The organism is Paraflavitalea pollutisoli (genome assembly GCF_029360705.1).
GTDB classification, from domain to species: domain Bacteria; phylum Bacteroidota; class Bacteroidia; order Chitinophagales; family Chitinophagaceae; genus Paraflavitalea; species Paraflavitalea pollutisoli.
Genome location: NZ_JARKMX010000008.1, coordinates 3,479,479 through 3,537,149, shown reverse-complemented (window position 1 = coordinate 3,537,149; position 57,671 = coordinate 3,479,479). Strand labels below are relative to the sequence as shown.

Below are 57,671 nucleotides of genomic sequence, written 5' to 3'. Positions count from 1 at the left end.
CATGGCCGCATCGTGCTCGATGGTTCGGGCTACGCGCAGGATGTGAACGTGGTGGGCTCCGATAGCCGGTTTACCAATTGCCTGCTTTCGTACCACAACTATACCTGGTTCGATAACAACCGCAATACTGTCGGTGACTGGGAATCGGCCGTGGAATCCATTGCCTATCCCGACCGCACCATCGTGACTGAATTTGGTATTCCGATGACCAACGGTAAGAACTACACGGGTGCCGCCGGTACAGACCGCGAAATCGCTTACTTTCAGGGGCTCACCAACCGCATCCGCAGCCGCGGTATGGGTTGTGTATACTGGCCCGGCCTGCGGAATGGCGATACCTATAGCCTGCTTACCCTGAGCGGCACGACCCTGACGACCAACAATGCCTCGGGACTTACCCGGTTGCAGTATGCCTGGAACAATACAACGCTTTCGCAGCCGTTGGGTAGTTTCAGCAGTGCAGCCTGGTACCGCATCGTGTGCCGCAACAGCAATAAAGCGCTCGATGTAAATGGTAGCTCCACCGCCAATGGAGGCGCCATCGTACAATGGGATTACTGGGGTGGCAACAACCAGCAATGGAAGATCACCAGCCTGGGCAACGGTTATTTCAGCATCATCAACCGCAACAGCAACAAGGGGCTGGATGTGAATGGTAGTTCCACCACAGGTGGAACCGCCATCGTGCAGTGGGATTATTGGGGCGGTAATAACCAGCAATGGCAGATCATCGATATGGGATTTGGTTATTTCGAGATCATCAACCGCAACAGTGGTTTGTCGCTGGACCTGAATGGTGCTTCCACCGCCAATGGTGGCACGGTGATCCAGTGGCCCTATAGCGGAGCACGCAATCAGCAGTGGCAGATCGTGCAACTATAGTCTATTTTAGCAACTGCCGGCCGTCAATAGCCGACGGCTGGCAGTTTTTCATAAACCCGGCATTACATGAAGAGAAATTCGCTTACAGCATTCGTATCCGCTTGCAGCCTGCTGTGTTGCAGTGCGGCTATCGCTCAGTCCGGTGGGTCCATGACGCTTACGCTCGATACCCGGAAAACCTATCAAACCATCGAGAACTTCAGTGCCTCCGATGCCTGGGCTGGCCAGTTTGTGGGTCAGTGGCCCGATGCCAAAAGAAATGCGATCGCCGACTGGTTGTTCAGTATGGACACCCTGGCCAATGGTCAACCCAAGGGCATTGGTCTTTCCATGTGGCGTTTCAACCTGGGAGGTGGCAGCACCCAACAGGGGGCGGCCAGCGGTATCCGTGACGAGTGGCGCCGCGCCGAGTCTTTCCTGGAGGAGAATGGCCAATACAATTTTGGGCGCCAGGCAGGCCAGCAATGGTTTCTCCAGGCGGCCAAAGCGAGAGGGGTGAAGGACTACCTGGCTTTCTACAACAGTCCGCCGGTGCAGTACACGCGCAATGGCAAAGCGTTCACCGCTCTAAAAGGGGTGACCAATATCGACAGTCAGCATTACGAGAAATTCGTCTTGTACACGGTGGAAGCCCTGAAAGGATTGCAGCAACAGACCGGTGTGCACTTCAATTATATCAGTCCGGTCAATGAGCCGCAGTGGGATTGGAGCGATGGCGGACAGGAAGGCTGTCCTTATACCAATGAACAAATCAGCGGACTAACGAAAGCCCTCGCTATGCAGTTGAAGTCTGCTAAGTTAAGCACGGAGGTCCTGATCGCTGAAGCGGGCCACCTCAAGTACCTGCTGAAGGATGATGACAGGCCGGGCAGAGGCAACCAGGTGGAAGCTTTTTTTCAAGTGACGAAACCCGCCACCTATGTGGGCAATATACCGCAGGTAGCCAAGGTGTTGGCGGGACATAGTTATTTCAGTACATCGCCGTATGCCGCCGGTGTGGCTTTGCGCCAGCAACTGGCTGCGAAAGTGGGGGAGGTTAAAGGCTTGCGTTTCTGGCAATCGGAGTATTGTATCCTCGGAGACAACGATGGTGAGATCAACGGCAACAAAAAAGATACGGGAATCCGTGCTGCCTTGTACGTGGCACGCACCATACATACCGACCTGGCCGTTGCCAATGCTACCGCCTGGCAGTGGTGGCTGGCGATATCTGCTTACGATTACAAAGACGGACTGGTGTATGTAGACAGGAATAAAACCGATGGCAACTATTCCGACAGCAAAATGATGTGGGCACTCGGCAATTACAGCCGTTTTGTAAGGCCGGGCATGCAAAGGATAGAAGCCACGCTGGCCGGTGCACCCGAACAGTGTTACGTATCCGCCTACCGCGATAGCAAGAGCGGCCACCTGGTAGCAGTGGTCGTCAACGGTAGTAAAGAAGCGAAGCAACTCAGCTTGCAGACTGCTGGTAGCCGTTCAAAAGCTATACAACAAATCACCACCTATACCACCAGTGCGGAACAGCACCTGGCAAAACAACAGGCGACTGGTGTGGTGACCATTCAACCAGAAAGTATCATGACCATCGTGGTGGGATCGAAATAGAACCAGTGATGGCGATTTCCCTGCCTGTTCAGTCACTGAGCTGGCAAGGGTGAAATTTTATTCATTTTAAAGAATTATAGTGTATGCGCAGATGGATTGTATTAGTGGTTGGTTTATTTTGTGTGCAACTATGGGCGTCGGCACAGGCAACCCATGATTTCAAATTGGGGGACGAGCATTTTCTGCTCGATGGTAAACCATTTCAGATGATATCGGGTGAGATCCATTATCCACGGGTGCCTAAGGAAGCCTGGCGTCATCGGATGAAGATGGCGAAGGCCATGGGGATCAATACGATTGGTACGTACGTATTCTGGAACCTGCATGAGCCCCAGCAGGGTGTATATGATTTTTCGGGCAACAACGATATTGGTGCCTTTGTGAAAATTGCCCAGGAGGAAGGGTTATGGGTGGTATTGCGCCCCAGTCCCTATGTATGTGCGGAATGGGAATTTGGCGGTTACCCCTACTGGCTACAAAATATTAAGGGATTACAGGTGCGCAGCCGCGAACCGCAGTACCTCGCTGCTTATAAAAGCTATATCAGCCAGGTGGGCAAGCAACTGGCGCCGTACCTGGTAACACATGGCGGTAATGTGTTGATGGTACAGTTTGAGAACGAATATGGTTCTTATGGTGGTGACAAGGAATACCTGGCTATCAACCAGCAACTATTTGTGGACGCAGGTTTTGATTGCCTGTTGTATACCTCCGATCCTGCCAAGGATGTCGTGCGTGGGCACCTGCCTGGCTTTCTGCCTACGGTAAACGGGCTCGACCGTCCCGAACAGGTGAAAGACCTGGTGCGGAAATACCATAATGGCAAAGGCCCGTTTATGGTGGCCGAGTGGTATCCTGCCTGGTTCGATTGGTGGGGAGTGGTGCACCATAAAGTGCCTGCAGAAGACTATGCCGGTAAGCTCGACAACCTGTTGGCAGAAGGCCTGTCGGTGAATATGTATATGTTTCATGGTGGTACCACGCGTGGCTATATGAATGGTGCCAATTGTTACGACACCGGTTTTTATGAACCGCAAACCAGTAGTTATGATTATGATGCACCGCTCGATGAAGCGGGCAACGCTACGCATAAATTCATGTTGTTTCGCAGCATGATCCAGAAGAACCTGCCTGCCGGGCAAACCTTGCCGGCCGTGCCTGCCGCCAAGCCGGCGATTACGCTACCTGCATTGACGTTTACTACGTCTGCCGATATCTTTTCAGTGTTGCCGGCGCCAGTGAAGGCAGCTACGCCACTTACTTTCGAAAAACTGAAACAGGCTTACGGCTATGTGCTGTACCGTACGCAACAGCCCGGTGGCCGTAAGGGTATGCTCAGTATCAAAGAGCTGCGTGACTATGGACTGGTGTTCATCAATGGCAAGCGGGTAGGGGTATTGGACAGGCGCCTGAAACAGGATAGCCTGGAGGTGGATCTGCCTGCCGGAACGGTAACCATCGATATCCTGGTGGAGAATATGGGCCGCATCAATTTTGGGCCCAACCTGCTGAAGAATGAAAAGGGGATTACGGAAGGCGTGCGTTTCAATGGACAGGAACTGCGTAACTGGCAAATGTATTCGCTGCCTTTTGATCGCATCGATCAAGTCAAACTGAAGAAAGGGGTTAAGGTAAAGGGAGCGCCGGTTGTGAAGAAAGCCGTGTTTGACCTGGCTACACCGGGTGATACCTATCTCGACATGCGCAACTGGGGTAAGGGCAGTGTGTGGATCAATGACCATCATCTTGGCCGCTACTGGTCGATCGGTCCACAGCAAACCGTATATGTGCCGGTGGAGTGGTTGAAGCAGGGAAAGAATGAACTGGTGGTACTGGAGTTGTTGACCCCTGAACAGCCATCGCTGCCCAGCCTTGACAAACCGATCTTGGATGTACTCACGAAGGGCAATAGTGGACAATAGACCGCAAACGTCGCAGCGGAGTGTCCATCAGTGCTGATTTAAAAAGATGCAGGCAGGTAGCGAAAGCAGCCTGCCTGTTTTTTTATGGTAGTTATTTCAATAATTCGGCGGCCTTTTGCTGGATCACATTGCTGATCATGCCTTTGAAAAACGACAAGGCGAATGGCAGATCGGCGTTGATGGCGACCTTATCGGGGCTTACGTCTATATTACCAGCCAGGTCGAATCCTTTGGCAGAAAAACTGAAATCGCCTTTCTGTCCCTGCCAGTTTTCCGATACACCGGAAATAATGTCTTTCTGTTCTTCCTTCAAATTGGTCAACAGACCTTTAATGCGCTTGAGCGCTTCTTCCTGTGATAATTGATGCGGGATATCTATTGTGAGTTTTGACATAGTATCATTTTTTGTGGGTTACTCTTCAATGGGCGGCAAATATATCATTCCCCGCCGAACGGGAAAAGCACTTCAATTACCAGGCCAGTGGGCCGGGGGCCGGGGGAAGTATCAGGTGGTTGTCTGAACGATGTTCGCGTCTTAAATCTCGATCTTGTATTTCTTACCGGGCGCCATTTCCCAATCCATCTTGCGTTTTACGAGCCATAACTCTTTGATGTCTTTCATGGGCAACAGGAATTGCTTATAGAATTCGTTGTCGCTGATGGCTACGTAGTTGTCGTCATTCTTGAATGCCAGGCGCTTGAGGATGATGTCCTGTTCCAATACAATGATGTAGGCATAGAACTCGGCGATCTGCCGCCAGGCATCCTGTTCTATGCGCTCACAGATGAGGTGGTAGCCTTCTTTGAAAACGGGCTCCATGCTGTCGCCTTTCACTTCAAATACGCGGTACTGCTCACCCCGGTAGGGGAAACCGGGCAACACGAATTGTTGCAGTTGGTGCAGGTACAGCTGGCTACCGACCGATTTGGCATATCCTGCCTGCGCAGCAATGGGTACGTAAATGATGCCGTCATGGCTGGTGTCTTCTTCTGTTTTCAGCTTGCGGCGTTGGGCCAAGTGGTTGACCGTGCCGTCGAAGAGGGATTCGAACGCCTCCGATGGTTTCTGAATTGGTTCATATATTAGTTCATATAGGCTGACGTTAAGCACCTGTTCCAACTGCCTGACGATTTCTTTTTTGAACTTGGGAAACTCTCCGGCTTCCATTTTCTGGTATTGGCGTAGGGAGTAGGTTTGGCCCAGGCTGGTCGCCAACTGCTCGGCCACATCCGTTTGCGTCATGCCCTTGGCTTCGCGCGCTTCGGTAATACGGGCGACAGCCTGTTGCAGGTTATCTGTATTGGTGCGGGGGATCAAACGGGCTGCCCGTAAGTGTTCCAGTTGCATTACTTCTTCCAGCGTGATGCCGAAAAACTGCTCGATGCGGGCTACATCTTCTTCCCGTGGGTTCAGGTCTTTTTGTTCCCATTTACGCAGCCGCTCGGCATCGATGCCAATGAGGTCGGCGAGTTTCTGGGCAGAGAGGTTGATGCTGTCGCGCAATCTTTTTATTTCCTTACCAAATGCCATGATAATCAGTTAAGGGGGAATTGTGGAAAACAAAGTTCCCAAAATACTTGCAATAGTTCCAAATAGTTCCTATTATTGTGTCTTGATCGTTCCAAACAAATATACGTATCTGAACGAAATTAAACATACCCTAACCGTAAACCTATCTCTGAAACCATGTCACTAAACCTGTATGTCCATGAAAAAAGATCTGGTACCCTTTACAAAACCGTGGCCGGCTTGCCCGACTACCAAAATCCTGACCTATGCTGGTAGTCTTTACGTTGTTTGCCGGCATCATCCTGGGCTTGCTCATCAGTAACCTTATCGACCGGTTTTACCGGTTGAGATCCTGAAGCGAGTTGTTGCCGCCGTAAAGGTGGCACTGCGGGGGATGTTGCGGAAGAAAACTGAAATGGTGATGCGATGACCTGCGTTAGTGGTTTTTCACAGGTCGATCGCCTCCCCGCACAGTGTCGACGCGCTGTGCGGAGAGTAGTAAGCCGTTTTTAGTAGTTTGTTAGTGTTTGAGTTCGCAGTCTGAAGGAACTGCACCTTGTCCTATGACGATTGACCCTTTCCAGGGTCGAAGGCCGCGCGAGCGGCCTTTTTTGTGTTTTGTGTGGCTGTGGCAACGGGCTGTCGGGGTTATTTGTGGGGCAAGCTGATATCGCTCCTCAATGTATTATTTTTGCGCCCGTGCAATGCATCGATCATTGCCATCACCCTAAAGCAGCTACTTTACTACTATTATATGATCACCATTTCCGGACAGTCTTATGTGCTCGACCATGCCTTGTTTGTTTTTGCGCTCGATTCTGAGGCGGGCGATGCTTTTCATGAAGTCAACAAACTGGTTACCGGCATTGGTAAGGTCAGTGCTGCTATTGCTCTTACGCGAGCTATTCACCAGCAGCGCCCGTCGTTGATCATCAACCTGGGTTCTGCCGGCAGCAATCATTTCAAGAAAGGAGAGGTCGTCTGTTGTACGCGGTTTATTCAGCGTGATATGGATGTACGGGGACTGGGTTTTGAATTGTACGAAACACCCTTGTCGGGTATTCCGGTGGTGCTGGAATACGGATTGACAATGGATGACTGTGTACAGGGAACCGTCGGCACAGGCGACAGCTTCGAGATGAACCATGCCGTTACGGCCTATAACCTGGTAGATATGGAAGCTTATCCGCTGGCGCTGATAGCTAAGCAGGAAAACATTCCGTTCCTCTGCCTGAAATACATCTCGGACGGAGCAGACGGTGAGGCGGCCGATGACTGGACGCTACATGTGCACCGGGCTGCGAGTAGCTTCCACAGTATGTTGTTCATCGATAAAGCAGCTGATCGCTCATAGACTACGTTGCTGATTGTAATAATTTAATAATAGCTTAAAGTGGCCGCAGGCTTCGTTCCCGGCCAGCCAAATATTTTCGTTGATCAATCAGTTTTCTTATGATACGACTGGCAATTTTTGATATGGCGGGTACTACCGTAAACGAGGATAATCTCGTGTACAAAGCGGTGCGTACGGCCATCAATGAGCAAGGATTCGATTTTACCCTGGAGCAAGTGCTTGCCGAAGGCGCCGGTAAGGAAAAGCTGCAAGCCATCAAAAGTGTGTTGGCGATGAAAGGTATTCAGGACGATGTATTGGCTGGCGATATATTCAATCGTTTCCGTGTGCTGCTGGAAGAAGCCTATCGTACAAAACCGATCTCCGGGCAGCCCTACGCCCTTGAATTGTTTCATGCCCTTCGTGACCGCGGCGTACAGGTGGTGATGAACACCGGTTATGATCGCAAGACGGCCGAGTCACTGGTCGAAAAGATCGGTTGGGTGAAAGGTGTCGATTTCGATGGACTGGTTACTGCCTCCGATGTGACTACCGGCAGGCCGGGTCCTGATATGATCCTGCTGGCGATGCAACAGCAAGGTATTACCGATGCGCAGCAAGTGCTGAAAGTGGGAGATTCCATCATCGATATCGAGGAAGGCCGCAATGCGGGTTGCCGGTTCAGTATCGGCATCACTACCGGTGCCCATACCTTTGATCAGTTGGTTACTGCAGATCCTGACTTTATTATGCGTAACCTCCAGGAGTTGTTACCCATCGTAGAGGCTGCGAATGTAAAGGGGTAGCCCGCGGGTTTCCGGACAACCACCTCATAAATTTTTACTACCATCATAGAAAAGGCCGCCACGATACGATCGTGGCGGCCTTTGTATTGGAAGTGATCAGTAAGTTACAGTTTTACAAACTTCGTCTTCAACCTGGTTTTCCTTCCGATCAATACCTCTACCTGGTACAGACCTGGTTTCAGGGAGGTGATGTTCAGTACCTGCTGATGCAGCGACTGCGCTTTCTGGAAGGCTACTTTGAGTACTAGCTTGCCACTCATATCGTACACGTTCAGGTTGGCAGCGCCCTGCACATTGCTGGACGCTTGTACGTTGACCTGGCTCTGTGCAGGATTGGGGAAGATCACCAGTTTATCGTCTACCGGAGTGATCAGGTCCTCAGTAATACTGCTGTTCACGCTACGTGTATCGGTCAGCAGGGTGTTGCCCGCTGCCTGTACAGTTACCTGAATAGTATCGTAGGAAGGAACCCACTCGGTGTTGTACACCAACAGCCGGAATTGATAGATACCTGCGGCCAAACCGGTCACTGTTGTTTTCAGTGCATTCGAGGTGGTAATGGTTCCTGCAGCAGGACCACTCAGCTTCGTCCAGCCAATGCCTCTCAGCGGACCTCTCGGATCAGTAGTGGCAGATCCATCCAGTGAAACGGTATTGGTGGGTAGCTTAATCGTTTGGTCGGGACCGGCTTTCGCGATACGACGGTAATCGTTGACTGGTGGTGGGGTGGTAGTGGTCGCCGCTTTCACGGTGATCTGTACCGTATCCATCGAAGGCACCCACTGTGTATTGTATACCAGAAGGCGGAAGGCATATACCCCTTCTTTCAGTCCGGTAATTGTCGTCGTCAATGCTTTGGCATTGGTGATGGTGCTGGTGGCAGGACCGCTGATCTGTTTCCAATCCACACCGAGCAGGGCGCCATTGGGATCGATGGATTGTGTACCATTCAGCGTTACGCTACTGTTGGGTAATTGAATGGTTTGGTCGGGTCCTGCTTTGGCTATATCGCGTGGGCTGGTAGGTGGCTTGGGTTCAGTGCCGGCTTTTACCGTGATCACCACGGTATCCATAGAAGGAACCCACTGTGAATTATACACCAGCAAACGATAAGCATGCACCCCTTCTGTAAGACCGGTTACCGTGGTAGTCAACGCCTTTGGATCAGTGATGGTACCGCTGCTGGGGCCGCTGATCTTTTTCCAGTCGATGCCCAGCAGTTTGCCGGTAGGGTCAATGGATTGCGATCCGTTGAGCGTTACGCTGCTGGTGGGCAATTGAATGGTTTGGTCGGGGCCTGCTTTCGCAACATCCCGTGGTGTTACGGGGCCTTGTACCGCTGGTTTTACGGTAATGATGACCTCGTCAGAGGAAGGTACCGATTCGGAGTTCATCACGGTGAGGCGGAATTCGTAGGTGCCTGCGCTCAGGCCGGTAACGGTGGTCGTAAGGGCGCCGCTGCTGGTGATGTTGCCACCTGCCGGGCCGCTGACTTTCGTCCAGGAGATACCGGTAAGTGGTCCGGTAGGATCGATGGATTGTGATCCGTTCAGTGTCACGCTGTTGGTGGGCAACTGAATGGTTTGGTCGGCTCCTGCTTTCGCTACGTCGCGGGGAGCTGATGGTTTGGGTGCCGCTTTCACGGTCACGACCATGGTATCAGAGGAAGGCACCGACTGTGAATTCAGCACAGTGAGGCGGAACTGGTAGGAGCCTTCTGTGAGTCCGGTTACGGTGGTGGTAAGTGCTTTACTGTTTGTAATAGTGCCGCTGGCCGGGCCGCTGAGCTTTGTCCAGCCGATGCCGGTCAGTGCGCCAGCCGGATCTACCGAAGCAGAACCATTGAGCGTTACGCTGTTGGTAGGCAACTGAATGGTTTGGTCGGGACCTGCTTTTGCGATCTGCGTGTTGGCAGGTGGATTGCCGGGGTTGCCGCCATTGCCATTATCAGGATTGTTGGGATTGCCCGTGGCTTTCAGTACTGTGACGATCTTCGTAGCCGATTGAGGTACCCAGAGACTGTTCCAGGTCGTAAGCTGGAATACATAGTTGCCGGCTACCAGGCCGGTGGCTGTGGTGACCGAAACGCCGGTGTTGGTGACGGTGCCGGCGGCGGGGCCGCTGAGTTTGATCCAGCGCCAGCCGTAGATGCTGCCTCCATAAGGATCGTAGGAAGCGGTACCATCGAGGGTCAGCGAGTTGGTAGGCAACGTGATGGTTACATTGGGACCGGGGTTGACGCCGGTTGAACCACGTCCGTCGGCCGTCAACACCTTCACGTTGATATCGTCGCCGGCAGTAACGTTTTTGTCGTCTACGGCAATCAGCCTGAAGCTGTAATCGCCCACCAGCAATCCTACTACCTGGGTAGTGGCATTGTTAGGGTTCTCGATGCGCGCACCCTGCGGGCCTTTGGTCTGGATCCAGGTATAACTGATGATGCGGCCGTCCGGATCGGTGGCCGATCCGCGCAGTGCTACCTGGGTAACAGGCTGTTGTACAACGATGTCGTCGCCTGCATCTACGACCGGTGGTTTATTGCCGGCGGGGGGCGGACCTGCCGATACGGTTACTTTCACGGTGTCCATATCCCAGTCGCAGCGTTCATCGGCTACTTTCAGTTCATATAGGTAAGTGCCTGCCACTGTAAGTCCTGTCACCAGGGTCGTACCACCGGTGGTCGATACAGGTGTCTGGATGGTGCCGGCGGCAGGGCCGCTGATCTTGCGCCACACGTAACGTACAAGTTTACCATCGGGGTCCGATGATCTCGAGCTATTTAGAGTGACCGTGGCAGCAGTGGGGCTGGTAATAATATCATCACCGGCAACGGCCGTAGGTCTTTTGTTGACGGGTAATTTCTTATTCTGGGCCAGGAACCATTCGTAAATATTGGGATCCTGCTTGTTGTGGGTAACGTCGTATACCTCGCCCCAGATAATATGACCGCCAGTCGGGTAGATGGTCATGTAAGGCACCACTGCTGGGTTGAGTTTGTTGATATTGGCGATGCCGTTGGTGGTGGCATTGGGGCCTACGGTGTAGTCGTTTTGCGCGTGGAAAGCCCAGATGGGGAGATTGGCTTTGGTGATATTGGAGAAATCGATGTACCAGGGGCCTACGGCGCAGCACAGTACGACGCCGGCCAGCTTCTGGGAGTTGGCGAGCGAGCCGCCGATATATTGCCAAACGGCACCACCACCGAGACTCATGCCGGTGAGGAAGATGCGGTCTTCATCGATGCTCAGGTTTTTCTTGGCATAATTGATCATCTCGTCGATGTGCCAGTTTCCCCATCCACCGTAGTTGAAAGTCAGCTGGGGCGACAAAACCACGAAGCTCTCGGTTTTTCCATTCCAGGTAAAGGTCATATCGTACCCGGCATTGATGGCGGCCGGTATGCCTATACCCAGTACATTCTTCAGTTCGGTGGTACCATTGCCTCGTTCGCCCACCCCGTGCAGGGAAATAATGAGGGGGTACTTGGTACTCGTGTTGTAGTTTTTCGGTGTGTACTGGTAAAAGCCGAGGTTGTCGCCATTGGCGGCACGCAAGCTTTTGGGCACTTGCTGGGCAGATACGGTTAAGGTAATGAACAAGCCCAGGAAGAGTAAAAGATTTTTCATAGTAATTCAGCGCACTTTGGTGATGAAATAAAAAGTCGTCCGTCATGTCCTTGCAGTGATAGCACTACATGGTCATTTCAAATGCGAAGCATTTGCGTTTTTGCCATTTCAATTTGGTAGACAGAAGGTAAATAGCGTCCGCTTAGCTGATCATTGCTTTGCATCACCAGGTGGGTGGGCCAGGGATCTGCATCGCCTTAACATGTGGACGTGCCGAGTTTTGACAGGGGGCGGATCGAATCGCTTCACAGGCGCAATTACTGTACCAATCTGGGAAATGAGCCGGTTAATTTATTCGCATCAAATCCCCTGTTGCAGAAAAATGGGAGTAGGCTGGCGATGATTCAAACGCATTTGGAAAATCATCAACTATCGGTGGCCGTTTACTGCTACTAAAAATTATACGAAAAGCAGGCTTTCCTGGTTTTGCAAAAGTGACCATTAATTATCATTATCAGCACCCTGGGGTCTGTTTATGGCCTGAATTGTTCGTAATAAGGGTGGCTTGTTTGATAATTGTCAATTGCGACCACCTGAATCTTGTATAGCCGGCACTAAGAAACTTGCTGCGCCTTTTTAGTTGAGTCCGGTTGGACGTTGGATGTTTAAACCGCTTGATTGTCGCTTTGCTAAACAAACAGGCTGTTGGTCATCTTAACAACTTTTGGATGCTGTAGTAGGGTTTTTCCTTCGGAATTTTCTTTTTAGACTGCGATTGACTTTCCTGTTGCCTTATTAGATCACATAATAACGAGTAGACCGCTATGGGTAGTAAATGAACGGTTGTTCGTGTTCGTAGATCTACGCTTCGTGCAAGGTCTGCGATTGACTATTTAATATAACCAGAACTGGTCACAAGGTCGTCACCGTTCTTTTCCCAAATCCCCCTCTTTTTTTACCGAATCCCCCCGCCGCTGCAAAAACGCTGGTTCTATTTTGCGGATCTGTTGCTGTTTTGACGGCAGTTCCTGATTGCACCGTATTTAATAACCATAACGATAAACCTTGCGTATGAGTAAAAAGCGCTACGTGCTCCTATGGGGCCTATGGTGCCTGTCTGTGGTACAACTCCGTGCCCAGGCACCCAATCTTCCGGTGAAAGCCTCGCTTCAGCAAAACCTACTTTCCAACCGCTCCTTTACCAATGCCACCGCTGCTGACACCGTTTCGGTGTTTATGCCTTTGCCGCCGAGTTATACCCTCGAGGTGAAAGCGCGCGTGAATGCGGCCAGTGGCCGCGGGCTCGACCTCGAAGGCCGCAACTCGGCCATGCGTGGCTGGCGCCTGACGCTCGATCCCACCCATCTGCGCTATTCGGCACCGCTGGCTGCATCCCGTCCGATTACATTGTCGCGGGCAGCCGAACAGCACGTTTTCCGGATAGCCGTTCGCAACGATTCGGCCCATATCTACCAGAATGGCGCCTACATTGAAACCCAGCCGCTGTCAACGATCAAAGACATCGTGAACGGGGCCGAGGTCAATGATCCTCCATATGGCAGCAGCGCTTCGTTGTTGTCCAACTGGGCGGGTACGGCGCCTAACAATACGGGCCGCCCCACCGACTATGGCTGGGGCTACACCGGCGCTACGGTGTCTGGTTTCTTCAATGTAGCCAATGGCACCAGCGGTTCGCGTTATATGGACGTCAACGCCACCAGCAATACGCATACACTCGATGGCGGCGGCGCTTATATTGGCCGCATACTATACATCCGCTGGGATGGTGCACCTGTGCAGAGCATGGTGTATCATTACCCCGTAATCCTGGAAGCCAATACGGCGTATGATTTTTCGATGCTGCACGCTTATGTATCCAATGCCACCAGCGGCCGCAGCATCACTGTGGGGATCGGTAAAACGACCGCGGTCACCGACCGGTACGCTACCCATACCTTCGCCACCACTGGTACACGGGTGCTGAAACGGGAAAACTTTCTCTTCACCTCCCAGGAGGCGGGTACCTACTACCTGACGTTTACCGGCGACTGGGGGCTCTTCTCCATTGCCGAACTGGCCCTGCGAAAATTTTATGCCGAACCAAGATTCCTGTTTGGCAAGAACTATCCGGCAGGTGCAGTGAATATGGACATTAGTTCGGTTACCTACGAAGAAGGGGCCTATGCACCCGCTGCCATTGAAACCGGCGTAAGGCAAACGGTGTCGGTTACCGGGGCGACTGCTTCGTATATCACCAGCTTCAACACGCATTACGTCGTGGCTGGTAAAACCGATCTGCACCTCAATGGTAATTATACACCGATGGTCAACTCGACGGTGGCGCTCGATCATCCCGATGCGTGGCTTTTCTTCGACAATGTGAAACCCTCGCAGGTCGCTGCCAACTGGCTCGATCAGGTAACGATCAACGGAACGCCTGCTGCCGGTAATGCCAACCACCGGCTGGCCGTGTACAAGAATGGAACCGTGCTGATCCCCAACGGCAACCTCATCGCCAACGAGGCCTTGCAGGTATTTACGTCGCCGGGGCTGGCAGGCAATACCCGCTCTTTCAACGTGAATACTTACCACGATAGCCTGGCTACGTTCGACAACAGCGTTCGCTCATTCCGCTTGCGCCGGGGCTATATGGCTACGCTGGCCAACAACCCGGATGGCTCCGGCTATAGCCGCGTGTTCATTGCCAACGACAGTGATCTGGTGGTGAACACCATGCCGCAGGGACTCGATAATACCGTGTCCTTCATCCGGGTGTTTAAATGGAATTGGGTGTCGAAGAAAGGCTGGGCCGGTGGTGGCCTGCCGGTATCACTGACCAACTCCACCTGGTTCTATGACTGGAATATTGGTGGTACACCAACAGCCGATTATGATTATGCGTTGATCCGTCACAATGCCGGCTGGCCGGGCTGGGCCGATATCAACAGCAAGAACAATTCCAATACCTTGCTCGGTTTTAATGAGCCCGACCAGGCCGACCAGGCCAATATGTCTGTCGCTACCGCCATTCAGCAATGGCCGGAAATGATGAAGTCGGGATTGCGGATTGGTTCTCCCTCACCAGCCAATCCATCCAACAACTGGATAACTGATTTCCTCGCGAAATGTGATTCGCTCAACTACCGGGTCGATTTCGTGGCGGTACATTGTTATTGGAACAGTCGCACCCCGGCGCAATGGTACAGCGGACTAAAAGCGATCTATGATCGGGTAAAGCGTCCGTTATGGATCACGGAATGGAACAACGGCGCCAACTGGACGGGAGAGGCCTGGCCTTCGGACCCCACCGCGCAGTTCGAAAAACAATACAACGACCTCAAGGGGATCCTGGAAGTACTGGATACCACGTCGTTTGTAGAACGGTATTCCATCTACAACTGGGTAGAGAACAAACGGGCCATGGTGCTGGCAGATACGCTGACCAAGGCTGGTAAATACTATGCTGCCAACCGCTCCAATTTTGCCTATACGCCCGGACAGGCTTTTGTGCACAACTGGAAACTGGTGGCACCTCCGATCACCGGCGTGATCGATGAAGCAGATTACACCAAGGTAACCTTGGGATACAAAGACCTGAATGGAGAAACAGGTTCAGGCTATGTGCTGGAGCGTAAGCTGGACGGTTTAGATACGGCTTTTGTGGGCATCCATACTGACACGGGTTATGCAGCAGGCAGCGACCTTGTTTTTGTAGATAGTGTTGCCACGAAAGCAACTTATCGCATCAAAGCGATCGGTCGCGACGGTATTCAATTTGTCTACAGCGCCCCATACGTGGTGCAGCGCGACGCAACGCCGGTGCCGCCTTCGTCGCTCACAGGCGAGGTGCTGGCATCCAACCAGGTAAAGCTTGTCTGGAATACTGGTACCAATGTACGGTCTTACAACCTGAAAAGAGGTTTGTCTGCGGCAGGTCCCTTTGAGACCATCCTGGGCAGAACCAGTCAGCTCACTTATTTCGATTCGACACTCGCGTCTGCTACTACCTACTACTATGTGGTGACGACCCTCAACTCGGCGGGTGAAAGTGCTAACTCGACCGTACTGCCGCTAACGACGCAGCCACTGGTAGCGCCTGGTATGGTGGTGAAGCCGCGAATCGCTTCGGGCGACCGACGTATTACCCTCAGTTGGGATTTTATGTATGATGCTCGCTATGAAATACAACGGGCTGATGCTGTCAGTGGCTTGTATACAACCCTGGCTACAAATCTGAATGCAGTCCGGTACGCCGATACCAATGTCGTGAACGATCATACTTATCATTATAAGATCATTGCAGTCAATGCAGCTGGTACTGGTCCTGCTAGCAGTGAACTAGCGGGTATACCCATCTTTGGTCAGCACCTGCACATTGCATTCAATGAAGCAACCGGTTCGTTGGCTGAGGATGTTTGGGGTGCCTATCATGGTACATTGAATGCGGGAGCTGGCTGGGTAGCTGGTAAGGACAGTGCTACCGGTGGCGTGGGATTGACCGTTGCTGCCAAATCGTATGTACAATTGCCGGAAGGCGTGCTGCAAACCATCAACGACTTCACGATCGCGAGCTGGATCAAACTGCCCGCGAACCAGGCTAACAATACCCGGCTATTTGATTTTGGCAATGATGCCGGCACTTTCATGGTGCTGGTGCCCCGCATCAACAACAACCAGGTACGGTATAAGATCACCTGCCCCGCGGGTACCTACGACCGGTATATTCCTTACGCCATGCCCCTCAACGAGTGGGTGCATGTGGCGATCAGCCAGCAAGGGAATGTATTTAAGCTGTATGTAAATGGCCAGTTGCAATACCGGGATAGTGCTGCTACCGTAAAGCCGTCGCAGATGGGCAGTACCCGCAACAACTATTTTGGTCGCTCTCAATTCCCCAACGATCCATATTGTGATCACCAATATGATGATGCGCGCATCTATAGCTATGGCATGAACGATGCGGAAGTGGCACTGTTGGCCAATGGACAGGAGCCGCTTAAATACCAATTGATCACACTGGCTCCGATGGATGCCCGTCGCCCGGGCGATGCCGATTTCGTGGTCACAGCCAGTGCCAGTACCGGTTTACCGCTTACCTATACAAGCGCCGATACCAGCATTGCTGTTGTCGACGCCACCGGTACAGTAACGGTGAAGGCGGCAGGCAGCGCCCTCATCACCGCGCAGCAGGCTGGCAATGAACAATACCAGGAAGCCAGCGCCAGTCGACTATTGAATGTATTGCCGTATCACCTGCGGGTCGATCACCTCAACGGTAATGGCGCCAATACCACCGGCAATAGCCTTCGTCCTTACCTGAAACTGGTGAACCTCGATACGGTAGCCTTGTCGTATGGTGAGTTGACGGCCCGCTACTGGATCACGCCCGAAAACTACACCGGTATCAATACCTGGATCGACTATGCAACACTGGGCAATAAAGTGCAGGCGCAATACAAGTCACTGCCTATGCCCTACCTCGGTGCCTATGGATACATCGAGTATCGGTTTGATGCCAGTGCGGGTTTGTTGGCGGCAGGGGGCAATAGCGGCGTGATACAATCAAGGGCTGGCAATACCAACTGGGGGCTTTTTAGTGAAAGCGACGATCATTCTTATGCAGCCAATACCACCTATGCTTCGAACGAGCACATTACCGTATACCGCAATGGTCGGTTGATTGCAGGTACAGCACCATTAGCGGCGACCGCGCAGGTGAACCTGGCGGTGCTGGCTGCCAATAAGCAAGCTGGTAACAACAGCATCAGTGCCACGCTGATCATCAACAATACAGGCAATGTGGCGCTCGATTACAAAGACATCACGGTGCGTTACTGGTTTACCGCCGAGAGCAATGTGCCCTTGAACCGCTGGATCGACTACGCGCAGTTGGGCGCCAATAACGTCACGAGCACCTTTACCAGGTTGCCCGAACCACTGGCCGGTGCCGATGCCTACCTGGAATTGGGCTTCTCCGCTGCTGCCGGTCGTTTTTATCCTTTGTGTAATACGGGCAATATCCAGTTCCGGATCGCTAAGAACGATTGGGCTGTTTTCAATCAGGCAGACGATCACTCCTATACGATACCGGGTTCATTAGCACTCAATGAGCGGATCACTGTTTACTACAAAGGAGCGTTGATCGCTGGCGTGGAGCCATCCAATGCCTTGTTGACTGGTGGTACCACCCCGCGTGCCGGAGCACCTGCAGGAGCCTTATCAATCACGGGTATTTATCCCAACCCGGTGCGTGATCATGTCAACATCCGCGTGGACGGCGTAGGGACTGGTGCGCAGATCAGGTTGTTCAATGCGGTGGGGGTGTTGGTGACGCAGGCTACGCTCAAGGGAACGGCCTGTCAGTTACCGATGGGGCATCTGCCTGCCGGTGTGTACCAGCTGATCGTCAGCGATGGTGCCCACCAGGTGAGCCGGAAGCTCTTTAAAGAATAGTAGTTTATATGTTTATATAGCAATCAAAACCTCCCGTGTCTACGGGAGGTTTTTTTATGGCTATACTTACTTCGCGGGTGTGTTGGCTTTTAGCCATTCCTGCCGGCGCAGGTCGGGCAGGTGTGTCACGGTAAACTGTTCAAAAGTGGCTTCGAAGCCCTGTCCATCGGGCGAGGCAGCCATCAATCCTACCATGACGGGTGTATTGTCTTTGAGGGGCGCATTGCGGGTCATGGTGTAGGTCTTATCATCGTAGGAGAAGAAGATCTCCACGGCATCCAGTCTTCTGATGGCTTTGACCCAAATGAAGGGTGGTGCTTTTTCCAGCGGCATGACGCTCCAATCGCTGGTTTTATTCGTCACTACGGTGCTGACGTTGAATTTGCCATCCACGAATTCTATGCCGGTCTTGATATAGTTTTGCTCGTCGATCCGGATCATCAGTCCCATCTGGTCAAAGCGTGCTTTGTATTGGCCGGTCAACTTTACCTTCACTTCAAACTCTCCGCCATACGTGGCATAGTAAAAAGGTGCATCATCCACCGTAAAGCCATAATGAGAAATCCGCCAGTAATCGGTTTGCGGGGTGACGGATACTTTCAGGGCTTTGTCTTTGATACTCCATTTGGCAGGTTCATTGAACCATTGCATTTTTTCGAGGCTTTGGGCAGCTGCGGCCTGTGCGGTCAACAAGCCAGCCATGGCCACCCAACGGGATAACATTTTCATACTCAATGATGGTTATGGTGTAATTACTTAGTTTTACCGGCAACATGGACCTGCCAGCCGGTCTGTTTCTCGCGGCAAAACTACTGCCTGCCGGAACAGTGCCCAATGGTTAAAAACAGCCATTTCGCGGAGGGATTGAACAATCTGTACTATACACTCAATGATACGCTGCTGCTGCAGTCGTTTACCGGTGCTGCCGATGCCAATGGCTATTTGCAGCTGGGCCAGTCGGTCGCCCGGCTGTATGCTGGGATGGAAAATGCCATCAGTGTATTGAGTGATATGCATGCCAACAGAAGTTATATCTATCACAATGGTATTGCGGCCGAATGGGGCATGCCCGGTTTGCAGGACGGGCAGGTGATAGAATCGATCTGGGAGCGTGAGTTGCTCGATCGCATACATCCGGACGACCTGCTGGTTAAGCACAGCCTGGAATTGCAATTCTTTCACCTGATGAAAAAGTTGCCTGTCGGGGAGCGATCCGATTACCAATTGATATGTCGCCTGCGTATGCAGGATTGTAATGGCCAGTACCGGGCCATACGTCACCGCCTGTTCTATATATCCGGTGCCGATGATGGCAGTATCCGCCTGGCCTTGTGCCTGTATACGCTGTATATGGAAGCCAGCCACCTGGAACCGGCAGAGGGATTGATCGTGAATACACGCCGTGGCAGGGTCGTGGAAACGGGTAAAGAGCAGGTGTACAGCTTGCTGAGCTGGCGTGAGAAGGAAGTGCTTTCCTTGATCCGGGAAGGGAGCAGGAGTAAGGAGATCGCCGCGAAACTATCCATCAGCCAGCATACCGTTAACCGGCACCGGCAGAATATCTTCGAGAAGCTGCAGGTGTCCAATTCATTGGAAGCCTGTAAGATCGCCGAGCGCATGGGGTTGATTTAAACGGCGGATGGTCGATATTGCGGATGGGAATTAAAGATTGGATAGCCGGGAATTGTGGAATATCGTAGTTTCAAGCAACAACTCACGATATGCGACCAGCCGTATTATTATCTGCTATAGTTTTTGTTACGACCATCACGTTGTTAACGGCCTGCACCAAAGATCCCGAGGTGCAAACAACCGGAACGCCCACCTTTACTGATTCGATAGCCCTGGTTCAGGCGGACTGGAAGGTTGTAAAAGATTCCTCCACCAACATTGGAAATTATTTTTTTATAGAGAATGGGTTGACCTTATATCCCACGCCCGGTGTATATATGGGTAAGTCGGAGGATTATTGGAAGTTCAATAGTACGGGTGCGGTAGTCGTTCACGCCAATCAAAATACGTATAGCTCCACTTATGAGCTGTTTACCAACAACCGCCTGGTGGTAAAAGATATGCTGGTACATGATACGGCCCGGATCGTTACGTTGACGGCCAATGCCTTTACTTTTCAGTGGTCGAAGGTAGGCGCTAATGGCGGGCAGTATTTCCGGCGTGTGTACCTCAGCAAATGATTCTACGATAGCTTGTATAAAAAGAAAATGCCTCCTGTAATAACGGGAGGCATTGTTGTATGCAGGTATTGCTTATTGCGGTAGCTCCGGTGCAAATGGCCGGCGAACGGGGGTACTGATCGCTAACATGCCTGTTCACTCCCTGCCAGTACAGTTATGTTACCTATGCTTATGAAGGGAATTCACCCAACTACAAGTGGGCTAATTATTATCATACAGATCCTTCCGCCGCGAATACAAAAGCCACTGCACCAGGCGAACCAGAGATCAAGGTCGAATTACCTACGACAACAAAGACAATCCCTACACTACCTGGCGTAATATGCGGGTGGTGCCGACGACGACCAATGAATTGTTTGGATTGCTGTTGTTTGAACCCATTGCAGCCAACAATCCCGTGAAGATTAGCTTTTATGGCAGAACCGATTCAGGTTATGTCCGCTTCCATGACCAGGAGTACCGCGATATGAAGTATGAAAAGAAGCTACCTGTTTCGTACACGTTGTGGACGCGTAACAATGCCAATGGAGCCATTGGCCCCTGGATACAGTATCCAAACTACAACACCTACTACAAATTGAGATGGTAATGAAGGTTGGGAGGTCCCGGTAAAGGCCGGGACCTTTTTATGTACCCAGAAAAGTTCTGGCGCAAGGCCGCATACCACTAATAGGTAAACTATTTGTGGTGTCTTTAGAAAATACCACGAATTGGGTATTGGCGCTTTAAATAGTTTCGTAGACATTTGATGAAATATTGAATTTCTCATACCTTTTCCTTTCCCAGCTCTGATACGTAGATAACCCAGTTACAATCCATCCGACTCCCTCTGAAACTATCATTCACTGATCATTTGCACTGGTATCATCCGAAGTAAACATCCATTTGTTCGTACAGGTCGTTTATGCCTGTATAGCTGCTACGTTCCTGTATTGCTGTAGGGGAGCATCATTGCTTCCATGCTGAACACCTGCTGATTGCAGGTGGCAGGATGCGTTTTTCTATTTCGAAACGAAAAATTACAATGGGCCCTTTCATTGCCTTTCTGAAAAAAGACCTGAACACGTTTATCTCGAATAAAATTGGGACCAACGGTGATTTCGTCGTTGCTGCCAATCTCAATAATATCATCGACGATAAAAATGCAGCAGCCGACAAGATTGTGATCAGCATCGTCAGTATCGAAGAAGATAAGATGTTGAAAGCGCCCGATAATTACGTGAAGGTGAACAATGAGATCACGTATCGTAAACCTCCGGTTTGGCTCAATATTATTTGTCTGTTTACTTTTTATACCAAGGATACGGAGTCTTACCAGGGCATCGATATGCTGGAGAATGTGGTGCAGTATTTTCAAAGCAAGCCCCGCATCGATAAAACATCGGCGGTAGTACCCGGTAATTATCCTCCCGGTCTGGAAGAAGTACGTGCCGAATTCGTTTCGCTGAATTACGAACAAACGAATGATCTCTGGGGCCTCTTTGGCGGAAAGTATCACCCCTCGGTGGTGTACAAATTCAAGACCATACCTGTAGACAATGCCGACATAACGCCCGGCGGCCCGCCGATCGAAGAGACCAAGGTCAATGCCCTCCACAAAAAGAATTAACCGACGTGAAGAAATTAACGCCCATATTAACACTCTTTCATACAGCCAATTTCCTGGAAGAAGGAAATAATGCCGGTAATGTGATCGACTATACGAGTGGTCGCCACTTTGTGCTGGAACCCGTTGCAGATCTGGCGGAGCGTATGAGTCAATTGGGTGGCTATATCGATCAAACCGATCATTATACCCGGCTGCTGGTCTCTTACGAGTTTAACGGCGGTGCTCCTCTAACGCCGCTCGCGAAATTACCGGCAGTCTTGTCATTTTATCTCACCGCGCCCCATATGGAAAAGATAAGGCCCAGCGGGCTGCCTTTCAACAATCGGCTATTGGTAGTAAAGCCTCTATTGCCGGCAGTGAACTATGTCTTCCGGAAAAAGACGGTGGCCTGTCTGCCTTGTGGAGCAGCGGCCGAATTGGCAGCGGGTGACCTGCTGCCTTATATACCAACCAACGTTACCGTAGCCGGCATTCGATCGTTGATGCAACAGCCACTGGAAAAAGGGACAAAGACACTGGACGTGAAAGTGACCATCGCTGGCAACGCTTACCCCCTCGTAAAAGACGAAGACCTGAAAGCCATACACAACGCGTTGTACGAACAACGTTTCAAGACCATTGCCCTCTCCTTCAACCGGCAAAGTGACAACAGCGCGTTGGCCAGTTTTCCAAAGATTGTGGTCACGGACGGGGCTATGCCGGTCAATACGCTGGGGGTGGTCAATATCCCGCAGGGCAACCTCGCCGTTACGGAAACGGAAGCCGGCAAGTATAGCGAGATCAATAATTTCATTGTTCACTTCCCGTCATTTCAGACCACGATCAACCTGACGTTAAATGTGCCTACTTACGACGCTGGCTCCAAACTAATGCTCGATGGGGTAGAGATTGTGGGCGCTGTAGCAGTACCGCATCCGCAAATGCCCAATTATAAACGTGTCACCGGCACGGTCAACAATTACAGGGTATACCTCTATAAATCGAAGCTGGTGTCGATCGAAAACGGCAGTAAGAAGAAATATACTCCGATAGACCCGATGAACAACTACAACGCCGCTACCAACACGTCAACAATTACCATCAACAAATAAATTTCTAAAGCTAAAAAAAACAATATGGCATTTAGTTATAAAACTCCCGGTGTATACCTGGAAGAAATCGTAAAGCTGCCACCTTCCGTGGCTTCGGTAGAAACCGCCATTCCCTGCTTTTTCGGGGTGACCCAAAAAGCTACAGAGGTGAAAGATGGCGATTTGACCGGTATGTCGTATAAGATCGGCTCCCTGGCCGATTACGAACTGTACTATGGTATGCCCGATGTGGTCAAAGCCCAGGTAACGGTAAAGCTGAACCTGCCGGCCGAGGCCCAATTGTCTGCCAACTATCTCAATGTGATGTATTACGCCGTAAAACACTATTTTGACAATGGTGGCGGCCCCTGTTATATACATTCAATTGGCGCCTATGCCCGCACAGGCATCGATGTCAACACCTACAAAGCCGAATTGCTGAAATTGGACCTGGTCGATGAAGTGACCCTCATCGTATTCCCGGATCTCTGGGCGCTTACAAACAAAGACCAGTATTATGATGTGTACAATGCTGCCTTGCAGAAAGTCGCTTCGCTGCAGGATAAATTCGTCATCATCGATGTAAACCGCGAACTCACCAGTAACAAAGTGTCACCGGTAAAGTCAAAAACAGAGTTCCGCAATACCATCTCCAATAATATCGACAGCATTAAATACGGCGCGGCTTATTTCCCGCACCTGGTGACTACTTATACCTACGATTTCAATTCGGCCAGTATTACCATGACGTTTGCAGCAGATGTGCTTGCCGCCAATGCCGCCACCAACCTGCTCAATACGCTTGATTATAAATCGGCTAAAGACATGTTTACGGTCAATAGCGTAGTAGCGGCGTTCAATGATGAATACTTCAAGAATATCAGTGTAGAGGCTTATGCCAGCAAGATCAGCGATATCAACAGCCGCAAGAATTCGGTTTTGTCGTACTATTCGACAGCTGACCAACAATCGTTGACAGACAAAACCAAACTAGTGACGGACCTGATCAAAACACAAGCGGACGCAGCCATTGCGGCAGCTAAGACGAAATTTGATCTGATAGAAACAGCCGCCAAAGAGAAGACCAACCTGCTCACACAACTTCAGGATAAAGTAAAGGCGTTGTTTGGCGCGTTACCGGCGCCTGTCATCGCCCAATTGAAAGCGGCTCCCAAGAACGTCGATGATACAGACTACGCCAAGCTTAACACCACTTTCCTGTCCAAGATCAATCCTTTCTTCAATTCCATTTTCGAAGCCAGGCTCAAAGAAGCTTTCAATAATATTCCGCTCTTGTTACCTGCTTCGCCCGCTATGGCAGGCGTGTATGCGGCTGTCGACAGAACCCGTGGCGTATGGAAAGCGCCGGCCAATGTATCGCTCAATGCGGTGGCCAAACCGGAAGTGTTACTGAGTGATCTCGATCAGGAAGACTTCAACGTAGATGCTGAGAATGGAAAGTCCATCAACTGTATCCGCGAGTTTGTAGGCCGTGGCAAGTTGGTATGGGGTGCACGTACCCTGGCGGGCAACAACAACGAATGGCGGTACATCAATGTGCGCCGCTTCTTCAATATGGTGGAAGAAAGTTGCCAGAATGCTGCGCGCCAGTTTGTGTTTGAACCCAATGATGCCAATACCTGGATCAGGGTGAAAGGCATGATCGACAATTACCTGACGGTATTGTGGAGAGACGGTGCCCTGCAGGGAGCGAAGCCCGAACACGCTTTTTATACAGCAGTAGGACTCAACCAAACCATGACAGCCGATGATGTACTGAACGGATTGCTGATCGTAGAGATTGGTTTGGCGGTGGTGCGTCCCGCTGAGTTCATCGTGTTGCGCTTCTCCCACAAAATGGCTACTTCTTAATCCAGGATCGAAAAACGTTTGCCGGACCGGGTAGCAGCCCGGCTGATCCGGGCCGGCAGTTAAACACATAAATCACTTTATCATGGCAAATTATCCACTCCCAAAATTTCACTTCCGGGTGGAATGGGGCGGTTCAAAAATTGGCTTTACAGAGGTTACCGGTTTGAATATCGAAAATGAAATGATCGAGTACCGCGACGGTTCCAGTCCCGAGTACCATAAGATTAAAATGCCGGGGCTGCAGAAATATGGCAACGTGACGCTCAAACGCGGCATGTTCACCAGTGACAACGAATTCTTCCAATGGCTCAACAGTGTTTCGCTGAGCAAGATCGACCGTCGCGATATCACCATCTCACTACTCAATGAGAACCACGAGCCGGTATACATCTGGCGCCTGAAACAGGCCTGGCCTACCAAGGTAACAGCACCCGACCTGAAGAGCGATGCCAATGAAGTGGCTGTTGAAACCATCGAACTGGCCCATGAAGGATTGGTGATCGAAGCCGTATAAAACCTACACTATGACCCGTTATCCACCAGTAGGTTTTTCCTTTTGGGTAAGCTTCGAGATCAGCAGCGAACCCATCGATATTGCGTTCCAGGACGTGGCGGGTATTGGCATGGAACTACAGACCGAAGATATTGTGGAGGGTGGAGAGAATCGCTTTACCCAAAAACTGCCTACCCGCGCCAATTATACGCCGCTGGTATTGAAACGGGGATTGGCCGTGCAATCGGCCCTCACCAATTGGGTCAGGGATGCCGTAGAGAACCTGTCGATACAACCCACTTCCATCATCGTGGCCCTGCTCAATGAAAAGAAAGAGCCACTGATGGCGTACAGGTTCATGAATGCCTATCCGCTCAAGTGGAGCATATCCAATTTCAATGCAGAAAGCAGTACCCTGGTGATCGAGTCGCTGGAGTTGTACTATCAGTATTTCAAAATCATCAACTCATAAGATGCCCATTATCATTCACGAGATTGTGATCACCACCAACATCGACCGCAATGGCCCATCGGCAACGGCGCCTGCGCAGGCCGCAGAACCTGTGTCGGTAGAAGAGGTGGTGAAGCAAACGGTAGAACGGGTAATGGAGATCCTCGAGGAGAAAAAACAACGCTGAGCAATATGTCTTTACTGAAAATGACCTTACTCGCGTTCAAGAGTTTCGACAATCCGGCCGATCTGCTGAAGCCCAGGATCTTCACTGCCATGTTTAACCCGGCCAGTTACAAGGTGGAGTACAACTTCACCAAAGACCGGAAAGAAACGGCCGGCGATGCGGCTCCCACGGCACCGGTGTACGCCATCAGTTTGCGTAAAATGTCGTTCGACTTTCTGATCGACGGCACGGGCGCCAACGGCGATCAGCGGATCGTGTTACTGGAAACAAGGAAGTTTGGTTCGGTGGTGATGCCCGAGCAAAAGGCCTTGCTCGATTTCAACGTCGGAAAGGATTCGAAACTGTCGCTGCCCAAGCTCCTCCTCGTATGGGGCACTTTTATGTTTACCTGCGAGATCGAGACCTATTCCGTAAACTATACCCTTTTTAGCCAGTTGGGCATTCCTTTGCGGGCCACGATCTCCGCCACCTTCAATGAGATCATTGCCAAGCCGAAGATCGATATACTGGATTCGTTTGAGGTACCGGAAGCAGTAGAAACCATCTCTAATGTGGCCAGTTTTCTGAGCACTGCCTTTACGGCCACCAACAGCGTGGTGCAGGCAGTAAACATGGCACGCACGGAAGACCTGAATAGTCTACGCCAACATATAACCATCAAGTAATGCCGTTAACAGACCTTTTACCCGCCATCGATTACAGTCAGTACACCTGCCATGTTTACGTGAACAACCAACCTTTGTCGGATGACTTCCAGCTGATATCGATGCAGGTAAAGCAAGGTTATCAATACATTTCTTCGGCGCATATCGTTTACAAGCATTCAGCCGATCTCGGTACCGGCGGCCTGCCCAACCCCTTCGGGGCGGGGTTGCCCACGGCGGGATCACCCATTGCTGTAAAGGCGAAACTGGACTTTGACGAGATCGTATTGTTTGAGGGACATATCGTCCGGCATAAGTTCAAGAACTCAGTGCATGGTACACGGTTTCAGGTAGTGGCCAAGACAAAAGCCGTCAATATGGCGCTGAGCACGGCCACGGAAGTCTATGCCAAACAATCGGACAAAGAGGTTATCGATGCCATCGTATCGAAAAATGGCGGCACGCTGAGCACCAGCCACCTGACTACCCAGTTTATGGTCAAGCATACACAGCTGGTAAAGAATGGTATGAACGACTGGGACTTCATCAACGTGCGTGCGGAAGCCAACGGTTGTTTCGTGTTTACCGAAAAAGACACCGTCACCATCGATAAGCCAACGCAGGAGTTTGATCCTACTAAAGTCATCACCGCTACCTATGGCAGCAATGTATATGAAATAGAGATCGAACAGGACGAGCGGAAATACCAGGTGGAAAAAGAACTGATCAGCTTCAACCTGAGCTCCCTCGAAACGGAGGTGACGGAAGAAGAGAGCGCCATGCCTTCTGCGGCCCCGGCTACGGTGAAGGGGAAATTCGCTGATATCAACTACCGTACCTACAATGATATGGAGTGCAGCGACCTGGTGAATGCGGCTACCCAGTTGAAGACCTTGTCGCAACACAACGGCATGGTACGCATCAAGGCGAACCTGACGGCCCGCCCTGGGGGCACCATCGAGATCAAGGGATTTAACGAGGTCGTAGATGGAAAATTCATTATTACATCCGTATTACAGGATTACAGTGAAGGTGGCTTTACGAGTTATATACAGTTTGGTCTCAACTGCGAGTCATACGCCTGCAAGTACGATCTGCAACCCGCGCATAGCCGTCCGGTAGTGCTGACGGGTATCGTGGAGCAATTGCAGGATGATCCGGACAACCTCAACCGCATCAAGGTAAAGATCGCCAGCTGGAAAGATGCGCAGGAGCCCTTGTGGGCACGCCTTTCGACCTTGTACGCCGGCGACCAGCATGGGCTGGTATTGTTGCCGGAAATCGGTGATGAGGTCGTAATAGCGTTTATCGGTAACGACTTCGATGTGCCCGTGATCCTGGGCTCTGCCTTCAGTCCGAAGTTTGTACCCCATACCGAATTCAAAGACGATAACTACGATAAGGTGTTGCTGACTAAAAAGGGGATGAAGTGGGCCTGGAACGACGAGAAAGCGATCCACGAAATATCTACTCCGGGCGGCAACAAGATCGTGATCTCGGAAGACGAGAAATCGATTACCATACAAGACCAGAACTCGAACAAGATCGTGATGAACGACAGCGAGATCAACCTCACCGGTACCAAAGACATTGTGATCAAGGCCAACGCCAATGTGAAGATCGATGGCGCGGCGGTAGAGTTGAACGCAACAGGCAATATCAAATTAAAAGGCTCCATGGTTTTCATCAACTAGAGCGTATGCCAGCAGCAGGAAGAATAACAGATGTTACCGCCGATGGCATCGTAACCGGTGCAGGCGCCCCCACGGTGCTGATCGGTAATTTACCGGCAGCGGTAGCAGGCGATATCAGTACCCCCTCCTCGGGCAATGTACCGGGGCCCTTCACGATGGGCAGTACAACAGTCATGATCGGCGGCAAGCCCGCCATCAGGGTGGGGGATACGCCCGGCAACGGATCGGCGATCACCGTGGGCTTACCAACCGTTCAAATTGGATAACTATGAACATCGACAAAGAAATCATTGGCACTGGCTGGGCTTTTCCCCCGCATTTCGATCCCGATAGCAATACGACGGCGATGGCGTCGGGGGTGGAAGACATCAACCAAAGCCTGTATATATTATTTACGACCGAACTGGGTGAACGGGTGATGCAGCCCAACTACGGTACGGCTATGAAATCGATGATCTTCGAGAGTATCAACGAACATTTCAAATCGTATATGAAGCTGGTGTTGGTAAGGAGTGTGGCCCTATATGAACCCAGGATCAGGCCACTGACCATGGACTTTGTGGCTGACGAAACCCTCGAGGGCCGCTACCTGATGATACTGGACTATATGATCTTATCCGACCGGCAACGCCACAATTTCATATTCCCCTTTTACTTAAACGCTTAATGCTGTGGGCAAATTAATCGAAAATATTTCCAACTACCCGTTGTCAGCAGGATCGGTGGCCTATAGCAATAAGCTGTTGCTGGAGGATGGATTTTCCATTCGTACGGACTCACTCAAGGACTATTTCAAGATCATCTATGAGATGTCGAAAGATGTGCTCTTCTTCAATGATACCGGCGCAGCCGCTCATACCTGGAACGACCTGCTGAAGAAGGATGCGATCTTTCAATTGTCCCGGTTCGTAACGGTGTCGGTACAGGAACTCCACAATTACTTTACGGAGTTGCCCCAGATCAATGGTTTTAACAGCGACAACACGATCTCACCTACCGAATACAAAAAGCTGGCCTGGCAACGTCTTTCAGTACTGCAATACCTGTTTTGGTATTACAAAACCATCAGCGAAACCATGACTGGTGACACGCAGCCGCAGGTCTTGTCCATCCTGAAAGGAAATACGGTCAGTAACCTCTTTGTGCGTTACGAGTCGCTGTTGGAAGAATGCCTGGTAGGACCGCCGGTGCTGATTGTCGCCGCAGAGCAGGTCGCTACGCCGCCTTTTAACGGTATCGTGTTCCCGCCGGTAGAAACAGGTCTTACCACTTCCCTGCACGGGTACTATAATCCTGGTAACCTGCCAACCGATCCGGTGCTGGGCATCTATGCCACGGATGAAGACAAGATCAAAGCTGCCAACGAATATGCCTATACCTTCTTCCGGGCGTTGATGCAGGTGCAGCAAATGTTCAATAGCTGGGCCTCCAACCGGTTGCAGGAACTGACGACTACCGCCAATAACCATGAACCGCATGTCGGCTTATTGATTGCTTTTTGTAAACTGGCGATGCTCTATGATGCACAGTACAATCAGCTGGTGCATAAGCATACCGTATTTGTATTCAACGATATTCTGCGTTTGCAAAAGCAGGCGGTGTTGCCGGATAGCGCCTATGTAAGCCTGGAACTGGCAAAGAATGTGAACCAGTATTTCTTACCCCGCCATTCGATGTTCAAGGCCGGGAAGAACAGCCTGGGCAAAACGGTGTATTACCAGTCGACGGCTGATATGATACTCAACAGTGCGAAGATTGCGGCCATCAAATCGACGGTGCGGCTGCGGAAGAACAATGATTTGTTTACCGTAACCGGCGCCGATGATGCCACCAATGCCGAATGGCAGGTCAATAACGCCTGGTTGCCCTTCAATGATGTAAGCGATTCGTACACAGGCATGGGCATCGAGAGCAAGATGCTGGTGAGCATGCAAAAGAAGGACACGGTCATCGATTTCGAATTTGCTTTTGAAGTGGATGTGCCCGCCAGTCCGAAATTGTTGGAGAACACCCGGATCAGCCTGCTGCTGGAAGATGGAACAGAAGCATTGCTGGCGGTGAGTAAAGCGGAGGCCGATGACCATTTACTGAAGTTCAGTACAAAGATTGAGAAAGACCTTAAGGTGGCCGTTAAAACGGGCGTCAACGCCCGGATCAAACTGGCCTCGCCCGATAAGGATAGCATCGACACGGATGATTACAGCGTGTTGTATCGCTTTCTGCTCAAACAGCAGCTCCTCAACATCAAAGTGAAGGCTTACCAGCAAAGCTTTACACCCACGCAGGTACGTACCGTGTTTGGTATGGTGGATGGAGCTGCCAGCTTTGTGGCCTTTGGCTCTTCTTCGCATGCGGGGGCTTCCTTCCGCTTGTATCATCCTTATATACAGTATGCCGACAAGCTGGATGTTACCATCAACTGGGGCGATCGCCTGAAAGAGGCGGTACCCATGAGTATCAATGATACGGATGTGACCACCACCACCGGGCAGGAGAGTAGCCCGGTTACCGGGTTTGATAATAATTTTGCTTCGAGTTTGCTGGTCAAGCTGGAGAGTGATCATAAGTACAACGCTACTTCAACGCTCACAAAAGGTAATTCCACCACCACCGTGCTGACACCCCTGCCAAGGATCTTGCTGGTGAAATCCGTCGACCTCAAGGCCGACCTGGAAGAACTGGTGTATGAAAAAGAAACACAACGTCCGATCCTGTTTATTGCCGAGTGGCTGAACCATCGTCGTTTCATTACATCTTTATATGTGCCCTACGCCAACAAGCGGCTGCAAAAAGTGGCCCTGCGGCAACGGCACCTGGAACTGCGGATTCGTTACTTCGATTTCTATCGTAACAATCGCACGGTACATCTCTATCCTTTTGGCGAGCGAAGCGTTAACAAGTCGAGCGGGTTGACCCTATTGCCGGATTATTCAGTGCCCGATCTCGGTTTTAATAGTTACGAGGCTGATCTGTATATCGGTTTGACCAATATTACACCGGGACAAAGCATCAGTCTGCTGCTGGACATAGCCGAGGAAACGGCTGACCAATCGGAACTGGAAGCCAAGGTGACCTGGCATTATGTAACACAGGAAAAGATCGTGGCCCTCGATCCGTCGCGGGTGGTAGATACGACCAATCATTTTCTGCAGCCCGGTATTGTGCAGATGACGCTACCCGTAACAGCCACTCCCGATAACCAGCTATTGTATGGAGACAATACCTACTGGCTGGTGGCGCGCTGCGACCGCAACGCAGAAGTGGTTGCCAATGTGAAAAGCATTAAAACCAATGGTGTGGTAGTACAACGGGTATTCGATGCCAACAACCAGGACGCAAGGAAGTCGGTAGCGCCGGCCACCATCGAAAACCTGTTTCCCAAAACGGCCAATGTGAAAGCTGTAACGCAGGATACACCTTCCCTCAATGGCCGCGAAACAGAAACCGACCTGCATTATTTCTGGCGCAGCAGCATGCGCCTGCGTCATAAACACCGGGGCATTACGCAGTGGGATATTGAACAACTCATTTTGGAGCAGTTTCCCAATATCTACAAGGTAAAATGCCTCAACCATGCCTGGTACAACGATGCGGGTACCAATATCATTGCCAAGCCGTGGCATACGCTCATTACCCTCATTCCTTATTACCTGGTGAATGCAGAGAATCCCAATTTTCAGCCAGCGATCACGCTGTCGAAACTGCAAGCCGTAAAAAGCTGGCTGCAAAGCAAATGTTCCCCCTTTCTTTCTTTCCAGGTATTGAATGCCCGGTGGGACAGCCTGTCGGTAGAACTGGAGGTGGTAGCCAACGAAGATATCCTTGACCTGCTTTATTACCGGCAGCAATTGAGCAAGGACATCATGCGGTTCTTTTCGCCCTGGGCCTTTGAAGCAAGCGGGGCCCCGGCTTTATCACAAAAGATCTATGCGGCCACCCTGGTAGACTTCATCGACGAGCTGCCTTATGTACACCATATAAAAAACCTGAAACTGAAGAAGAACAACCTCGAAGTAAAAGATGAGATCGACGCTTCTACGGCTATTCATTTTCTGACTTCTTCGGCCGAACATACAATAACGGTTCACCCTTATGGTAGTTAACAACGAACATATCGACGAAAAGGCATTGCCCGCCTTGCTGGAGAATTTCTCCCAGTTACGCGACCGGGCCATGGCCTATATACAACAAACGACGACGGCCAAATGGACCGATCACAATATCCATGATCCGGGTATTACGATCATGGAGGCGCTGTGTTATGCGCTGGCCGACCTGGGTTTCCGCATGAACTTTCCGGTACAGGACCTGTTGACGGATAACCTCGGCAACCTGCCACAGAAGGCTTTTTATTATCCGCAGGATATTTTGCCCTGCCATCCGGTTACCATCAACGATTTCCGGAAGATACTGATCGATCTGCCCCTGATCAAGAATGCCTGGATTACCCCGGTCACTGATCCCAATACCACCATCGACCTCGACTACGAGCCGATGTATGTGTATGAAAAGGGCGGAAAGCTGGTGCTGAAGAAGGATGTCACTTTCCCGCCGATACCGGCGGCCGATCATGCGGCCATCTTGAACAGTGATCCCATCTTTATCATTGGGCTATATGCGGTGCACATCGAATTTGAAGTACAGCCCTTGCTGGGCAATATCGATAGCGGAGAGGCCTTTGAGGGCGTATACGAACCTAAGTACTTTGGGGATATTTACTATGATATCAGCAACTGGAACCAGTTGATCAACGAGCGGCGGATATTGCAGAAGATCGCCAAAGCGTACACCGTCAACCCCGCCAGTGTTACAGTCGATTTTGTGCCTTCGCCCAAAAATAAGTACAACAACAACGACGGTAAGCTCGATGACCGGATACTGTCTGAATGGTATTACCATGTGGTGGTGCGTTGCGGTGGCGTGCCTACCTTTACCTTCAAAGATGTATTGTTTGAACCTTTCTTCGAGGGGGGCAAAGGCATCTCCGGTAAGGACCTGAAAATCCTGCTCAGTAAGAACCAATTTGCCTTTTGGGCCAATTGCTTCAAAAGGATACAGGCGCTGGCCAAGGCTTATACCGACATCCAGTCGGTTTTGCATGCGAACCGTAACCTGGCAGAGGACTTTCTGCCGCAGATATCGGCCATCCCTACCATCGACTTTCAGATCTGCGCGGATATCGATGTCGACAGCAAGGTGGATATCGATCAGGTACAGGCCACTATTTTTTACAAGCTCATTGAATACATTTCCCCCACCATTCCTTTTTATACATTCCAGGAGTTGACGGGCAAAGGAATTCCCATTGAAGAGATATTGGAAGGCCCCAAACTGGCACATGGATTTGTGCTGGAAAACGAGATGGGCGAGAACTCATTCGAAGATTTTACCATCAACCTGTCCGATATCATCAACACCATTTATGAAACGGAAGGGTTGGTCAACGTGCGCAACGTCACCTTGCTGCTGCGCGACGACAATGGTAATGTGCTCACCAATACCAACAAGTGGGAGATCAAAGTGCCAACTGGTTTCAAGCCGGTATTGAACAAGCGTAAGAGCAAACTGACTTTTTATAAGAATGACTTGCCATTGCTGGCGCACTTTAAGGAAAGTGTAGTCAAACTGACCTTGTTGCAAACCAACAGCATCAAGTACAGTAATTCGAATGTGCCCATGCCGGTTTTCAACCCCGTGTACCGCGACCTCTCTATGCACTATGCACTGGCTGATGAGTTTCCGGCTACTTATAAGATTGGCAGAAACCTGCCCGATAATTACCTCAGCAAACCGGAATTGTATAAATCGAAACAACTGGAGGGATACCTGCTGTTGTTCGAACAATTGATCGCCAACTTCCTCAAAGACCTCGACCAGCTGAAGGGTAGTCTATCCTGGGAGCCGGTGTCGCACCTGCAATACAAAAGCAGCGGCAACGACTGGCGTAGGTCTTACCTGTTGGGCCCGGCAGGCGATAGCCGCTGGCAGGATATCATTGAGCCGCCCACCAGCTTTCTCAAAAAGCGGAATGCCAGTCTCGACTACCTGTTATCACGTTTTGCGGAGAACCTGCAGGAATTGGATAATTATTTCTATCTCTCTACAGACAACCTGGCCATTTCGGAGGCCGACTACTATCAATACCTGATAGGCCTGAAGCAGAAATTCCTGGCCAATTATATCGCCATTAGCGCCAATCGTGGGGCGGCTATCAATTTGCTTTCCCACGCTGACTATTTCAATACCCCGCTTTCGGGGTATGAGAACCGGTTGAGCTGCCTGCTGGGTTGCGAACTGCAAAAGCCGGATGGCAGTCGCCGTAAGGCAGTTGATCTCGATGAAGAAGACAAGAGCGAACGCGGTCATTTCCATGTGCTCGAGCACATCTTGCTGCGAATACCTACGCTCACCAGCGAATTCATGCTGTACCTGCAAACCAAGGGGCTTACCCTGGCTACCGAGTTATTGGGCATTTGTACTGATGATGATTGTACCGCTTGTGGTGGCCACGATCCATATTCGTTCACAGCGTCCGTGGTACTGCCCTCCTGGATACCTGTATACCAGGACGTACATTACCGGGATTACATCGAACGGCTGGTGCGCCGGGAAACACCCGTCGGTGTACTCCTGCGGGTATGCTGGATCGACGAAGAGAGTATGGGGAATTATGAAGCAGCGGTAGGCGACTGGTGGGCTGCCAAATATGCTTTGTTTTACAGCGACAGCGATACCTATTTCGATAAACTGCTCAGCTTCCTCGAAGTGCAAACAAAGCTGGTGCAGGTGATGAAAGCACAACGCAGCGATTATTTCCCGGCTACCCTGCATGGTTGCGAAGATGAAGGGGAAGAGAACAATACACGTGTATTCCTCGACAAGACTTATTTAGGAAACATTCAAAATAACAACGTATGATCAATATATTCCCGGAATTCGAATCCAGGCAGGTACTCACGGCCGATGAGCTGAACTGGATGGCCTGTTACCTCGATACGCAGGAACGGCAGTCGCGCAGGTTCCTCATAGGTTGTGGGCTGATCGGCGGACTGCAGGTCAAACTGGTCAACAATGCTGTGCAGGTAACTCATGGCATAGGTATTACCAGTGCCGGGCATATCGTGTCGCTCACCGGAGCCGCCAACGGCATTACTTCCTATACCAAACAAAAGCCTTATACGCAAGGGGCCAATGAAAAGCTGGCCTATCACTACCTGCCCGATCTCGATCCGCAGGCTGAAAATTATGCCCAGTCCGTTGATCAGCCATCCCGCTATTTCCCGGGCTTTACAGGGCCAATACTGGAATTGATGGAGGATACGATCAATGATGCTACTCCCATCGATGGCAATACCCTCACAGGCCGGGTGGTGTTATTATTTGCGGAGATCATTCAAAAAGAACTCAAGGATTGCGAAGGCGATAACTGCCAGGAGCGTGGCAAGAAATATATTTTCAAGAGCAAGGTACTCGTGATCACCAGGGAAGATGCGCTGTTGCTGTTGAGCAAAGAATACAACAACATCGTACAGTCTGAAGATGCAGTGAGTAAACAGGCATTTCCCTGGCTACACCTCCCCAATGTCAATATCCTGAAACCGGTATTTTCCAATAAATCGGTCAACACGGTCTTTAGTGAGAAGGTATTGGTGGATGAGTATAGCCGTTGTATCAAGGATTTCCGGGATATGCTGACCAACAACAAATTGGCCATCGAGCAGGCGCTGAGCAATCTGCGTAATTACTGCACGATAACGCCCGCCAATATCACCCTGGTGGATACGCTGGTAGCCAAGATCAATAGTACGAACGTGCTAAGTCCCAATAACCTGTCACCGTCACTGACGGGTGTGGTATATGATTACCTCTGGTGTTTTGTCAAGGCCTACCAGGAGCTGCAGGCAGCGGCGCAGCACCTCAAAGCCAAATGTTTTACCAACGAATCGGCATTTCCCAACCATATTTTGCTGGGCCAGCTGGCCAATGCCAACAATGATTTTGATGTACCGGTGACGACGGGCTATTCCGTTTACCGCCATTACTTTCAGTCGAGGTTGGTACAAACGCAACAGGCTGAAGTGGCCCAGAAAGTGTTGGTATGCCTGAAGCGCCTCGTTGCGCTGGTAACGGCCTTTGATGATGCCGCTTTGCCCGGTAAGAAAGATATTCGTATTACGACCGGTGGCAACCTGTACGATCCGCTATCAACACAGGCGATGCCCTATTACCTGAAAACGCCTACAGCAGCTGTATGGAATGTGCAGGCCACCCATGCCAACCTGAATAAGTACAATACTACTTACAATAGTACCAACGATAACCAGACACCTTCCGTCAACCTGGCCTATAATACCTTGTCTTATGCCATGCAGGGTAACCATGCTTTCTTCCGGATCGAGGGGATATATGGGCAGCCGGCCGTCAATGCCCTGAATGCAGTTTTTCAACTGCGTAAAAAACACGGCATGGCTTTCGAAGTGCTCATGCTGCGTTTGAACGAAAAAGCCCCCTTCAGCCATTCCTTCAACTTTACCATCAACGAAGATGTGGACAGCATGTACCAGGTGGTGCGCGCAGAGGTGTTGAAGCAGATCAGTCTCAATGTTAGTTATTTGTGGGGGCGGCAATTGAAAGCAGGCAAATTCAATCCTATTCGTACGGTGCTGGAGGCAGAACTGGAAAAGAGCTTTATGTTTTTTCTGGCTAATATCAACAGCTTGCTGAAGGCCAAACCGCTCGAAATGGTGTTGAACGAAGCCATCATGGCCAGCAATATTACCACCAATTACAAGGCGAAAGCCTATACAACAGAGGCCAAATACAGCGATCTGGAAACCATGACCGCTGAAGCCAAACCAGTCACGCAGACGTTGGCCAAGCAGGAGAGTGTAGGTATATCCTACCTGAAATACAATCCTGCTTATGTGGGTATCTTTCAGCCCATCTATACCATCGGTGCCCTGTTCTTCAATACGCTGGGCAACCTGGTGGATACGATCAAGCGGAGTGACAAGTTCAAGAATACGTCGGATATCAGCTTTTACAGCCACCTGCTCAAGGTGGTAAAGGGGATGCAGAAGGGAGATCAGTCCAAAACCTTGTTCCTGCATGTACTGCGCCTGTACTGTGCGCTCAAGCTGCAGGAGGAGTACCTGGCCGAGAATTTCCTGGAGCTGGATATTACGAAGTACCGTGATAACCTGGAAGACGAACTGATACCGGCCAGTGATGCGATGATGGACTACCTGCGTCCCTTCAACTTCTATTTTAATAACATCACCAGCGATGAGATACTCTACGAGGTAAACCGCGATGAAATGATGGAGTATGCGGGCCGTGTGAAATTTGACGACGACTGGATCAAGATCATACAGCTGGATGCGGAGAACAAGAAACGCAATGGAGGCCTGGGAGTCGAAAACCTGTTGGAGAAATTTGTGAAACTACATCCGGGTATAGCGCATGGTTGTGGCGTTCCGAAAGGGGGCACTTACCTGATGATCTACGATGCAGCAAACCAGGTGGTGGCCGACTTCTACCTGCCTTATATCATCGCCTCTCACCTGCGTCCGATACAATTTACGCTGGTCGAAAACAAGACCATCACCCTCAGCGGAACCGTAAAGGACCAGGCCGGGGCCATCATGGCAGGCGTGACTGTACTCGTGGGTGGCGCTACCGTGGTGACCGATAAGGATGGTTTCTATACCGCACTGGTGACGGAAAATACGACCGTGAAGGTCATCTGTAAGGTGGCCGGTTACCAGGACTACTCCAAAGATGTGGTAGTGGCCAGCTTGCCGAAGGAAGAAAATATCATCCTTACCAAGGTGCCGGCCGCGAAGTTCAAGACGACCATCAATTTCCGCAATCAAAACCAAATACCCATCACCAAGCTCTTTACCCTGTTGAATAAAGACAACAACACGTTGCTGACAGTAGACAAGGGTGTATTGGTACTGACAGAAGAGCCAAAGAAGAAGTTCAACTTTATTGTGAAAGATGATAGTTTCGATGATACGGAATTCAGTATCGAAACGATCGATAAAGACCAGACGCTCACCGTGTCCCTGATAGAGCTGGACTTCTTCCGCATTCAACTGATCGGGCAACCTGACAAATATATTGCCTCCCTGTTGAACAGCATTAAAGTGATCGATCCGGAAATGGAGCTTGATATGAGCAAAGTCAGCGACGGATTTTTTGTCACCAAACAAAGGGGCGACATAACAAAGTCTGCCAAAGCAGCGGTCGTGTACAACTCAAAACCAGTGCAGCAGGCTATCAACGCCGGACCCGATGCAAACAAGATATTTGTGGACAGTACCACCCAGGAACCCGCCAAAAAATTGCCTTTCACAGTGGGTGTCATGTATCCCCAGGAAGGAGATTTCAACAGGATCAAGGGAGTAAAAGTAAATGGTTCGATCATACTGGTCGATGAGCAAACTGATCTTGGTAAAGGGGAGATTACGACCAAGGGAGAGTTCAATCTCATGACGGAGTTCCCCAACGTCAAGTCGATCAACATGGAAAGCTTCAAGGACGTTAAGTTTACCTCGTTGATCATAGACTCCGTGTTGACCATTTCGCCGCAAAAAGTAACCGATGATATGCTGTTCACGTTCACCAGAACGGTGACATCGGCACAGAAGAGCAGTCTGATCGTCAACATACCGAGGCTGAGGCGCATTGCAGAAGCCATCCAGGAAGGTAGCCCGACCTTCTATTGCATGCTGATCACGCAAGCAGACTTTGATAAAGTGGCTAAAATTCTGGCCCTTTGAGTACAGCCAGTGTACATAAGATCAGTGTGGTGTTGCCGGCAACCAGCTACGAGGAGGCCGGCAAGCACCAGTCGGCTGCCAAACATTGGGCGCGGCACCGGTTGCCGGAGTTGCTGGATCAATACCTGGCGCCAATGGATCATCCAGATGAGGTGGTCTACATCGAAAAAGTAACGATCAACCTGTCCGATCTGCCCTGGAACCTCAGTGATGTAGACTGGAAAGAACAGTTGGCGGAAGCGATCAAACTAAGAGCCGCTTCAAAGGATAGCCTGACGCTGATTGCGCGGCAGTGGCTGTTCTACCTGGCCCATGGTTGTTTACCGGCTACTGCCCTACTAAGCACCCGGCAGGAAATAGAAACATGGCTGCTCAAACATACGGACCAGCTTCGCACCGTATTGCTGCAAGAGCGCGTGAAGGAAATAACAGGGCCCTGCTGGCACCGCTTGTTGACACAGCACACCGCAACGTTGATAAACCTGGTGCTGGAGGTATTGTTGGAGGTGTCACCATCGCAGTCCGCCGCCCTGTATCCGGTATTGGTAAAGCAGCTGCAGGAGACACCTGGTACGCTGTATCACCACTTGTCCGAACTTGTAGCAATGAGCAGGGAAAACAAACTGAACCAAAAGAAAGCATTGCTTCAGCAAATATTGAGTGGCAAGCACGCGAAGAGCGCTCAGGCGCCGTTCACGGAAGACAGTAAGCATTCTCTGCAACAGACCGCTGGTGATCAGGAGCCCGCAGCAAACCATGCCATTGCGTGCTCAAATGCTGGATTGGTATTGTTGTTTCCCTATATCAGCCGGTTCTTCGAACAGGCGGGGCTGGTAGCAAGCGGGGAATTCGTATCGCCGGAAGCCCGCACAACAGCTGTGCAGGCCTTGCATTGGCTGGCGACCGGCACAACGAGCCTGCCGCCCGAAGAACTACTGGTGCTGCCAAAGCTCCTGTGCGGACTGGATCTGTCGGAAGTGGTGACCTGGGAAGAGGAACTGCCGGAGGGAATTACTGTGGAAGGCCATGAATTACTGGAAGCGATCATTGGCCATTGGGCGGTATTACAAAATACCTCCCCGGATGGATTGCGACAAACCTTCCTGCAGCGTATGGGAAACCTTCGTCTACAGGATGATAACTATATTTTACAAGTGGAAGAGTCGGGTGTCGACGTACTGTTGAACAGCATTCCCTGGGGATTCCGTCATTTCCGGTTGCCCTGGATGCGTCGCCACCTGGTCACAGAATGGTATTGACCGATGAAAACAGCTGCCACCATACAAGCCCGGAACAAGGCAAGGCGCCCCTTTATGCAGCAGGGCAAAAGGGATCCGTTTGTCAAAAAGGGGGGACCGGCTGGCGGCAACACACAACGCGTCAATAAAGAAGAACAAAAGGCGACTGAGTTCGCGGAGAAAGCATTGGCTACGCCGGCTATTGTGCAGGCTTATCAACAAAGCAGCAGCGCTTTGAAACGGCCGGTGACGCCTAAAAATACCGTCAAAAATGAACTGGTCGATGGGTTGGAGGCCTTCTTGCTACCGCCTTCCCTGATCACTGCCTTCAAACTACACCTGGGCGAAGATTTCACCGAAGTGAAATTGTATGCCGACCCCCTGAGTACAAAGATTGCCACAGCGCAGCATGCCGCGGCGTTCACGGTCGGTGAGCAGGTCTTTTTCAATACCAACGTTTTTGAACCAGGTACATTGGAAGGGTTGAGCCTGCTGGCGCACGAATTGTTCCATACCATCGAGCCTGGTGACCAGGTCGACAAGGTAGAGGTACAATTGAAATCCCTCACGGAACCGGAAGACCGCACTCCTTACCAGAAAAAGGCTTTACAGCGGGCAGCACTCATTGCCGTTGGGGAATCGGGTAAGGTAAACTCGAACGCTGTCAATAAAGATGGTACGCGGGTAGGGTGGGAGCTACTCGTTGAGTATTTTCGCACCACTTTCGGCGATGAGCAGATCATCAAAGACAAATCTGAATACAAGCCGGGCAAATTCCTCGAAGAGTACATCAAGTTTGTGCGCAAGGGCACGGCTACCAAAGTACATGTCGATAAAGAAGGCAAGCACTACAATGTACAGGAACCCAATGTGGACCTGCTGCCCAGCTGGTGCGGCATATTTGCTTTTTGGGCACTGCACAAAAGCGGTATCCATCCACCACCGTGGAAAGTAGGTGTTCCCAACTTTACCGCAAAAGACCAATACAAGAAAGGGGCGTACCTGCCCCGTCCGGGCGACATTGTGATCAAGAATGGTTACAACCACCACGCCCTGGTGGTGAAGACCGATCCCGAAACCGTCGGTGAAGAAAAAGACCTGTCCAATCTGCGGGTCATCACCATCAACGGCAATACAGCAGGTACCAACCATACCGGCGGACAGATACAAATTAAAACCGATCCCTATAGTTACTGGGACTTCTATGTAAACCCTTTGTTCAAAGGCGTAGAAGTGACCGATGACAAAGATTTCAAGCTCGATGAACGGCTGAAGGCACACGCAGAAGGTGTGAACCTGGCACCGGCTGCACCCATTACACCGGCCAATACCACCGTCAATCAATACAACACTTCGCTCGAAGCGGTAAAGCTAGATATCGCCACCGAAAAGCCAGCAGAAGGAGGAGAGAAAGAAAGTGACGAGAAAGTACCCGAGCCGCCCATTGATCCCAAACAGATCATGAAGCAGGACGCTGAATTTGCGCAACTGCATGGCATCCTCGATAAAAACGCCAAGAACGAAAAAGCGCATGATCCGGCCGAGCAAAAAGCCGGCGAAGCCCAGGCCAGTGCCCTATCGCCCGCGAATGAACGCATGAGTGGGGCCCAGGCCAACAAAATTCAGGGGTTTGAAAATGTCAAGGTGCCGCAATTCAGGGCGAAAGACCTGAAGGAAAATATTATGGCCGAGGTGCGTAAGATGCTGGAAGAAAGAAAAAACGCCACACCCGAAGGAGAGAAGCCAGCACTGAGTGAAGGGGATGTGAAAAAAGTAAAAGAGAAAAGTGAAGAAGATATCTCGGATAAAAAGAAAGAGTCGGTAGGTGATGTAGAAAAAGCCCATGACCAGGCACCCAACCTCGAGGCAGTACCCCTGCGCAACAGCGCAGACAAGGTAATAGAGAATGCGGGGCCCGACAAGAATATTCCGCACACGGAAAAAGCAGTCGCCAAGCCGGTTGCCGATGAACGCATCACGCTGGAGGCAGAGTCGGGCAAGATAGATGCGAAGATGGCGGAGAATGACGTGGATGAAGCCCAGCTGGCAGATTCGAATGAAGAACAGTTTACCGGGGCACTGGGGCAAAAAAAGAGCAGCCAGGAAAAGGCCGCCGCTGTCAAGACAGATTACCGCGAGATAGAGACCGGTCAGTTGGACAAAGACAAGCAGGTTGCCAGGTCGGGTATCAACAACAAAACAGACCTGATCCATGCGGTGCGCGATGGCGAGTTCGGTAAAGTGAATGCTGTAAAGGATGCCACCCAATCGGCGGACGAGAAGAAGCGCAAAGAAGTATCCGACAAGATAGAGGGCATCTATACAGCAGCAGAGAAATCGGTCAATGATAAATTGGCCACGCTCGATAAAAGCGTGAACGAAGATTTCGATGCCATCATGGCCAAGGCCAATGAGAACTTCAAGATCAGTGCCAACAGAGCGCTCGATGAGGAGTTTAGCTGGGAATGGGCGTCCAAAACCTTTTCGCCGGGTGACTATAAAAACCGGGTGCAGAAGGTATTCAGAATAGAATCGGAGAAGTACGAAGAAGAACTGTCGAAGGCCCTCGACCCGCTTACCACCAGGATTGCCGATACCCTCAATGCCATCATCGAAGAGATACAGGCAGCACGTAAAGCAGTGAAGGTGTTTGTAGATGGCCTACCCAAAGACCTGCAGGACGTGGGCGTGGAAAGCGCCAAAGCGGTGATGGAGAAATTCAATGCGCTGCAGGATAGTGTGAATGAGAAGCAACAGGCGCTCACCAATAGCCTGGCGAAGAAATATGCAGATGGGGTGATCGGCCTGGAAAAGCAGTTCAAGCAGATCATGGATGACCGTAAGAGCTGGCTCGAGAAAGCGCTCGATGCCATCGTAGATGCCATCAAAGAGATCATTCAATTACTGGCCGACCTCAAGAAGGCCCTGGAGCGGGCAGCCGAATATGGTAAACGCATCATCAAGGCGCCGCTGCAATTCTTCGGTAACCTATGCAGAGGCGCTTCGGAAGGGTTCAACAATTTCGTCAAGAACATTGCCAAGCACCTGTTGCAAGGTGCCTTGGAATGGATCACGGGGCAGATGGGCGATGCGGGGATTGTGCTACCGGAGAAGTTTGACTTCAAAGGGATACTAAGTATCATCCTCCAGATATTGGGCATCAGCATACAGAACATGAAGGAGATCGCCAAGAAGGTGATAGGTGAAAAGTATGTGACGATGTTGGAGAAAGGCGTAGACCTCGGGGTAAAGACGGGTGATAAGATACTGCAGGTATTTACGATCGTTAAAAAGGATGGCATCGCTGGATTGTGGGAGTTTATCAAAGAGCAGTTCAACGACCTGAAGGAAAAACTGATGGAGGAAGCAAAGACCTTCATCGTGACAACGATCGTGGAGGTCGCCGTGGTGAAGATCGTGTCGATGCTGATACCAGGGGCAGGGTTCATTTCTGCGGTGAAATCACTGATCGATTTTCTGCGTACCCTGTTTGCCAAAGCCCGGCAGATCGTCGACATCATTACCGGTATCATCGATACGTTTGGTGAAATACTGGCGGGCAATGTGGCCAAGGTATCGGGCATGGTAGAAAAGGTGCTGGCGAAATTCCTGGGCCTGGCCATTACCTTCCTCGCTGCCATATTGGGCCTGGGAAAGATCGGCAAAAAGATCAACGACATTATTCAAAAGAAGATCAAAGACCCGATCAACAAGGCCATCACGAAGATGATGGAAAAGCTGAAGCAGGTAATGACCAAGCTGGGCATCTTCAAGTTCCTCGATAAAGTGGATGCGAAAATAAAGGCCGGTAAACAATGGGTAGAAGATAAGAAAGACAAGGCTAAGGCAAAGCTGAAGGAAGGATGGGAAAAAGCAAAGGCCTACTTTAAGAACATGTTTAAATCCTACAAAGATCAGTCGGGTGAAACGCACACCCTCAAGGTAGAAGAACAGGGAGGTAAGTTCAAGGTAATGCGGCATAGTTTGACCGATCACCTCGGCAATTACCTGGATAGGCTATGGAATGAGAATCAAGCCAAAAACCAGAACAAGCCGCGGTATGATGAATTCAAAAAGCTGATCACAGCGTGTCGTAGAAAAAATAATCAGATCGATGGATGGCTGCAAAAGCCCTGGACTGAAGCGGTGGGAGAAGAGATCCGGAAATTACTGGAGGATGTGGCAGACAATCTGCGACAGTTGCCAGCCAACATTGGCAACAACAAAGCGGCCATACCGGAAGTGAAAACGGTTACGTACGGGCCTACTTACTCAAATAGATACAACATGCTGCGCAAGAACAGTACCTTGATGACCAACCTGTCCAGCCAGGATGGGGTAAGTGTGGATGTGCCGTTGCTGTCCATACACAGTAAGGATTTTGTGGGTAGCGAACCCAGCAGCGGTGGCAGTTCGGAGTTTTGGAACATCATGAACGACAGCACCCTCACTTTTTCCAACCGGGTGCGTGGGCATATTCTCAACCACCAGTTGTTTGGCACCGGTGGTGACGTTAAAAACCTCGCTCCAATTCCTATTTCTGCGAATAATGATATGAAGACGGTGTTTGAGAACCCCGCCAAAGAAACCGTGCACGGCGGTGGCGTGTTGCATTATTGGGTTAAATATGCCTACGGACCACCCAACGATTCACTGGGCAGAATTGAAAAGCGGTTCCCCAGAATAAAGCTCCCCACTTTCGTCAATTACGAGATCAAAACCTTAGTTTTAAAGGCGGGTATCGATTCCCGCAAACAGAGTGATGTCGACAAGCCCAGCAGTTGGGAAGAGCAAAGCACAACAGGCTCCCGGCGATTCCAGATAAATCACGATGACTTCTTCTAACAACCATGCAGTTACCAGCCATATTACAAGAGTTTCAGGATAAAATGCAGGCAGCGTTTCCCGAATTGTATGCAGTGCCCGATGAATATGAACGGGTAGGTATTAGCTTGTGTTTGATACCCATCGTACAATCGGATCTGCTCGATACCCTGGTCAAACAGGAGTTTGGCGCCGAAGGCGATTTCCCACTCGTCGGCGGTAGCCGGGGCAATCAGCACCGGGGTATTATGCCCACCGGTGAAACCTGGATGTATTGTTGCTGTGGTAACAACACCGACGCGCGGATCGGCTTTATCCAAAACATACCGCAATACCTGTCGCACCCCGAAGCTTTGCTCAATATCGAACCGGCGTTGCCAGGTGAGCCCTTTTTGTCGGGGCGGTTGGTGTTCAGCAGTCATTTCCGGAAACTGTTTCAGCACTATTCACTCGTTTACGAACAGCGGTTCAGCAGCCTCAACCTGGGCGGGTTCATTACAACAACACTTACGCTGGATGACCTGGTACTGACGGAGCCCGTCAAGCGGAGCATCGAGGAGATTAGGCATTGGCAGCACTACCAGGAGCAGCCAACAGCCAGCCTCGCCTTTACCAAGCGCTTGAAGACGGGATTAAAAGTGATCTTCTTTGGCAAGAGTGGAACCGGCAAAACGCAAACGGCTACGATCATCGCCCAGGAACTGGGTAGGCCGATCTACCGTATCGACCTGTCACAGATCGTGTCGAAATACATCGGCGAAACGGAAAAGAACCTGTCGAAGATATTTGAGGCGGCGGAACACAAGAACTGGGTATTGTTCTTCGACGAAGGCGATGCCTTGTTTGGCAAGCGGACCTCCGTCAATTCCTCGAACGACCGCTATGCCAACCAGGAAGTAGCCTACTTGTTGCAGCGTATAGAAGATTATCCCGGTATCATCATCATATCGACCAATTTAAAAGAGAACATCGATCCGGCTTTTTTGCGGCGGTTCCAGATCATCGCCGAATTTCCCATGCCCGATCAACCACAGCGCAAGGCCATTTGGGAGAAACTGCTGGCCGAGTTGCCCAAAGGTTCGGTAGAACTGGCCAATCACGAATGGGACGAGGTGGCGAAGACCGAATTGAGCGGGGGCGGCATCACCAATATCGTGCACTATGCCCTCTTGAAATCAAGTTACCAGCAGTCTCCCATCGGGTTGCCATTACTCAAGGAAGGCATTATCCGCGAGCTGCGCAAGGAGAACCGGTTGACGAGTTTATAACCACCGGCTAAGCACGCCAGGTTCTGTAATATATTGATAACAAGCCCCCGCCGAACCTGGTGGGGGCTTTTTCCTGCAACGGCGATTCCAATTTACCCCCTCATTTTTATGAGAATACCCCCCTGCTGCGGGGGAGAGGATTGATACATTTATGCCGAACGAAATACCATATGAAAAAAAGGACGATGATGCACATAAGAAACGCCGTATTACTAAGCCTGGTGCTGTTGACGTTGAATACGGGCACTGCACAGATCAGGCAGCAATTGCTCTTCAATGAAGCCTGGAAATTCAAGGCCGGTGACGCGGTGGGTGGCGAGCAGGCTACTTACAACGATGGGGACTGGCGAACCCTGAGCCTGCCGCACGATTGGGCCATTGAAATGCCCTTCAGCAACCAATGGGCCAGTGCCACCGGATACCTGCCAGGCGGCATTGGCTGGTACCGTAAAACATTCAAAGCGCCCGCGGCCTGGAAATCAAAGAAAGTCTACATCAATTTTGATGGCGTATACAACAACAGTGAGGTCTGGATCAATGGCCATTCGCTGGGCAAACGGCCCAATGGGTTTGTGGCTTTCCAGTACGACCTCACACCCTTCCTCCGTTTTGATGGCAACAACATCCTGGCGGTAAAAGCAGATCATACCCTGTTTGCAGACTCCCGTTGGTATACCGGGTCGGGTATCTACCGCGATGTGCACCTCACCATCGTCAACCCGGTGCACATCGCCACCTGGGGTGTAGCTTTTACGACCGATGTGGTCGACGCTACCCGGGCGATGGCAACCGTCAAAGTAACCATTGAACCCGCACGAGCCCGCCAACTGCAGGTAGAAGCGATGCTCAAAGATGCGGCGGGCAGGGTAGTGGCCAGCGCGAAGCAAACCCCTTCCGTAACAAGCGGAAACAACCTGACGGCGGCTATCCATTTCGACGTGAAGCAACCAATGTTGTGGTCGGTTGATCGTCCCTATCTCTATCAATTGCAGGTGAAAGTATCGGCAGCTGGCAAGTTGGTGGATGACTGGAATGATGAAGTCGGTATCAGATCCTTTGCCTTCGATGCCGATAAGGGATTTACCCTGAATGGTCAGCCGATGAAGTTGAAAGGCGTGTGTATCCACGACGATGCCGGCGTATTGGGCGTGGCGGTGCCCGAAGAAGTATGGGTACGTCGCCTGGACCTGCTGAAGGCAGGAGGTTGTAATGCGATCCGCATGAGCCACAATCCACATGCGGAGTATCTGTACCGCCTCTGCGATAAAATGGGGTTCCTGGTGCAAGATGAAGCCTTCGACGAATGGGAGACGGGGAAGAACAAATGGATCAGTGGCTGGAACAAAGGCACGCCAGGTAAAGACGGTTACCATAGCTATTTTACGGAGTGGGCCGCCAGAGATATCGAAGCCATGGTGCTGCGCAACCAGAACAGACCTTCCATCATCATGTGGAGCATCGGTAATGAGATCGACTATCCCAATGATCCCTATTCGCACGAAGTGCTGAGCACGGGACGCAATCCCCAGATATACGGTAAAGGGTATTTGCCCGACCATCCGCCAGCCGCAAGACTGGGCGAGCTATCGGCCCAACTGGTAAAGGTGGTGAAGCAACTGGATACTACCCGTCCGGTTACTGCCGCCCTCGCAGGTGTGGTGATGTCCAATACCACCAGTTACCCCGGCAACCTGGATATCGTAGGATACAACTACCAGGAATACCGCTACGATTCGGATCATGTCGTGTATCCGAAGCGCATCGTCTATGGTAGCGAAAATGGTATGCAATACAACAACTGGATGGCGGTAGCGAAAAACGATTATATCTCTGCGCAGTATCTGTGGACGGGCATTGACTATATGGGTGAAGCCGGACAATGGCCCACCCGCAGCAATGGCGCCGGCCTGATCACCCTGGGGGGATTTGCCAAGCCAGAGTACTATTTCCGCCAAAGCTTGTGGAGCGATGCCGCCATGCTGTACATCGGTACCAGTACCATACGCGGGCGGGAAGGAAACGGCAACTGGAGTCAGAAGCGGGCCGAACCGCAATGGAATGCGAAGGCAGGTGACTCGATCAGCGTGCGTTGTTTCTCCAACTGTGAGGAGGTGGAAGTACTGGTGAATGGGCGTTCGCTGGGGCGCCTGACGCGGGAGGCCACGCAGAATGGGATCTTTAATTGGAGTACGTTATACGAAGCCGGGAAGGTAGAAGCCAAAGGATACAACCAGGGTAAACTGGTGCGTACCGCAACCCTGGCAACTACAGGGCCTGCTGCTACCATACAGACTACGGTCTATACACATCCGCTGATCCAAGATAAAAAAGCGATGACGCAACTGGAAGTGCGGATTGCTGATGATGCGGGCAGAGAACTCTACCGTCCCGGTAATCCGATTACCGTTGTGGTAGCAGGTGCCGCGCGATTCATTGGCATGGAAAATGGCAACCTGGCGGATACTACACCTTACCGGGCACCTACGAAGCCGGTGGTCAATGGTCCCTTGATCGTATATGTACAACCGGACAACAGCGGCCAGCCTTATACCGTCACATTGAGTACCCCAGGACTTCCGGCGGTGGTGCGTTCCTTCAATACGGGTAAGGCAGCGGCTCCCGTTAAGCGCGCTGGCAAATAGGGTTGGCTGTTAACTATCGGTGCTGTCTACTTCAGGGTCGACTTCGTCTGGTTCGGGGAGTATGTTCTTAGCTGCAGCCACAGGGGCGGATAACTTCGCTCCATGAAAAAGATTACAACACAATTAATAATGGCGATCGTACTGACAGCCTGTGCGATGCCAGGATATGCCCAGCTGAAACAAGCTGCGCAACAACAGCGTTCCATTGCTACAGGTAACAACACCCGTAAAGCAGCTACGGTAAAGCAGTCATTGTCGCCGGATGCCATCAGGACCTATCGGGTTCATATCCCGGAAGAAGACATCGTTGAGCTGCGCAAACGTCTCAAGGCTACCCGGTGGCCCGATAAAGAAACAGTGGCAGATGCGTCTCAGGGTGTACAACTCAACAGGCTGCAGTCACTCCTGCAATATTGGTCCACCGGTTACAACTGGCGTAAAGTAGAGGCGACATTGAATGCCTTGCCACAGTTTATCACCACGATCGATGGTGTCGATATTCAGTTTATGCATGTACGTTCCAAAGAAGCCAATGCACTTCCGCTGATACTCACACACGGCTGGCCAGGTTCACCGTTGGAATTCCTGAAAGCCATCGATCCGCTCACCAACCCGGTGGCCCATGGCGGAAAAGCAACCGACGCCTTCGATGTGGTGATCCCCACCATTCCAGGCTATGGTTTCTCAGGCAAACCAACAGATGGCGGATGGAACCCTGACCGGATCGCCAAAGCCTGGGATGTGTTGATGAAGCGACTGGGGTATACCCGTTATGTATCGCAAGGGGGCGACCACGGTTCCGTGATCTCCGATGCATTGGCCCGTCTGGCTCCCGAAGGATTGCTCGGTATTCACCTGACGATGCCGGCAACGGTGCCATCGGAACTGGTGGCTGGTATCAACGGCGGTGCTGCTGCGCCAGCAGGATTGGCGGGTGATGAATTGAAAGCCTACAACACGCTCAGTGCGTTTTTCGGCAGGGCCGCGGCCTATGGCGCCATGATGGTGACCCGCCCGCAAACCATTGGTTACGGACTCACTGATTCTCCTTCAGGTCTTGCTGCCTTTACCTTCGAAAAGATTGATGCCTGGTCCGATAACAACGGATACCCGCAAGGCGTATTGACCCGCGACGAAATACTGGACGATATTTCCTTATACTGGTTCACCAATACGGGCGCCTCTTCTTCCCGTTTCTATTGGGAGAACAACAACAATAACTTCAGCGCTGCGGCACAAAAGACCGACCAGATCAAAGTACCGGTTGCCATCACGGTATTCCCCAAAGAGATCTACCAGGCGCCGGAAAGCTGGTCACGCAAAGCATATCCTTCCCTCTACTATTTTCACCGGGCTCCTAAAGGCGGTCACTTCGCGGCCTGGGAACAACCGGAACTCTTCAGTGTAGAAATGCGGGAAGCGTTCAGGTCGCTGCGTTAAAAAGTAGGCTTATCACGTTGATTGCCTCAAATCGAAGTAGAAGAACGTATTGCGCAAAGTTGGGGTTTCGAGCATATAGCGTGCCGTCAATAAGGTGTTCCGTTGAGCTTTTCAACAAACGAGATTGAGCTTTACAACAAACAGATCTGGGGTGAACCGGTCGACCTTTGTGGGGTGAGTGTGAGAAGTTGGTCAACGAAAATCAGATAGCTGGCCATCTGGTGTGCGATAGGTTATAAAGGATAAAAAAAGATCATAACATGGATTACAAATTAACAGGTAAAAGGGCACTGGTAACCGGTTCCAGTGCAGGCTTGGGCGAAGCCATTGCCATGATGCTGGCTGGGGAAGGCGTACAGGTAGTTGTACACGGACGGAATGAGGAACGTACAAAAGCAGTAGTGCAACGGATCATCGAGGCAGGCGGTAGTGCTGAAGTGGCGATCGGAGACCTGGCCACCGATGCAGGAGCCGATCAGGTAGCAAAGGCCGCATTAGCGGGTGGTGCCATCGATATCCTGGTGAACAACGCTGGCTTCTACGCGCATACTTCCTGGTCCAATACCACTACGCAGGATTGGTTGGAGGTGTACAATGTCAACGTCGTTTCTTATGTGCGCATGATACAGCGCATCGTTCCAACCATGAAAGAGCAAAAATGGGGTAGGGTCATCAATATCGGGGGAGGACTCGGTATACAACCGATCAATGAATTGCCCCACTACAATGCGAGTCTGGCGGCACGTCACAACATGAGTGTCTCACTGGCCAGGCAACTGAGTGGTACGGGTATCACCTCCAATGTGGTGGCGCCTGGCGCGATCATGAATCCCGGTGTAGAGCAGTGGCTTCGCCAGGCTGCACCACAAAAAGGTTGGGGAACGGAGCTGGCAGAGATCGAGCAGCAAGCAGTAAAGGAACTGGTGCCCAATGATGCGGGCCGCTTCGGACGGCAGGAAGAAGTAGCAGCCGCGGTGCTGTACCTGGCCAGCCCATTGGCAGATTATGTGAGTGGAGCCTTGTTGCGGGTAGATGGAGGTACAGTGCGCAGTATATAGGTGTTTTGCATCGTTACTCCCCAACAAACAAAAGGGGCTGACCATGTCGATCAGCCCCTTTTGCTATTCGTGACGGAATATACTAGTTCTTGGTCCACCAGGGTTGAGAAGCAATCTTGTCGTTGCCTTCTCCAAATTGTCTTTTGATGGCTTCACCTACATTGGTCGCGTTGTTGTTGTACTCAGCTTGCGGGTATATCCAGCGATTGGGGATATTGACGCCTGCAGGACGACGGAATGAAGGATAGCCGGTTCTCAAATGATCGAAGAAAGGACCCCAGGGCGATTGCAGAAAGGAACGCAGGTAGCGTTGCGTAACGATCTTTTCGATCTTCTCTTCTTTCACTGCGGTAGCACTGAGGTTATTGATCGCTCTGCCCAGGTAAGCAGTGGCGATGCTTTCCGATACATAGCTGCCCAATCCTTTGGCGTATTTTTCATAAAACTTGAAGGAAGCCTTCACGCCGGCATTGTAGTAGTCATCAGCATTGCCGGTAGCCCATCCCCTTACGATGCCTTCGGCAATGAGCAGTTGCTGCTCCGCAAAGCCGATCAATACCATCGGTTCGGTTGTGGCATCTTTGTGGTACCGGTTGTTGACTTTAGAAGTTCTGCCGAGCGCTGCTTTGGTATTTACCTGGGCATAGGGCGCTGCGGGGTCGCCACCTTCATAAGCGGCGAAATTGTCGATCGCCAGTCCGGCATCTTCCGCATTTTTGGTACGCGTGCAGAAGATAAAGAGGCGGGGATCTTGCCTATCCTGCAAACGGCGGATAAAGGTAGAGTCCATGTACATGCCTGAACCGTATCCGCTGGAGTTGAATTCAGGGTAGCGGTTACCTTCTTGGTCCAGGAACACCAGTTGAGCATCGTCATCATTGCTGGCAAACAGCGGCTCGCTGGTAACGATCTGTGCGAAAGCAGTTTTGATCGCCAGATCAGCCTCCGCTTCTTTTTTCGACAACAGCATCAGCACCTTCAAACGGAAAGCGTTGATCGCTCTGCGCCATTTTACGAGGTCACCTTTGTAGATGATATCGCCGGGGATGAGGGTGTTTTCCTTGGCCAGCATCTCATTGGCTTCTTTCAGTTCGGCCAGGATGCCTTTGAATACGTCTTTCTGCGCATCATAGGTAGGCGGCACATAGGTGGTCTGTGTTTCACCTTGCAGTGACTGTGAATAGGGAACATCACCGAAGGTGAGGGTGAGGTTCAGGAAATAATAAGCCCGGAAGAATTTACCCAGCGCTACATAGGCGTTGGTGTTGATACGCTTGGCCTCTTCCATCATTTTGGTCACATCCCGCATTTTGGAATAGGGGGTAAAGCTCGAGCGGTCCCACTTGTAATATTGCTCGGTGCTTTCACCATCCGTCTGCACCAGTTTCTTTTCTGCATACAGGGGGCTGGTGCCGTTGTTGTAGCGAAACGCATCCCATTCTATCTGCGTCAGCAGCAGTTGCGGGTGGGTTTCGGTAACCTTGTTGGGGTCTACATTGATCTCTGCCAGTTTCTTACAGGAGCTAAGTCCGGTAAGTGCAGTAAGGCCAACTATGATAAGTTTTTTCATGTGTCGTAGAGAATTTTTAGTGCAGGATGCTGTTTAGAATTTTACATTGAGCGAGAAACCTACATAACGGGGAGAAGGATCTTGCAGATTACCATCGTTGCCGATCTCATAATCAGGATCGAGCAATGGCATCTTCTTCCACATCGCCAGGTTGTAACCGAATACCTGCAGGTAAAGGCCTTTCACCGTTTTGCCCAGGCTCATCACGTTGCCGAGCTCATAGCCAATGGCTACGCGACGCAGCTTGAAGAACGAACGATCGAAGGTGTTGGCGAATTTCTTGCTTTCCTCTTCTGTTACACGGGCGCGGTAGGGATAGTTCTGTCCCCAGGTTTGCCAGCTTACAGCCGTGGTGTTGGGAGCATATTTACGCGTGTCGGAAAGCACATTGCCGTTCAGGTCTGTTTTCAATTCACCGGACGTAACGACTACGCCTTCCGGAACATATACAGGCTTGCCGGCAGCATACTCAGCAGCGCGGTATTCCACAGAGTTGGGATGTTTACCGCCCCACCACATTTTCTCATGCGTGGTAGAGTTCATAATACCACCCCACACACCATCAATGTCGATACCGATATCAAATCCTTTGTAGTTGAATTTGTTTTGGAAACCCAGTCTCCAGGAAGGGTCCAGGTGGCCGATGTTGCGGGCATAAGGATCTCTGATGGGCATACCATTGCTGCCCAGGATTAGCTGACCGTCGGCACTTTTCTGCCATACCGTAGCATAATAGCTGTCTGTTCTGTCGCCCTTCTGGAGATTGCCAAATTTCGATTGGTCGCCATAGATCTCCGTGATCTTCTTGACATACTTCGACCAGTTGGCCGCAACGTCCCAACGGAAATTCTTGTTGCGGATCGCTTTAAAACCAGCCACTACTTCAAAGCCATTGGTAGTATAAACGTTGCCGTTCACTTTCCGGGAAGTAAAGCCGGATGCTTCCGAAATTCCCAGGTCGATGATCTGGTTTTCGTCCTTGATATTGTAATAGGTCAGGTCCAGTGACAACCTGTTTTTGAACAATCCGGTAGAAATGCCCGCTTCATAGGAAGAAGACTTTTCTGGCAGGATGTTGGGGTTCACGATACCGGCAGGATAGAACACCGATTGGGTAGAGCCGTAGGTAGTACCCTTGTTATACGCAGAATAGATGCTGTAAGGTGCCAGATCGCTGGATACCTGCGCCCAGGAGCCATACACTTTCAGGTAGTCGACCACCTTCGGCATGCGCACGAGTTCAGATACCATGGTGCTCAACGACACGGAAGGATAGAAATAAGAGTTGCTGCTGGTAGGCAGGGTAGAAGACCAGTCGTTACGGGCGGTGAAGCTGAGGAAGAAGGCATTGTACAGGTCGATGTTCGCAGCTCCGTAAATACTCCTGATCGATTTGTCGATCTGGGTATTGTTCGCCTGTACTGGACCTTGTGTATTGTTGAGGCTATACACTTCAGGAACGATCAGGCCATCCGTAGATTGATACTCCTGGGTATAATTCCTGTTGAAGATAGAAGTACCGGCGTTCACACCGATCTGGATATCTTTCGTAATCGTCTTCGAGTAAGACAGCAAGGCGTCTGCATCAAAGTTCAGTTGACGGGTGTTCCAGTTCTTGTAATCACCATTGCGGGAGTCGCCATAGTTCATGTAGGACTTGGGGCTCTCCATAGACTCGAAGTTGGTCCTGTTTCTTCCATTGCCGCGGATCTGCAGGCTCAGGTCTTTGGAGAACTTATAGGTGGCCTTGAGCTGCATGTCAATCACATCCCTGTCTTGTGCCTGCTTCAGGTTGTAAGAAGCAAAATAGGGGTTGTTGTACCAGGCATAGTTGTAGTTGGCCTGGCGGTAGCCTTCCTGTCCGGGTACCCAAAGGTGTTTTTTCAGGTCCTGACCGTTCACGTCATCACTCATCCAGATGAGGATGGTGTAGATATGGTTCTTGGGGCCATATCCATAACGGGGGTAGTTGGGAGAATAGACCTTGTTGTAGGAAAGCGAGGTTTCGAGGGTGAATTGCTTGGTGATGTCGAAAGCGGCATTGAAGTTCAGGCCGCCGGTATTCAGCGACATATTGGGAACCTGTCCTTGCTGATAGGCGTATTTGCCAGATGCGTAGTAACGGGCTTTTTCACCTTTGTAAGCAATGGAGAAAGTATTGGTGCTCACGATACCTGTGCGTAAGAAATCCTTGAGGTTGTCATGGTACACGAAGTCGATGGGTACACGCTCATATTTGGAACGGTCGTCATAGATCGTACCTTTTACGTCGCCATACCACTCGATGGTTTCGCCGGTTTGCTTGTTTCGGATGGGGCTGTTCCATTGTTGCACTTTTACGCCTGCATTCAGTTTGGGGCCCCAGGTCATATCGCCGTCGGAGATACCGCCATCGGCGCCATCCCAAAATTCGTATTTGCCATCCGAGCCGCTACCGTATTCTTTTTGTGTTTTGGGAAATACGGTGAAGCCGGCGGTGAACATGTTGTTGGTATTCACATTCACTTCCATACCGTCTTTTTTGGCATTCTTGGTGGTGATGAGGATCGCTCCATCCTTACCGCGGGTACCATACAAAGCCGATGCAGCAACGCCTTTCAGTACGTTGATGTTGTCGATGTCTTCACCGGATACGTCGTAGAAATCGGTTTCTACCGGTACGCCGTCGATAACGATCAGGGGTGATTTACCTCTCAACTGAAACTGTGGGCTCTGGAACATACCGGTGGGTGTTGTTACGGTAAGGCCAGCCACTTGTCCGGCCAAAGCAGTACCCAGGTTCATGGTACGGGAGTTGGCCAGTTGTTCAGTTTTTACTTCCTGGGTAGTGAAGCCCAGTCTCTTTTTCTGTTGTTTGATACCGATGGCGGTAACCACCACTTCTTCCAGTTGCTTCGATCCTTCCTGCAGGGTTACGTTCAGTACAGTTTGTCCGTTCAGGGAGATTTCCTGGGTAGCAAATCCTACTGACGAGAATACGAGCACTGTACCACCGGTAGGTTGGGCAGTGATCGAGAACTTACCATCCTGGTCGGTGGTAGTGCCATTCGTGGCGTTTTTGAAAACAACATTGACAGAGGAAAGGCCTTTTCCTTTTGGGTCAGTGACCCTGCCGCTGATAATTTGTTGGGCGAAAAGGATTGCCGGAAAGATTGTCAACACGGTGATAAAGCTCAATAGCCGTGCTAACCATACATTTTTGCTCATTTGCGCTGGTTTTGTTTGAGGAGCGCAAAGGTTGAAATGTAGTATTATGGGAAAGTTAATTGTAGTTTAACAAATAGCTACGAAGTGAATGGAGGTAGGAAATCTGTAATTGCAAGTGTAAACTATTCCTATTATATTGAGGCAATCCTACAACCATGTGTTTTTGTTTGAAATTGCCCTTGTTCGTTGCATTGATCCCGTTTATATTATTGTCTTGTAAAAAGGACGCGGATCCTGAAATTTCACCCATAGACCCTGTTACGGCCACGACATATCTACCCGTCTTACGGTTAATCAGCGCGAGTAGTTATTTTGGTGATGCGGGCGGTACCTTTAAGTATGATTCGATCGGCAGGATAACGGAAGCTAAATGCTATCTTGAAGAACCCGTAAGGATTTATTATAATAAGGATACGATAAGTCATATGACATTCTTCTATGATAACGCGAACGGTCTTTATAGAAAGAGGAGCGCTATTTTTGTTTTTGCGGCAAATAAACAGCTGGAAAGAGTTGTATATAAGCCTCGAATCGAGAGCTACGATATCAATGATCCGAAATTCAGACCCAGCAATCCTTATTTTTCCTCGACCAGCGATGGCGTTTTCGAAGGAGTAGATTCCTTATTTTATTCGCCGATTGGTCGGCTTATTGAAATAAGATGTTGGTCTCATTACTCTTTGCAAAGGACGGTTAAATACATCTATGAAAATGATAGCCGGCCTTCACCTTCGAAAGTCACTTTTTTAAGCGGCCTCAGATTGGACGAGTATAAACTTACAACAACGGATATGGAAAATCCGGTAGGGCGAGCCGTCTGGATAATGCCCTATATATCCAATATGACCATTATGGATACAGGTTTTACGTTGTCTGTGCCAATAGCAGGCAATAGGTACAGTTTTTACGACACTTACTTCGCTGCCGTTAAAAATTGCATTTCGAAATACATTTATACAGATACAGACGTGAACGGCAATCCTACTAACCATAGTTATAGCAGTGCAAATTTTTCATATTCTTATAATGCTGACTCTACCCGGTTCCAGTCGAAAATGGGCTACGAACCGGGAGTTACCTATGTTTTTAGAAAACAATAATCCCCCAACTCGGCCACCTCACCAGCGCTCAAGTCAAAAAGACTTAGTGAATAAATATGGGAATTACCCAGTTCCGCGAATTTGTGTTATTAATAAAGAGGGCAAAACAGTTTATGACAGCTATATACTTCAGCACAATGACGCTCAGCTAACCCAGCTAGCGCAAACATTAAATAGTTTGACCAAGTAACTGCCAGTTCTGCCGCTTTCACCGGAGGGATACTTTGTGGGTTTATTCCTAACCG

The 57,671-nt window shown here is 50.7% G+C and carries 35 protein-coding genes (1 of these 35 running past the window's edge); 29 read left to right on the top strand and 6 right to left on the bottom strand.

Annotation, left to right across the window (positions count from 1 at the left end; all coding sequences use genetic code 11):
* The 3 genes from P2W70_RS27870 to P2W70_RS27860 all read left to right on the top strand — a co-directional run.
* Positions 1-882, top strand: the 3' portion of a protein-coding gene (locus tag P2W70_RS27870) for an RICIN domain-containing protein (RefSeq protein WP_276484848.1). The gene continues 585 nt to the left of window position 1, outside the view; 882 of the gene's 1,467 nt are visible here — the last part of the coding sequence; its start codon lies beyond the left edge, outside the window; its stop codon occupies positions 880-882.
* A gap of 66 nt (positions 883-948) precedes the next feature.
* Positions 949-2,490: a glycoside hydrolase gene (locus tag P2W70_RS27865; protein ID WP_276484847.1), complete on the top strand. Its 1,542-nt coding sequence runs from the start codon at positions 949-951 to the stop codon at positions 2,488-2,490.
* A gap of 83 nt (positions 2,491-2,573) precedes the next feature.
* Positions 2,574-4,412 carry a glycoside hydrolase family 35 protein gene (locus P2W70_RS27860; RefSeq protein WP_276484846.1) on the top strand — a complete coding sequence of 613 codons (1,839 nt, stop codon included), beginning with the start codon at positions 2,574-2,576 and terminating at the stop codon, positions 4,410-4,412.
* Positions 4,413-4,503: 91 nt separating this feature from the next.
* Here P2W70_RS27860 and P2W70_RS27855 read toward each other — a convergent pair whose 3' ends face one another.
* Together P2W70_RS27855 and P2W70_RS27850 are read right to left on the bottom strand one after the other, a co-directional pair.
* On the bottom strand, positions 4,504-4,806 hold the full coding sequence (locus P2W70_RS27855; protein WP_276484845.1) for a polyhydroxyalkanoic acid system family protein: 303 nt from the start codon (positions 4,804-4,806) through the stop codon (positions 4,504-4,506).
* Positions 4,807-4,947: 141 nt separating this feature from the next.
* A complete protein-coding gene (locus tag P2W70_RS27850) occupies positions 4,948-5,943 on the bottom strand; it encodes a helix-turn-helix domain-containing protein (protein WP_276484844.1) in 996 nt (331 codons plus the stop codon).
* A gap of 733 nt (positions 5,944-6,676) precedes the next feature.
* Here P2W70_RS27850 and P2W70_RS27845 point away from each other — a divergent pair.
* Positions 6,677-7,276 carry a 5'-methylthioadenosine/S-adenosylhomocysteine nucleosidase family protein gene (locus tag P2W70_RS27845; protein ID WP_276484843.1) on the top strand — a complete coding sequence of 200 codons (600 nt, stop codon included), beginning with the start codon at positions 6,677-6,679 and terminating at the stop codon, positions 7,274-7,276.
* A 98-nt stretch (positions 7,277-7,374) separates the two neighbouring features.
* The gene (locus P2W70_RS27840; RefSeq protein ID WP_276484842.1) at positions 7,375-8,061 is read left to right on the top strand and encodes a phosphonatase-like hydrolase; all 687 of its coding nucleotides are present in this window, start codon (positions 7,375-7,377) and stop codon (positions 8,059-8,061) included.
* A 104-nt stretch (positions 8,062-8,165) separates the two neighbouring features.
* Here the strand turns inward: P2W70_RS27840 and P2W70_RS27835 are convergent, their stop codons facing one another.
* On the bottom strand, positions 8,166-11,687 hold the full coding sequence (locus P2W70_RS27835; protein WP_276484841.1) for a PKD domain-containing protein: 3,522 nt from the start codon (positions 11,685-11,687) through the stop codon (positions 8,166-8,168).
* A gap of 1,011 nt (positions 11,688-12,698) precedes the next feature.
* Here P2W70_RS27835 and P2W70_RS27830 point away from each other — a divergent pair.
* On the top strand, positions 12,699-18,080 hold the full coding sequence (locus P2W70_RS27830) for a cellulose binding domain-containing protein (RefSeq protein ID WP_276484840.1): 5,382 nt from the start codon (positions 12,699-12,701) through the stop codon (positions 18,078-18,080).
* A gap of 66 nt (positions 18,081-18,146) precedes the next feature.
* Here the strand turns inward: P2W70_RS27830 and P2W70_RS27825 are convergent, their stop codons facing one another.
* Positions 18,147-18,809 carry a DUF1349 domain-containing protein gene (locus P2W70_RS27825; RefSeq protein ID WP_276484839.1) on the bottom strand — a complete coding sequence of 221 codons (663 nt, stop codon included), beginning with the start codon at positions 18,807-18,809 and terminating at the stop codon, positions 18,147-18,149.
* A 105-nt stretch (positions 18,810-18,914) separates the two neighbouring features.
* Here P2W70_RS27825 and P2W70_RS27820 point away from each other — a divergent pair, with 105 nt between their 5' ends.
* The 22 genes from P2W70_RS27820 to P2W70_RS27715 all read left to right on the top strand — a co-directional run bounded on the left by P2W70_RS27820 (position 18,915) and on the right by P2W70_RS27715 (position 51,549).
* Positions 18,915-19,712, top strand: coding sequence for a response regulator transcription factor (locus P2W70_RS27820; protein ID WP_276484838.1), 798 nt, complete (start codon positions 18,915-18,917; stop codon positions 19,710-19,712).
* A gap of 89 nt (positions 19,713-19,801) precedes the next feature.
* Positions 19,802-20,272, top strand: coding sequence for a TopoII/MutL transducer domain-containing protein (locus P2W70_RS27815; protein ID WP_276484837.1), 471 nt, complete (start codon positions 19,802-19,804; stop codon positions 20,270-20,272).
* A 322-nt stretch (positions 20,273-20,594) separates the two neighbouring features.
* Positions 20,595-20,861 carry a hypothetical protein gene (locus P2W70_RS27810; protein WP_276484836.1) on the top strand — a complete coding sequence of 89 codons (267 nt, stop codon included), beginning with the start codon at positions 20,595-20,597 and terminating at the stop codon, positions 20,859-20,861.
* A gap of 435 nt (positions 20,862-21,296) precedes the next feature.
* Positions 21,297-21,881, top strand: a complete 585-nt coding sequence (locus P2W70_RS27805) for a Pvc16 family protein (RefSeq protein ID WP_276484835.1) — start codon at positions 21,297-21,299, stop codon at positions 21,879-21,881.
* A gap of 5 nt (positions 21,882-21,886) precedes the next feature.
* Complete coding sequence (locus tag P2W70_RS27800; protein WP_276484834.1) at positions 21,887-22,972, top strand: hypothetical protein; 1,086 nt, start codon at positions 21,887-21,889, stop codon at positions 22,970-22,972.
* Positions 22,973-22,996: 24 nt separating this feature from the next.
* Complete coding sequence (locus tag P2W70_RS27795) at positions 22,997-24,823, top strand: phage tail sheath family protein (protein ID WP_276484833.1); 1,827 nt, start codon at positions 22,997-22,999, stop codon at positions 24,821-24,823.
* Positions 24,824-24,905: 82 nt separating this feature from the next.
* The gene (locus tag P2W70_RS27790) at positions 24,906-25,337 is read left to right on the top strand and encodes a phage tail protein (protein WP_276484832.1); all 432 of its coding nucleotides are present in this window, start codon (positions 24,906-24,908) and stop codon (positions 25,335-25,337) included.
* Between the two features lie 10 nt (positions 25,338-25,347).
* Positions 25,348-25,788: a phage tail protein gene (locus P2W70_RS27785; RefSeq protein WP_276484831.1), complete on the top strand. Its 441-nt coding sequence runs from the start codon at positions 25,348-25,350 to the stop codon at positions 25,786-25,788.
* A gap of 1 nt (position 25,789) precedes the next feature.
* Positions 25,790-25,954 (top strand): DUF5908 family protein, encoded by a 165-nt coding sequence (locus tag P2W70_RS27780; protein WP_276484830.1) that lies wholly within the window; start codon positions 25,790-25,792, stop codon positions 25,952-25,954.
* A gap of 5 nt (positions 25,955-25,959) precedes the next feature.
* Positions 25,960-26,619 (top strand): CIS tube protein, encoded by a 660-nt coding sequence (locus tag P2W70_RS27775; RefSeq protein ID WP_276484829.1) that lies wholly within the window; start codon positions 25,960-25,962, stop codon positions 26,617-26,619.
* Positions 26,619-28,292 carry a phage baseplate assembly protein V gene (locus P2W70_RS27770; protein WP_276484828.1) on the top strand — a complete coding sequence of 558 codons (1,674 nt, stop codon included), beginning with the start codon at positions 26,619-26,621 and terminating at the stop codon, positions 28,290-28,292. Before P2W70_RS27775 ends, P2W70_RS27770 begins: the two co-directional genes overlap by 1 nt.
* 5 nt (positions 28,293-28,297) lie before the next feature.
* Entirely contained in the window at positions 28,298-28,558 is a 261-nt protein-coding gene (locus tag P2W70_RS27765) for a PAAR domain-containing protein (RefSeq protein WP_276484827.1), read from the top strand.
* A 2-nt stretch (positions 28,559-28,560) separates the two neighbouring features.
* Positions 28,561-28,959: a GPW/gp25 family protein gene (locus tag P2W70_RS27760; protein ID WP_276484826.1), complete on the top strand. Its 399-nt coding sequence runs from the start codon at positions 28,561-28,563 to the stop codon at positions 28,957-28,959.
* Between the two features lie 4 nt (positions 28,960-28,963).
* Entirely contained in the window at positions 28,964-32,395 is a 3,432-nt protein-coding gene (locus P2W70_RS27755; protein ID WP_276484825.1) for a baseplate J/gp47 family protein, read from the top strand.
* Positions 32,385-35,210, top strand: coding sequence for a hypothetical protein (locus P2W70_RS27750; RefSeq protein WP_276484824.1), 2,826 nt, complete (start codon positions 32,385-32,387; stop codon positions 35,208-35,210). Before P2W70_RS27755 ends, P2W70_RS27750 begins: the two co-directional genes overlap by 11 nt.
* Positions 35,207-39,079: a carboxypeptidase-like regulatory domain-containing protein gene (locus tag P2W70_RS27745; RefSeq protein WP_276484823.1), complete on the top strand. Its 3,873-nt coding sequence runs from the start codon at positions 35,207-35,209 to the stop codon at positions 39,077-39,079. The genes P2W70_RS27750 and P2W70_RS27745 overlap by 4 nt, the downstream gene beginning before the upstream one ends.
* Positions 39,076-40,338, top strand: a complete 1,263-nt coding sequence (locus P2W70_RS27740; RefSeq protein ID WP_276484822.1) for a contractile injection system tape measure protein — start codon at positions 39,076-39,078, stop codon at positions 40,336-40,338. Before P2W70_RS27745 ends, P2W70_RS27740 begins: the two co-directional genes overlap by 4 nt.
* A 3-nt stretch (positions 40,339-40,341) precedes the next feature.
* Positions 40,342-45,162 (top strand): eCIS core domain-containing protein, encoded by a 4,821-nt coding sequence (locus P2W70_RS27735; protein ID WP_276484821.1) that lies wholly within the window; start codon positions 40,342-40,344, stop codon positions 45,160-45,162.
* A gap of 5 nt (positions 45,163-45,167) precedes the next feature.
* The gene (locus P2W70_RS27730; RefSeq protein ID WP_276484820.1) at positions 45,168-46,409 is read left to right on the top strand and encodes an ATP-binding protein; all 1,242 of its coding nucleotides are present in this window, start codon (positions 45,168-45,170) and stop codon (positions 46,407-46,409) included.
* A 185-nt stretch (positions 46,410-46,594) separates the two neighbouring features.
* Entirely contained in the window at positions 46,595-49,051 is a 2,457-nt protein-coding gene (locus P2W70_RS27725) for a glycoside hydrolase family 2 TIM barrel-domain containing protein (RefSeq protein ID WP_276484819.1), read from the top strand.
* A 102-nt stretch (positions 49,052-49,153) separates the two neighbouring features.
* Positions 49,154-50,491 (top strand): epoxide hydrolase family protein, encoded by a 1,338-nt coding sequence (locus tag P2W70_RS27720; protein ID WP_276484818.1) that lies wholly within the window; start codon positions 49,154-49,156, stop codon positions 50,489-50,491.
* Between the two features lie 260 nt (positions 50,492-50,751).
* Entirely contained in the window at positions 50,752-51,549 is a 798-nt protein-coding gene (locus P2W70_RS27715) for an SDR family NAD(P)-dependent oxidoreductase (protein WP_276484817.1), read from the top strand.
* An 82-nt stretch (positions 51,550-51,631) separates the two neighbouring features.
* Here P2W70_RS27715 and P2W70_RS27710 read toward each other — a convergent pair whose 3' ends face one another.
* Both P2W70_RS27710 and P2W70_RS27705 read right to left on the bottom strand, forming a co-directional pair.
* A complete protein-coding gene (locus tag P2W70_RS27710; protein WP_276484816.1) occupies positions 51,632-53,119 on the bottom strand; it encodes a SusD/RagB family nutrient-binding outer membrane lipoprotein in 1,488 nt (495 codons plus the stop codon).
* Between the two features lie 33 nt (positions 53,120-53,152).
* A complete protein-coding gene (locus P2W70_RS27705; protein WP_276484815.1) occupies positions 53,153-56,326 on the bottom strand; it encodes a SusC/RagA family TonB-linked outer membrane protein in 3,174 nt (1,057 codons plus the stop codon).
* A 167-nt stretch (positions 56,327-56,493) separates the two neighbouring features.
* Here P2W70_RS27705 and P2W70_RS27700 point away from each other — a divergent pair, with 167 nt between their 5' ends.
* Positions 56,494-57,426, top strand: a complete 933-nt coding sequence (locus P2W70_RS27700; protein WP_276484814.1) for a hypothetical protein — start codon at positions 56,494-56,496, stop codon at positions 57,424-57,426.
* Positions 57,427-57,671 lie beyond the last annotated feature (245 nt).

Bases quoted from the DNA above. Each gene is read 5' to 3' on its own strand.
- P2W70_RS27865 (WP_276484847.1), top strand. From the start codon at position 949: ATGAAGAGAAATTCGCTTACAGCATTCGTATCCGCTTGCAGCCTGCTG.
- P2W70_RS27860 (WP_276484846.1), top strand. From the start codon at position 2,574: ATGCGCAGATGGATTGTATTAGTGGTTGGTTTATTTTGTGTGCAACTA.
- P2W70_RS27855 (WP_276484845.1), bottom strand. From the start codon at position 4,806: ATGTCAAAACTCACAATAGATATCCCGCATCAATTATCACAGGAAGAA.
- P2W70_RS27850 (WP_276484844.1), bottom strand. From the start codon at position 5,943: ATGGCATTTGGTAAGGAAATAAAAAGATTGCGCGACAGCATCAACCTC.
- P2W70_RS27845 (WP_276484843.1), top strand. From the start codon at position 6,677: ATGATCACCATTTCCGGACAGTCTTATGTGCTCGACCATGCCTTGTTT.
- P2W70_RS27840 (WP_276484842.1), top strand. From the start codon at position 7,375: ATGATACGACTGGCAATTTTTGATATGGCGGGTACTACCGTAAACGAG.
- P2W70_RS27835 (WP_276484841.1), bottom strand. From the start codon at position 11,687: ATGAAAAATCTTTTACTCTTCCTGGGCTTGTTCATTACCTTAACCGTA.
- P2W70_RS27830 (WP_276484840.1), top strand. From the start codon at position 12,699: ATGAGTAAAAAGCGCTACGTGCTCCTATGGGGCCTATGGTGCCTGTCT.
- P2W70_RS27825 (WP_276484839.1), bottom strand. From the start codon at position 18,809: ATGAAAATGTTATCCCGTTGGGTGGCCATGGCTGGCTTGTTGACCGCA.
- P2W70_RS27820 (WP_276484838.1), top strand. From the start codon at position 18,915: ATGGTTAAAAACAGCCATTTCGCGGAGGGATTGAACAATCTGTACTAT.
- P2W70_RS27815 (WP_276484837.1), top strand. From the start codon at position 19,802: ATGCGACCAGCCGTATTATTATCTGCTATAGTTTTTGTTACGACCATC.
- P2W70_RS27810 (WP_276484836.1), top strand. From the start codon at position 20,595: ATGCGGGTGGTGCCGACGACGACCAATGAATTGTTTGGATTGCTGTTG.
- P2W70_RS27805 (WP_276484835.1), top strand. From the start codon at position 21,297: ATGGGCCCTTTCATTGCCTTTCTGAAAAAAGACCTGAACACGTTTATC.
- P2W70_RS27795 (WP_276484833.1), top strand. From the start codon at position 22,997: ATGGCATTTAGTTATAAAACTCCCGGTGTATACCTGGAAGAAATCGTA.
- P2W70_RS27790 (WP_276484832.1), top strand. From the start codon at position 24,906: ATGGCAAATTATCCACTCCCAAAATTTCACTTCCGGGTGGAATGGGGC.
- P2W70_RS27785 (WP_276484831.1), top strand. From the start codon at position 25,348: ATGACCCGTTATCCACCAGTAGGTTTTTCCTTTTGGGTAAGCTTCGAG.
- P2W70_RS27780 (WP_276484830.1), top strand. From the start codon at position 25,790: ATGCCCATTATCATTCACGAGATTGTGATCACCACCAACATCGACCGC.
- P2W70_RS27775 (WP_276484829.1), top strand. From the start codon at position 25,960: ATGTCTTTACTGAAAATGACCTTACTCGCGTTCAAGAGTTTCGACAAT.
- P2W70_RS27770 (WP_276484828.1), top strand. From the start codon at position 26,619: ATGCCGTTAACAGACCTTTTACCCGCCATCGATTACAGTCAGTACACC.
- P2W70_RS27765 (WP_276484827.1), top strand. From the start codon at position 28,298: ATGCCAGCAGCAGGAAGAATAACAGATGTTACCGCCGATGGCATCGTA.
- P2W70_RS27760 (WP_276484826.1), top strand. From the start codon at position 28,561: ATGAACATCGACAAAGAAATCATTGGCACTGGCTGGGCTTTTCCCCCG.
- P2W70_RS27750 (WP_276484824.1), top strand. From the start codon at position 32,385: ATGGTAGTTAACAACGAACATATCGACGAAAAGGCATTGCCCGCCTTG.
- P2W70_RS27745 (WP_276484823.1), top strand. From the start codon at position 35,207: ATGATCAATATATTCCCGGAATTCGAATCCAGGCAGGTACTCACGGCC.
- P2W70_RS27735 (WP_276484821.1), top strand. From the start codon at position 40,342: ATGAAAACAGCTGCCACCATACAAGCCCGGAACAAGGCAAGGCGCCCC.
- P2W70_RS27730 (WP_276484820.1), top strand. From the start codon at position 45,168: ATGCAGTTACCAGCCATATTACAAGAGTTTCAGGATAAAATGCAGGCA.
- P2W70_RS27725 (WP_276484819.1), top strand. From the start codon at position 46,595: ATGATGCACATAAGAAACGCCGTATTACTAAGCCTGGTGCTGTTGACG.
- P2W70_RS27720 (WP_276484818.1), top strand. From the start codon at position 49,154: ATGAAAAAGATTACAACACAATTAATAATGGCGATCGTACTGACAGCC.
- P2W70_RS27715 (WP_276484817.1), top strand. From the start codon at position 50,752: ATGGATTACAAATTAACAGGTAAAAGGGCACTGGTAACCGGTTCCAGT.
- P2W70_RS27710 (WP_276484816.1), bottom strand. From the start codon at position 53,119: ATGAAAAAACTTATCATAGTTGGCCTTACTGCACTTACCGGACTTAGC.
- P2W70_RS27705 (WP_276484815.1), bottom strand. From the start codon at position 56,326: ATGAGCAAAAATGTATGGTTAGCACGGCTATTGAGCTTTATCACCGTG.